This window comes from Niastella sp. sgz303648 (assembly GCF_059587045.1).
On the sequence record NZ_JCAPSW010000012.1, the window covers coordinates 173,014 to 230,684 of the forward strand.

A 57,671-nucleotide genomic window follows, 5' to 3' on the forward strand; every position below is an offset into this window, starting at 1 on the left:
CAATATGCTGAATGCACCGGCCGAAGCCAGCTTTACCAGTTTTCAGATATCTACCCTGGCGGCCTTTGTAACGTCTGACTCACTGGCGGTTGATGGAACGCTCGATGGAGAAATACTGTTACATAATCTTACTACGAATCCGTTGTTTTCGGGCGACCTCCTGGTTCGCAACCTGAATTTCAAACGCGATACTGTTGGTAATATAGCAGTAAAAGCAAAGAACACTACACCCGATATCATCAATGCCGATATTGTATTAACCGGCAGGGGCAATCATGCCACTTTGAACGGCGACTTCTATTTAAAACCCGTTAATGGTAACGACTTCAAATTTAAATTGTTGCTCGACACTTTAAATATGGCTTCAATCGAAGGCGCCACCATGGGTGCTATTTCACATGCATCGGGTAATGTTACGGGTAAGTTCGATGTATCGGGTTCGGCCAATAAACTGAATGTTAATGGCGGACTGAATTTTAAACAAACGAGCTTTAACCTGAGTATGCTCAACAGCTACTTCCATATCGAAGACGAAACCATTGCCGTAAACAACCAGGGTATTCGCTTCGATAGTTTTACCATTGAAGATTCGGCCAAAAATAAAGCCGTTATCGACGGCATGGTGTACACCACCGATTTTGCAAATTACCGTTTTGACCTTGCTGTAAATGCCAACGACTTCAAGGCCATGAACAGCACCAAACAACAAAACAGGTTGTATTATGGCCAGCTTATTTTCAGCAGCAGAATGAAAATAAAAGGAACTGCCGAAAAACCTGTTGTAGACGGTAACCTGACCATTGCCGATAAAACAAATATAACCGTAGTACTACCCCAGCAGGAACCTGAAGTTGTAAAACGCGAAGGCATTGTGCAGTTTGTAGATATGGATGCGCCCGAAAACGACACGCTGTTTATGAAAGGCATGGCGGGCTTTGATTCGCTTAATCATTCGGGCATAACCGGTTTGGATATTTCGGCCAATGTTGAAATTAAAAAAGAAGCGATATTCAGTTTAATAGTCGACGAAGGCAATGGCGACTTTATACGCATGCAGGGCGAAGGGTTGCTCACCGGCGGCATTGACCCCAGCGGTAAAACCACCCTATCGGGCTCGTATGAAATTAAGAGTGGTTCCTATGAACTGAGCTATAATTTATTAAAACGAAAATTCGATATTCAGGAGGGCAGTAAAATAGTTTGGAACGGTGAACCCACCAAAGCCGATCTTGATGTTACTGCCATATATACCGTTAAAGCGGCACCGATGGACCTGGTAAAAAATCAGGTAGAAGATGAAGCAAGCACCACCCGCAATGCCTATTTACAACGCCTGCCATTTAATGTGCTGCTGATTTTAAAAGGCGAATTATTACAGCCGCAGGTAACTTTTGATATTCAGTTGCCCGAAGAAAGCAATGAAATTTCGAAAGGAACCTCTACCACCATCAATTACCGGTTGACCCAGTTGCGGCAGGAACCTTCAGAGTTGAACAAACAGGTATTCGCATTATTGTTACTGAACCGGTTTGTTGGAGAAAATCCATTCGAAAGCAGCGCCGGCGGATTAACACCCGAATATTTCGCCCGGCAAAGCGCCAGTAAATTACTCACCGAGCAATTGAACAAACTGGCCAGCGACCTGGTGCAGGGTGTTGATATTAATTTTGATGTAGCCTCTTTTGAAGATTACTCAACCGGCAATGCACAAACACGAACCGATTTAAACGTAGCGCTTTCGAAACGGTTGATGAACGACCGGTTAACCGTAACCATAGGCAGCAATTTTGAACTGGAAGGATCGCAAAACACCAATCGCAACCCCAGTAATATAGCAGGTAATGTGGCAGTGGACTATAGTTTGAGTCAGGACCGCCGGTATTTATTAAGGGCCTATCGCAAAAACGAATACGAAGGTGCTATTGAAGGATATGTTATTGAAACCGGGGTAGGGTTTATTATCACCCTTGACTATAATAAATTCAAAAATCTTTTCCTGAGTAAAAAAGCAAAGGAAGAAAGAAGGCAACAACGCCAAAAGGCGCGTGAGGCAGAGCAGCAACAAAATAAACCGCAACCACCACAAACTTCTTTCAAATCAACCGAAAACCAGGAATTGGAAAAAAGTGAAGACAGTTAGAACTACATACTATTTTTTGCTGGCAGCATGTATACTAATAATTTCTTCCTGTTCCAGCACCAAAAATTTGCCTGCCGGAGATGCTTTGTATACCGGAGCGAAAATTACTATTAAAGACAGCAAACTATCTAACAAAAAGCAAAAAGCGTTGCGCGACGAGCTGGAAGAGCTTACACGGCCAAAACCCAATTCGAAATTTCTGGGAATACCATTTAAATTAAATATTTACAACGCCTTTGCCCATTCGAAAAGATTTCCCGGGAAATGGTTTAAAGAAAAATTCGGTCAGCCGCCGGTTTTGCTCAGCGACCTCAACCTCGATCATAATGTACAGGTATTACAAAGTTATCTCGCAAACAAAGGTTTTTTTAATGCACGCGTTCGGGGCGATACAACGGTAAAAGGCAAAAAGGCCAGTGCCACCTATACAACCCGCACATTCGATCAGTACATCGTACAGAAGGTTGAATTTATGGGCGACAGCACGGTGTTGCCGCAAGCCATTCGCGAAACCATGCCTAAATCGCTTTTAAAACCTAAGCAGCCATTTGACCTTGATGTGATATCGGCCGAACGGCAGCGGATTGACAATCATCTGAAAGAAAATGGTTTTTATTTCTTCAGACCGGAAGACCTGTTGATAAAAGCCGATACTACTATTGGCAATAATAAGGTTAATCTGTTTGTAACCGTTAAACCAACCACTCCCGAAGACGCACGGAAAGTATTCCGCATCAACGATGTATTTATTTATACCGGATTTAATCTGGAACCCGGCCAGATGGATACCAGCAAAGCGGGTGCAACGTACTTTAAAGGCTACTATGTGGTAGACAGAAGGAAGTTGTATAAGCCCAAACTTTTTCAGCAGTCAATGACCTTTAATCCCGGTGATGTGTACAATCGCACCGATCATAATGCCAGCATCAGCCGGTTGATAAACATGAACATATTTAAATTTGTAAAGAACCGGTTCGAAGTTGTGCCCCGTGACGATTCGTCGTTACTGAATGCGTATTACTACCTAACACCGCTACCTAAAAAATCATTGCGCATTGAGGTGAATGGCGATACCAAATCAAATAACCTCACCGGCTCCAATATTTCGATAAGCTGGCGCAACCGAAATACTTTACGAGGCGGCGAACTGTTTTCAGTTAAAGCATCAGCAGGTTTTGAAGTGCAGTACAGCGGGCAGTTCCAGGGATATAATACTTTCCGGTTTGGGTTAGAACCTTCACTGTCGTTCCCCCGGTTCCTGATACCCTTCTTTAATTTTAATACAAAAGGAGGATTTCTTCCGCGTACTACGATAAAATTAGGGTACGACATCCTTGAACGGCAAAAGTTGTATACCATGAACTCGTTCAGGACCAGTTATGGTTTTACCTGGAAAGAAAATATTCAAAAAGAACACGAGCTGAACCCGATCAGCATTAATTATATTCAGCCCATTAATGTTACACCTGCCTATACCGACAGTGCCAAATACAACGAAACATTACAAAAAGCCATAGACAAACAGTTTATACTCGGTTCAGATTATACATTCACCTATACCAATGTTTTGAACAACCGGCCGGTAAACGGCTTTTACTTCAGTGGCGGCATCGACCTGTCGGGTAATATTGCAGGTTTGATAACCGGCGCTAACATCAGCAAGGAGGACACGGCGAAAATTTTCGGGGCGCAGTTCTCGCAATACACCAAACTACAGGCCGACTTCAGGTTCTATCGTAAAGTGGGCCAAAAAAGCGTTTGGGCAAACCGTATTATGGCCGGGGTGGGTATTCCGTATGGTAATTCACGCGAGCTGCCTTATATAAAACAATTTTTCTCGGGCGGTAATAACAGCATCCGCGCTTTCAGAAGCCGCAGTGTAGGGCCGGGCACTTATGAAGCGCCTCAGAAGTTTGGTTTCCCAACAGAACAGCCCGGTGATATAAAGCTTGAAATGAATACCGAGCTTCGGTTCCCTATAGCCGGTATTATAAACGGTGCCGTTTTTGTAGATGCAGGTAACGTTTGGTTATTCAACGACAACCCCGATAAACCCGGAGCCCTTTTCACCAGCAAGTTCATGAACGAGCTGGCGGCGGGTACCGGTGTGGGTTTGCGCTTTGATATTACGTTCCTTGTACTGCGGCTCGACATGGCATTCCCTATTCGCAAACCCTGGTTGCCTTCGGCCGAACGCTGGGTATTAAATAAGGTTGATTTTGGCAGTAGTCAGTGGAGGAAGGAGAACCTGGTGTTTAACTTAGCGATTGGGTATCCGTTCTGATGCGGGGTCACGGAAGCAGGAAATAAGAGGTAGGAAGTAAGAAGAACCTCTGCGTTCAATCTTTACGAAATAGATTAAACAGGAAAAGCAATGACCTTTACATATTTGCTTTTCGTGGTTGTTAATACAAAAATGGCTGCATCCTGCTTCACGATACCCGTTAACAACACAACCAGGTCAGTAGCATTAACTACAAGCGCCCTTACCAGTTTACTTATAGCTATTCATAATTTTGTAATAGCCAAAACAACTCAATATATGCCCTGCTCCATTTTTACCACGCACACAGTATAATTGGTAACACCTGCAACAAAACCGGTAATGCTTAAAACATAATTTGTGGTGGCCGTAACAATTCCAGTGATAGCCACTTCATGTTTGCTTTTCGAAATTTTAAATTGAAATTTGAAATTTCAATTTAAAAAATGACCGTTTCATGTTTGAAATGGTCATCCAAAATTCCGGCCGTTCCTGTGGCAATAAATGAAATGGCTACCTTGTGCTCATTTCTTTGAATTTTCAGGCATAAAACAGCCATTTTGTTATTTTTAATAGCCATAGTCAATCTAAATGCCCCCAAAATAATATTGTTGCAGACCATCGCTTAAGTTGCGATGGCCATCATGTAAAATGTTATGGCCATCACATTTTTGTTTTTTGAAATTTCAAACATGAAATGGACCATAAATAATTTAAAATTTGGAATTTCAATGCTGAAATACGACTAACTCCCCGGCAGCTTGCCTTCGAGCCCCACCGTTTTTTGCACGCCTTCAAAAATCGACTTCCATATCAGATTGAACATTGAGGCGTAAATATTCCTTTGGTGTGAAACAGTAACCACCCGAACGGGTTTGTTTTTAGTAGGGTTGGCATCGAGTATACTGAAATTGGCCAAAAAAGAAGCCACCTTTTTTGTTTCGTATGTATTTTTGAGATCACCCATTTTAAGCAGTTTCACTTTCAGATCATCATACAACAATTTGATAGTACCACTGGCATTGAGATCGTTACCGGCTAAATTAAAATCCAACCGGTTTATAATTCCTTCATTGATCAGTACCAGCGCCATGGGCCTGCTTAACGGGTTAAAAATGGTGGCATCGGTTTCACCCATATTGCCGGTTGCGGTAAACTTACCGTTATTGTTCAACAAATAAAACTGCAGCGTAGCCGATAGCGGAATTTTTTGCAGCAACCTACTATTGAACTGTACAGTGCAAACCTGATTATTACGCAAATGAGCAGCACTGTTGGTAACATTATGCAGGGTTGCCGACACATCGCTGAAAACCACTACACCGCTGCTGGCCGTTTGCGGGTTCTTTTCTTTATATTCTATATACCCCTGATGAAACACTGCTCTTTTGATAGCCACTTCAACCGGTATTTTTAAAAACTCCTGTTGAGGGTAATGGCCAACCTTACTTAGCTTTTTTACCGGATACGATTTATCTCTGAACACCTTAAACGAAGCGCGGCCAACAGATAGTTCCCCGGCAATGAGATTTCCATTCAATAACTCCTGCACATTTACCTGCCTGAATTGTACGTCGTAAAAATCAAAGTCGAGCCGGTCGGTTTGCCATTTCACGGCCCGCATATAAGCAGCTTCGTTCATCAGGGGTATAATAGACATGTTGTTTACTGTAAACAGCTTTTCATTTGATTGCAGGTTGATCTTATTAAACCGGTAATGATATAGTTGATTTCTGCCACGAATGAGTATGTTGTTAACCGTTAATGCTGCATTTTGGGCAAACAACACGCGCGATGTATCGGTGCTGGTGCTGTCGCTTATGGTAAGATGGTACAGGTGGGCGTTAATTTTGCGGCCGCTGAATAAAGTATCGCCTTTTGGCCATAAACAAATATGATAATCGGCATCGGTAATGAGAATGGTATCGACGTTTATTTTTTCGAGACCGCGCAGTAGCACCCTATATATTTTCTCTTTGGTAGACGTTGCATCTTTTTTGGGCGCTTTGTTACGGTTACTGAACATGGTAACTACCGGATTAGTAAGCTTAATTTTTGCCGCAATTATTTCTTTATCTATTACAGCGCTATTGGTTTGTACGCCGGTGATATGAATTTCGGGCACCGTTACTTTCAGCAAATCGCGGGGCAGGGTATTATCGCCTGACTTTTTATACGTAGTATCGGGGGTAAGCTGCAGGTTTTTAATAACTATTTCGCCCTCTACTTCATCAATATCAACGGTGTCGTAGGTGATCCTGTATAAACTATCTGATTTAAGAAAAACAAGTTGAGGAACTTTTTTGCGCAGGAAATCGCTACGCCAGTTTTTGTAATAAACAATACCGGCCGCCACAGTAAGCACCAGGAACAATAAGAATATTAATTTTTTCATCTGTGCGGGGTGTTTTAAGGAGCAACTTTCCGGGGTTTAATTGTTCCTGTATTGAATGGCTATATTGAATATGTAAAATAATTTTATTCAGTTTGTTATTTTTTCAGGATCGTTTAACCCGAGCAGGTATATTTTTCACAACTGTTTTTAAGGCACCCCTTTATATCTTGTGACTTGCCCCTCGGGTGCGCGGGGCTGCTTTCTTAAAGAAATATTTCATCCAGTCAAGTACATGCCCTGCGCCGCACAACAAACATATATTTATCATGGCCACAAAAACTGCACCTATCCATTTAAATATTTTACTCATGTTGATGGTAAATTAGGTTTCGGGATATATAAAAAATTATTGTGCCCACTATGTTGCAACGAATACCTCGTATACATTTTGTGGTTGTTTATGAGGATTAATTTCCCCGGAAGAAACGATGAAACGCAATACAGTAAACTATTTCAGGCGGGGGCACAGGAATTTTAACAAATACATTGAGGGATTTTCATATTTGCTTAAACCTTAATGGATTAAAAAACCCTCAGGCTTTTGTTAATTAGAAAAATTAAAAATCTTTTCAGATGAAAAAAGTAATTGTATGTTTTTCCTTATTCTGTGCTGTATTAATCGCAACTGCTACACGTGTGCTTGCACAGGAACAACAAACATCTTCAGAAAATTCATTATCACCCAAATTCGGTATTAAGGGAGGGGTCAATCTCACCAACATGTACGTAAAGGATGTATCAGACGAAAACATGAAAGTTGGTTTCAATGCAGGATTTTTTGCCAAGTTGCCTGTTGCCAAAGGATTTTCTATTCAACCTGAATTATTGTATACGAGCAAAGGAGCTAAAGAAACGTATAACAATTTTCTTGAAGGCAAAGGCGAATACCGGTTTAATTTAAACTACATCGAATTACCGGTACTGGCGGTTATTAATGTAGCCAAAAATTTCAATCTGCACGTTGGTCCGTATGTGTCTTATCTCGCCGCTGTTAACATTAAAGATCTAAAGGACAATGGCACGATCAATGAAATAAAAGAACTCAACGCTGAGAACTTCAACCGCATTGATTATGGTGTAGCCGGTGGGTTGGGAATAGATATTTCAAACTTTACGCTCGGAGCACGGTACAGCTATGGATTCCATGAAATAGGGAAGTCCGGTAGCCTGTCTGGCGAATTGACAAAAGATTCGAAGAACAGCGCTATCTCATTATACATCGGATTAGGATTTTAGGCGATACGGGTTTGAGGATTCCAGGGGCTGCCTCCAACGGGGGCAGCCATTTTTTTTGCTAAGAGCTACAAGAGAAGAAGGAGAAAAAAGCGAAAACCCGTTGTTGTAATTGCAGCGTGTATGCAGGCAACCAGAGGTTTTATCCTTTGTTTGAATTGCAACGAGTATACAAACAATTGGCAATTTGAAAGAACTAAAATCTCTTTTTTCTCCTGAGCGAAGCCGAAGGGTTACTCGTTTAACCTCTTAGCTTTCTTAATTCTTCTCTGGCCTGCGCAATCCACTGCGCGTTGAACCTGCGCTCGCGCGAACTGAGCTGGGTAGCTTCGGCCACCATACTATCCAATAGCTGCACGGCTTCCTCCTTTCTGCCATTCCTTGATAAAAATAGCGCGTACTGATAGCGGGCTTCAAAATAAGCAAACCGGCTATTCATTAATTTAAACTCTTTTTCGGCCAGTTCTTTATTGCCAGTATGTTCAAGCGCAAGGGCATACACTACATGTACTTTTGATTTTGCAAACTGAGGCGAATTATAAATTCTTTTGGCAAGCGGTAAAATATCGGCAAAGCGGTTCACATTGGCATAGGCAATGATCAGCTGCTTAATAACATGTTCGTTTTCGGTAAAAACGCCGGTTAAACTTTGTTCATACAATGCAATGGCATCATTGGTATATCCCTTGGCCAGATAGGCATCGGCCAATGCAATGCTGTTATGAAAAGTATCTGAAAAACGCAATTGCTGCTCGAGCTTTTTGATGCTTCCACCGGGATTAAGCACCTGTCCCATGCCCGACGAAACCTGGTCAATTTCATGACCGGTAATAACTTCAGAAAAGAGGTAAATCAGGCTACCTATAACAGGCAGAAACACAATGATCCAGATCCATTTGTTCTGGTTTCCTTTTCGAATACAATGAAGAACACAAATTGCCTGTAAAGCGATTGGAATGTAGTACAGATAACTGTTGGCGAAAAACATATTTGATAAAGGGGTTCGGTTTGATCCTGCTGCAAAATTATAATTCTTTCCCTGATGGAAGATAGTTTTTTGGTCATTAGTATCCGCCCACGGGAAAGCGACAAGTTAATAAATTATTTTATCTGTTAACATCGTTTTTGCGTCTTTTTGCCACCGCCCCCTCATTTTACACTCCATTTGTTTTTGAAGATTTCACATACACTTAATATGCGGGAATTTGCGTGTAAAGAAATCATTAATGTGGAAAAAACGTACCTGCATATCCGGTAGTTTGTTTGCGGTTGCTGAAAATTTTGCCTACCTATGAATCATGAAAAGTTAATCACAGATAATTAAACCAATTAAATTAACCTAAAAACAATCCTATGAGTTTACGAATGTATTGTATTACCGCTGTTGCGGCGGTAACACTAAACGCCTGCGTGAAACAATCCCAACCTGTCGCCGAAGAAAGACCACCCATCACCGGCAATACCTCCTCCAATGCAGTAGCCGCCAATGTAACGGTGACCTATACTGACGAAAGCAGTTTTGTAAGCAGTCTTTCTTCCTATGGTTATAAAACACCCGACCAGCTGAACCTGAACCGCATAGGCACTGCAAGTGGATACACATCTGTGTACGGATTTAATATTCCTTCCGACCGGCAGGTAAAGGGTTTTACATGGAATAGCGGAGATGAACAAACCATTGAATGGCGCCCGCAGGGCATCACCGGTTTTCAGTGGAGCGGCAGAAACTTTTTGCTGGTTACCTGGTATGCCATCGGGCCTTCTGACATAGATGGCGTTTATAACCAGCACAAAGGTGTACGCGTTTCGCTGGTAGATATTACCAGCATGAGCAACATTACCTATCGCCATATTATACTGGTACAAAACAAGGCCAATATGTCGAATGCTGATCTGTACAAATCGAGCAATTCATATACACAGTTGAATTCATTTGCACCGGTAACTATTCACGCCGGTGGCGTGGCCTGCTATGCCGGGAAAATTTATGTGGCAGATACAAAACTGGGCATACGCGTATTCGATCTTACCAAATTCATATCGGTATCCGGTGATGATACGGGAAATACCATAGGCCAGGATACCGACGGAACACTCAAGGCATTTAACTATGCCTATGTATTACCACAAACAGGATATTACAAGATCACCAATGCATCACCGTTCTCCTGCATTGAACTGGGCGAAGGCGCTACATCATCCGACAAAATGTTGTGGACCGGTCAGTATATTGAATCATCAAGTACCACAGTGCCCAAAGTATACGGCTTTCACCTGAATGCTACAGGAGAAATTGTAACCAGTCCGCAACCCGAAGTAATTACGCCTATCGACACCGACAATACCAATGTAAATGGCGTGCAGGGTGTGTTCCGTGCGGGTTCAAAAACATTTATGACCACAACAGGCAATAGCAGTTATGAAGGTTCTACGGCAAGACTGGTTCGTTATAATGATGGCGCCACCGCCGGCGTTCGCTACCGCTGGCCGCATGGAGCAGAGGATCTTTATCTTGAAACAGCTACCGGCTATTTATGGAACCTGACAGAATTTGAAACGTCGCTATATGGCGCAGATAATCGTTGTGTGTTTGCGGTGCGGTTGTCGGATTATGATTAGGCGAATGGTCAATGGTGAATAGTCAATAATGCTTAGATTAAAGCCCTGCTGATTGAATCGGCAGGGCTTTTTGTTTATGGAAAAGGCCATCCGGCGCATCTAAAAATAAATGAAACGAAAAAAACTGTATTATTTGCCCGGTATAATAAGCCTGTTGGGATTACCGGTGCTGTTACTGCTTTTTTTACCCGAAGAGAAGGCCCCGCCCGTTGCCATCAAAATGTTTTTGCCTAATGACAATACTGACAAAAAAAATTACTATAGCTTCTCAAAGTATGCTTTTTATGAAGCCATCAAAAACAAAAAAGTAACTACTATATACCTGTGGCATCCTGACTGGCCTTTTGAGGATTATATTTTGAACGCCAAAATGGATTTTATAAACCGCGAAATTGAAAGAATGCAATTCACCAACGATACTAATAGTGTTTTAAAAATTGAATTTGGCGAAGAAAATACCTATGGCGATTTTGTATGGGTACTTAACCAGGCCCAGATATACAGGTTAAAAAGATATGCCTATACAGATAATTCATTTTATTTATTTGCCAATGAGCCTCCGGTAGAATCTCATATAGAATTACCGGACCTTTCAGGCGACTGTTTACCGGTAGCGAGAGCCGAAAAATCGTTTATTTTACAAGAGCAGCTAAAGCGTAAATTAGTCGAAGCGCGTTATATTCTAAAACAAAATTACCTGATAATAACCGCGTTCCTCGCACTGATTTTGTTACCCGGTATTCTACAAATCGTTCGGTTTGCGAAGCGTTCGGGCCGCACCCAAAATACAAAACCCGTTTAATGCGGTAGTGACCGCACCAAACGGGTGGTTTCTTTTGCTATAAAATCAATTACCGCAGATGCGATCTCAGCATCCAGGCCATTTTTTCGTGTGTTTCCATCAGGCCGGTAATAAAATCGCTGGTGCCCAAATCGCCGTGCTCATTGGCAAAACGATTGATGTTCTCACGCATGGTGATGATAAGCGTTTCGTGATCGGCCAGCAACTCGCGAATAAAACCATGACTATCGTTTTTTTCGCGCGACTGTTCGGTAAGGTGCGTGAGTTTTAAAAAATCACTGAGCGTGGCAGGTGCATAATGTCCCAACATACGAATACGCTCTGCTACTTCATCCATGATCTCATCGAGCTGCTCGTACTGGCTTTCAAAGAATTTATGTTTATCGTGAAAATCGGGCCCTTCAACATTCCAGTGGGCATTACGGGTTTTGGTATACAGTAAAAATTCGTCTGCCAAAATTCCGTTCAAAATATGACACACTGCTGTGAGATTATCAGGTTTAATGCCAATGTTCGGTTGCATGATATTATTGTTTTTTAAAATGAAATCAGTAACTCAGGCTGCCAAATAACCCGTTCTTATAATCACTCATTGCCTGTTCAATTTCCTCGGGTGTATTCATTACAAAATTGTCTTTGGCAGCCACCGGTTCGTCGATCGGTTCGGCGCACAAAAACAACAACTGTGCATCTTCAACAGCCGTTATAACTATGTCTTCGTCTTCTTTACTAAATACAATCAGGTTATGCATGGCCACTGTTTCATCATTCGCTACAATAGTTCCTTTTGCTACGTATAATAATGCCCAGTAACCGGGTATTGCATTTAGTGTTACGTTCTTTCCTGCATTTACTTCACCGATCATTGAAATAACGGGCGTGAAATTCTGAACAGGACCTGTTTGACCGTTATAATTGCCGCTTGCCAGCCGAAACTGCACGCCCTCTTCATTGATCACAACAGGCAATTGTTCTTTAGGGGCCGACTGATAAAACGGCTTATCCCATTTATTGGCACGAGGTGCATTGATCCATAGTTGTATCAATTCCTGTATACCGCCCTGCTTCAGTAATGCTGAGGTTGGCCCTTCGCTATGCAAAATGCCACTGCCGGCAAACATCCATTGTACGCCACCGGCTTTGACCACCTCATCATTACCTGCATTATCGCGGTGAAACCCTTCGCCCTGCAACATGAATGTATACGGACTAAACCCGCGATGCGGGTGAGGATTTATTCGTGCATGCTGCCCGGCATGATATTGTACCGGCCCGATATGATGCAAAACAATAAACGGATTGGCAAAACGGAAATCCTTATGTGGTAACGACTGTCTTACGGTTTCTTCTTCTGTGATCTTTTTTTCACGGCCATAAAGAATATGCTCAATCCTCTTTTTCATACATTCAAGTTAGGAATAAAAACATCCGTTCATGCACAAAGCAATAAAATCATCCATATAAAAGATGATTTATACCAAAAATTAATGGTTATTTCTTTTTGAGAAATACAAGCTGTCCCAGATGGTAACTGTGATGACTGGTTCTGCTGAGCAGTACATTTAGTTTATTGCGGTGCGGTTCTTTGGCAAAATCTTCTTCCGAAACGGCGGTATGTTTCATAAACCATTCATCGGTAGAGGTGCCTGCTATACGATTTGAGAATTTAGCATTTACTTCTTTCCAGTACTTTCTTAACTCCGATACCGGCGGTTTTTCATAGTCCGCTTTATCGGCACTGGTTAAAAATGGCTCTGTGAGTTCAGGATATAATTTTTCGCCAAATGCCAACAGTGGAAACATGGCATCGGTGGCAGCTATCAAATGGCCAAAGAGGTAAATACCGGTATTACGGCCCGGCGCCACTTCTGCCATCAGTTCATCGTCGGTTAGTTCGTCGACCAGTTTGCTTACCCTTGCACATTGTGCATCCCAGGCAGCAACAGCCATTTTGATAAACAGTTCTTTAACGGGTTGTGTGGTAGTTACAGCAACATCACTCATGGTTAATTTTTTTTGGTTTGAATAAAGAATAACCAATTGAAGTGATGATTTGTTTAAAACAGATGCCACGGATTACTGCGTTGCTGGCGCAACGCAGGAGGATTTTGCCACGGATTGCACGGATTAACACGGATAAGATACAGATTAAGTATAATTGATTATGTTCTAGTGTTGAACCTAAACATATCTGTGTTCATCTGTGCCATCTGTGGCAAATAAGTCCACCGAAGGTGGACCCGAAATTCGTGGCGCTCAGTTTATCCCTCTACCTGCTTTTTTATCAGTTCAAGGATCGATTGCCAGCCCCCGGCGGCAACGGCCTCATTGTATCTTTTTTCACCTTCGGCTACTTTTGAGTAATCACCCTGAGTTACCTTTAAAATGGTATCGTGGCCTTCGGTTGTTAAATCATAGGTTACCGTAAGATAATTTTCAGGAATGTCCTCAATAGTCGAATTGGGATCAATGGTTGTATAGGCAAGATGACTGCCGGGTTGTATAGCCACAATTTTTCCCTTTACCGCCACCATTTCCATACCATTAAAAACACCCTTCCATAACAGCTCACTGCCGGGTTGCCAGTCAGACACCGTTTCACAGCCAAACATGTATTTTTTTGTTTGTTCAGGATTTACCAATGCATCCCACACTTTCGAAGCCGGCGCATGAATGGTGATGGTGTTTTTAACAATTAATGAGTTCATGTATTTGAGTTTTTAGCAAAATAAATAACCGTACGGCAGGGCTAATTGCATTTTACGGATTATTTCTAACGGAAAAAGGAGTGATGCCAAACTTTCTTTTAAAGGCATTATTAAAGTGCTGAGGGGTGCAGTAACCCAGCTCCACCGCTATTTCTGCTGCGGTTTTTTCGGTATCCCGCAAATACTGATGGGCCAACTGCAGCCGCTGGTCGGCCAGGTAACCAAAAATTGTGCTATTGAAGGTTTCTTTAAAACCACGCTTCAGTTTATATTCATTCAATCCAACCATTTTTGCTATTTGCGACAGGTTGGGCGGATCTGTAAGCCGTTCATTGATAATATCGCGTACGGCTATTATCTTTTCTTTATCGATTTTATTCTTTATGAAAAGATCTTTTTTTGTTTCAGCCACCTGGTAGGCATCTGCACACAGCACCAGCAACTCTATGCTTTTTGAAAGCAGGAATAATTTTTTCAAATCGCCCGCATAGTTGCAATGGATCACCTGTTGTATCACCTGCTGAATTGTTGAATCAATAGCACCCCAGTATTCAGACATCAGGCTGTTTTTGCCATCCATTATAGCCTGGGCAAACCGTTTCAAAGGCTCATTGCCATGCTGGGTAAACTGAATAAACAATTGTTTGGGAAACTGAATACCAAAAGTTTCCAATTCAAGCGTTCTGTTCTGTACCACCATATCAAATCCCTGTGAATACATGATATTATGATGGCCGCCAATTAAATCGAAGGTGCGGTTTAGTTGTTTATATGTAAAGCTGTAGTTTCCTTTTAATCCAAAATGAAAACGCACCACATCATTTTCATTGCCCGCCGAATAACTGGTAAGTTCTTTAAAAGTTGAAACGGCATGCCCGATTCGAATGTCGTCGCATTGCCAGATCGTAGAAGCAGTGATCCCTTTCTCCCAAACCCGTTCCTGTTTTTCCTGCATAGAACAACATCTTTATAATATAAATGTAACGGTATGCGGGGAATTATTAACGGTTACTCTCTGATTTAATCGAGGCCCAGGTCATCTGTTATTTTTTTATCCGGTGTAATATCATGCAGATCGATACAACGGTAAAGGCTTTTGCGCAGGAGGTTTTGTCGGAATTACCTAAAAAACAGCAATACTTCAAGTGCCGGATAAAAATATTTTATTAAATTAGGGTACAAACGGCGCTTAAAACCCACTTTTTATTAAACAGGAAGCACATTTTCATTTCCCCCGTATTCCTGTGTTGCACATAAAACCTTCTGTAATGGTACTTTCAGACGAGTTCATTGTCTGACCAATCGCTGTACTTATTTATTTATTAAAATACAAATCATGCCCGGGTTTTGCCTGCATCGTCGTTATTCTATCAGTTTTTTTATTTGTACATTTTTTTCAGCGCCCCTGTTCTTCATTTGTTTTACTGCATGCAAGCAACCTGCGGCAAAACCCTTGCCGCCGGGCGATGCTGATAACGGAGGTCTTTTTTTACCCGGTAATTTTGAAGCAGTAGTAGTAGCCGACAGCCTTGGCAGAGCCCGGCATCTTACCGTAAATACCAACGGCGACATATATGTTAAATTAACCTACAACGACATCATGCACGGCGGAGGCGGCACCGTTGGTCTTCGCGATGCCGATAACGACGGCAAGGCCGATGTGATCAGTTATTTTGGCGATTATAAAGATGAAGGCGGTTTGCCCGCGGGTATTGAAGTTCATAATGGCTACCTGTATACTTCTACCGTAAAAACTATTTTCCGAAATAAATTAAAAGACGGTGAACTGATACCCGAAAGCAAAACTGAGGTCATTCTTACCGATGATGATGAAAATCTCAGAAAGCACTGGCATACGGCCAAACCTTTTACATTCGATAACCACGGCAACATGTATGTTCCGTTTGGCGCACCTACCGATGCTGCGCAGGACATCAACCAGGCAGGGCCTGCCGGCATACCAGGCGGCAAAGGACTTGACCCTGCTCCCGACCTGGAAACACATGCCGGCATCTGGCGGTTCGATGAATCGAGAACAGGCCAAACACAAAAAAGCGGTTACAAATACGCCACCGGCATACGAAGCGTGTTGGGCATTAGCTGGAACCCGATGGATAATACCCTGTATTGCGTAATGAACGGCATGGATAATTTTCATACCCGTTATCCTAAAATATATTCCGCCTGGCAGGCGGCCGTGCTTCCATCGGAACCATTGCTGAAGGTTACCGAACATTCAAATTTCGGATGGCCATATGCGTATTATGATCAAATGCAGGGCAAAAATGTTTTGCAGCCCGGTTATGGCGGTGATGGCAAAACGATCGGCCGCGCAGCGCAGTTCGATGTACCGGTATTTGGCTTCCCCGGTCACTGGGCGCCGATGGACTTGTTATTTTATACCGGCAACCAATTTCCTGCTCGCTATAAAAATGGCGCTTTTGTGGCTTTTCATGGTTCTACCGACCGCTCACCATATCCGCAGGCGGGTTATATTGTTTGTTTTGTACCTTTTCAAAACGGCAAACCTACCGGCGAATGGGAAGTTTTTGCCGATGGATTTACCGGAGTAGATACCGTATTTAATACAAGCGATGCGTTGTACCGGCCCATGGGGCTGGCTATGGGACCCGATGGTTCGTTATATATTTCCGAATCGAATAAAGGAAAGATCTGGCGGGTGATGTACAAGGGCGATAAAAATAAATTCGGTGCAGCCCAGCTGGCAAACATGGAAAAACGAAAATCGCGCACCTACATAAAAACACCCGACGAAATAAAAGACAATCTGGGTATGGGCGGCGAAATGAACGGACTGATATTATACAACTCCTACTGCGCAGGCTGCCACCAGCGCGATGGCAAAGGTGATAACAACCGCTATCCGCCACTGGCAGGCTCCGACATGATCGCTGGCAATAAAGACCAGCTGATAAAAGTTATATTGAACGGATTGCAGGGAGAAATTAAAGTAAACGGAAAAACCTTTAATGGGGTAATGCCGGCACATGGCGGATTTTTGGATGATCATGCCATTGCTTCCATTGCCACCTATATCAAAAAAAGATTTAATAAAGAAGATAGTCTCGTTGCTTCGGCAGATGTTACCAGGTTACGAAACGCAGCAACCACCAACCGGCCGGCAATGGAACGAACAAAGGTGAACAATTGACCGCCTCCTATAAAATGTAGCCATGAGAATTTCATTTATATATGCCCTGTTCGCGTGGTTAATGATAAACAACATTTCACTGCAGGCGCAAACCTATGTGGTAAAAAAAATACCGGCTGGTAAAATGCAGGTAACAGGTAATGGAACAAATGCAGCCTGGAGCATTGCGAATGTACTTACCAACTTTAGCTATCCGTGGGAAACCGAATCCGCGCCGCCTACTTCGTTTGCTGCATTATGGGATGGCAACTGGTTGTATTGTTTGTATAAGGTAAAAGACGATTCGGTTAACACCCTCGTCATCAAAAACGATAAGCAGGAAGTTGGCGCATCAGACAGAGTTGAAATTTTTCTTACTCCCGACAGCACTATGACGCCTTATTATTGTCTTGAAATGGATTCGCGGGGCAGGGTGCTCGATTACACAGCATGGTACTACCGAAAAATGGGTTATAGCTGGCAATGGCCAACTGATCAGCTCATCATTAAAACTTCGTTGCAAAAAGATGGTTATATCGTTGAAGCTGCCATTGGCATACCATCGTTAAAAAAACTGGCATTGCTGCAAAACAACCGTTTACATGCGGGCCTGTTCAGGGCTGAATGCAAAAGCATTGTAAATGGAAAAGCTGACCTGAGATGGATTAGCTGGATCAATCCCCGGTCGGCAAAACCCGATTTTCATATCCCCGCGGCGTTTGGGACGCTGGTGCTCGAATAGCCTGCGGGTTATATTATTTTGTGAAGCAATTCTTTGGAGCTGCTCACATGGTTTGCGTAGATAATTTTATCAGCGTATCCTATCCATACCTGTGAACCATCCGACAAATTGTACACATAAATATGAATGCCGCTCCCAATATCTCCATCCGGCTCACCAAACACATTTACAATTTGTGAATAATTCATATCGGCTTTAAGGTTGGTTATAAAATATCCGACAGAATCCTTATCGGTATCATTGCTGCTTTTCTTTAAACAACCTGTTGTGCAAAGAGCTGCAATCATTAGGAAAAGTAACCATTTTCTCATATGGTGTTGCTTTAAAAAGGGTTTAATAGTTCGAATTGCTGAACTAAATTTAGCACAAAAAAGGTTGTCTTAAAAAAAGACAACCCTTTGTGCAGTTTCATTATCGCTATATTACAACTAACCCATATTTGTTTCTTGTGCCTTGTACCTTGTTCCTTGTGCCTTGAGTCTTGCGCCTTGAACCTTCATCCTGCTACCATCCCGGCGTTTGCTTAAACGAAGTATTCCCATAAGTTTTTGCCACATCTATTTCTGATTGAGGTACAGGCCATAACGTATCGCGTAACGGGAATGTTCTTGATGAAGTGTTACCGGGATCTTTAATCGTAGAGATAATCACCCGGTCGAGCTTCCAGCGTTTCAGGTCGAAGTATCGTTGCCCCTCAAGCGCCAGTTCAATTCTTCTTTCATGCCGGATGCGGGTGCGCATTTCATCCTGCGACAAACCCGTTGGTAAAGGCGGCATATTAACACTGGGGCGTGTACGAATAGCATTAACAGCATTATATACTGTAATATCGGGACCTATCATTTCATTTTGTGCTTCGGCATACATCAGCAATACATCGGCATAGCGCAAATACACCCAATCGGCGTCGCTTTGAGTGCCTATTACCGTTGCCCGTGTTGAGTCGACTCCCTTTTTATTCAAAAAGCCCGATGAAGCGCCGATATCAGAAGGCTTAAATACAATACCGCCTTTATATAATACACCCGGCGTAAGTATGGTTGCCAGCAACCGGGGATCACGATTTAGATATGGTTTTGTACTGTCGTACAGGGGTGAGGTAGCGGTAGGTAATCCATCGGTACATTCATAATCTTTTACCAGGTAACCTAACGGTTGAAAGCTGGCGCTATAGGTGTACAAATAATCAGCCGGACTAAACGCATTGGGAACCTGGTAACGGCCCGAAAATATAATTTCCGGGTTGTTGTTCTGCAATGGTTTTAAAAACAAACCACGATAACCACCGGTATACAAACTGAACTTGTTAGAAGCAATAATAGCTGAACTTGTTTCAACAGCCTTTTGCCAGTTGTTCTGTGTTAAATAAACTTTTGTAAGATATCCCAAAGCAGTTCCTTTTACCACATGGCCTGTATAAGCCGTATCGGGCAAATTATCCTTTGCAAAATTAAGATCACTCAATACCGAATCGATCACCTGCGCTTTGGGCGTTCTTCCCAACTGATATGCTCCTGGATCATCATTTGCATTGCCCATAGGCCTTGTGTAATACACCACATCGCCGTATAACTGAGCAAGCAGAAAATAATAATAGCCACGCATAAACCGAACTTCGGCAATATACCGGGTCATAGCAGCCTGCTGTATAGGCACATTGCCAATATTGGCCAAAAACACATTACAAGCCTGAATGGCTTTGTACGATGTATTGTACGCATCCGACTGAATAGTACCGGTTGTTGGTTCAATAGCGCCCGAAGCCACGTTGCCAAAAGCGCCGCTGTATGCATTATCGGTGAGTGTTTCCCAATAAGGCGTACCGGCTCCCCAGCCCTGTCCGGTATTGGTGGAGCTGCTGTAATTATATCCCTGAATAAGGTAGCTGTAAATAGCGGTCAATGCTATATCGGCATCGGCAGGTGTTTTCCAGAAATTTTCTACAGGCAGCTGGTCAGTAGGATTTTTGGTTAAAAAATCTTTACTGCAGCCAACCGATACCGTAACCAATACAAAAAACAGTATAATATATTGAATGAATACTTTCATGTTGTGCAAATTGTAAGAGATTTAAAAAACTGCTTTTAGTCCGAATGAGAACACCTGGTTTTGCGGATGCACTACATACCTGTTATTGCCGCTGCTTGGCACGCGTTCAGGATCGAGCCCCTTAAATTTAGTAAAGGTTGCCAGGTTATCGCCGGCAACGTATACACGCAGACTGCTCATGGCCAGCCGCTTTGTAATCAACGCAGGCATATTGTAACCTATCTGCATATTTTTTATCCGTAAAAACGATCCGTCTTGTAAATAGTAGGTCGATGCAGTACCAATGTTATTGCTCGCAGGCCCCTGTCCGGTTATATAAATCAACGGCATGGTGGTGCTGTGGTTCTGCGGTGTCCACGCATTTAACCAGTCTGATGTAGGGGGCGAACCCTGGTTGAATGGTTGTACGCCCCAACCGTTGGCAAATATTTTTTGTCCGTATGAACCATACAGGAAAATAGAAATATCAAAATTTCGCCAGGAAGCGCTGGCATTGAACGAATATTCGAATTTTGGATTAACACCCGCTACAATTACCCGGTCATTGGCGTCAATTACATTATTGGTTGTATCGGTATTCTCAAATTTCAGATAGCCTGGTTTGGGATTATAAGGTTGTTTGGGCGATTTGGCAATTTCATCATCACTTTGAAAAATGCCCGCATATTTATACATGTAAAAACTTCCGTACGGCTGCCCTTCGATATTGATGGTATTGTTACCGGTGTTTATTTGCGGAGCGCCGAATTTTACCAGCGTGTTTTTATTTGCCTGGAAAGTACCGCCTACCGAATACGACACATCGGCTACCTTGCTCGTATACTGGGCAGATGCTTCAATACCGGTGTTGCGCATTTTTCCATTATTTACAAACGGACCCGTAAGCCCGATATAAGCGGGTATCGCCTGTTGGTAAAGAATATCATAGGTTAATTTGTTATACCAGTCAACCGTTACGTTTAAATTCCGGAACAAGGTTACATCTACACCCGCATCAACTACCCGCGTATTTTCCCAATGAATACGCTTATCTGTTAACCCATTTATTGCAGCGCCGGAGTTCAATGAACTTCCCGAGAAAGAATACGCATACTGAATATTGTTGTTGTATGAATTGAGATTTGAATATACCATCTGGTAAGGATAGTTGGCAATGTTCTGATTACCCAACCGGCCCCACGAACCACGCACCTTCAGATTATTTAGCCACGAAATGCCGGCCATAAATTTTTCACGCGATACTACCCAGCCCGCCGAAAAGGATGGGAACAAAGCCCATTTGTTATCGGGCGGAAAGCGTGAAGAGGCATCGTACCGGGCATTTGCTTCGAACAAATATTTACCATCGTAATCATAGTTCAACCGGCCATAGTACGAACGCAACGACCATTCGGCCGAATTGCCCGAAGCCAGCTGCGATGCTGTAGGGCCCCAGTTCAGCTCATTGAGTAAATTGCTCGAAAAGGGTGTGGTACGGCTACCCGACAACACCTGTGCCTTATTGTATTCGGCCTGTGTACCCGCCAGTGCTTTAAAACTATGATCGCCGATTTCTTTACTGTACGTTAACTGCGTATATCCCACGGGGTAGATGTAATTATTATCGGTTACTACCATACCCTGACCGTTCACGTCGAGTGTGCGTTCGGGCGCATCGAAAGGCCCGGCAAACCAGTTATACTGATAGATCACCGGTTTAAAATCAGACGTTTTCTGAAAATCATAATTTAAGCCGCCACTGGTTCTCCATTCGAGCCCTTTCAGCAATTTGATATTTATATAAAGATTGGTTTGTAAATAATAATCGATGGCATTAGCAAGGGCATTTTCGGCAATTGCCACCGGATTTTTGTTTGGCGTTTGTACGCTGGGATAAACCGAATTTACATAGCGTCCGCTGCCATCGGGCAATTTAGGTCCGTACATAGGTGATTGTGACATGGCCGACAGGAACTGGTCCTGGCTACCCCGGGAAGCATATACTCTTTTTCCGTAGTTAAATGTCATGCTGCCGCCCACCGTAGCCCAGTCGTTGATCTTTGAATTGAGATTAAGCTGCAGGTTATATTTTTTGTACGAAAAACCGATCATGATATCCGGCTGATCATTATAACCCAACCCAATATTAAAGGTGGTACCATTACGGCCACCGGTCATGCCCACATGATGCGTTTGCGTGGTAACGGTGCGCATTACGAGGTCGAGCCAGTTCACATTGGGATACAAATCGGGGTTCGAAGGATTTTTATAGGCATCTATCTGCGCCTGTGAAAACCGGTTGGCATATCCTGAATTAATGGCTCCCTGATTCCACAACTCCATATAGGTAGCAGAATTATAAATAAGATTTTTGGGCAGCGATGTTGGTTTGGCAATCCCTACATTCACATCATAGCTTAACTGAAATTTGCCATTGGTGCCTTGTTTGGTGGTAACCAATATAACGCCATTGGCAGCCCGGGTTCCATAAATGGCTGCCGAAGCGGCATCTTTCAACAGTGTAATAGATTCAATGTTCTGCGGATCAAGGTTAGTAAGACTACCGGGCAAACCATCTACAATCACCAGTGGACTACTTCCTGCCGAACTGTAAGTGCCCAACCCTCTTACGCGAAGTACAAAGCTTTCATTACCGGCTTCGCCCGAGGCCTGTGTTAACGAAAGCCCCGGCAATTTGCCCTGTAACAACTGAGTTGGATCGGTGGCTACCCGTTTATTCAGTTCGGTACTTCCTACAGTTGCAACAGCGCCGGTTAAATCTCTTTTTTTCTGCGTACCGTAACCAACCACCACCACATCATCGAGCCTTCCGCCGGTAGATGTCATGGTAACATCGATCTGTGTACGCCGGCCAACTGTTTCCTGCACGCCTTCGTATCCTACAAATGAAAAAATCAAAACCGTTTCGGGCCCCGGCACCGAAATACTGTATTTGCCATCACCATCGGATACAACTGATTTATTGGCGCCTTTGATTTTAACCACTGCACCCGCCAATGCATTACCCTTATCGTCTTTGATAATTCCGTTTACTGTAATGGTTTGCGCCAGTACAGAAACCGAAAATGCAAGATGAAAAACCGAAAAAAATAAAAAGAGGGGGAGTACAAAACGACCAGTGGTTCTCATACCGCAATTGAGTTTTCTTTTCATAAAGCAAATAGTTTGCTACAGCTCCTTTACTGTATAAAGAAGCCGCCGCAATTAATAAAAAGAATGATTAAAATAGTGTAAGTATCAGCGGTATAAAAGTAGGTACGTTTTGAGCCGGCGTTATTTAGGCAATTATCAATTTAGTAACCTATATTGTCATACTAAAATATTATAAGCAGTTATTCGTTGAGCAGCAAAAGTATGTGCGTGAACGGCACAAGAAAGCTTTAAACCTCGTTCTCCCCAATCGACTTACTCACGTTCATCAACCCCTGTTCAAACGCTTCTTTCCCGGGCCAGCCAAAGCCAATGCGCATATAATGGCCGGGCATGGCAAACCAATGGCCGGCGCCCGTCATGGTTTTATACTTCTGAATTAATGTTTTATAAAAACCGGGAATGTTGATCGATGCGGGATCTTTAAAACGGGGAAAGCAAACCACACCACCCTGAGGCAATACATATTCAAGACGGGTTTCCTGTTTCAGCCAGGCGCTCAGCAACTGAAAGTTTTCCATGGCTTTTTTATTGATGATGGCACTAAATATTTCTTTTTGCCGGTAAAACTGAAGCGCCACTTCTTCATCAAGAGCCGCATTGCTGATGTAAATCATTTCTTTGGCCGCCAAAAACTGTTCCATCAAAATTTCATCCTGCGTAATGATCCATCCCATTCGCAAGCCCGGCAAACCATATGCTTTCGACAGTGACGACACGCTGATAACTTTGTTGCTCAACGATGCCATTATGGGATACGGTGTTTTAAAACAGGCATCACGATAGGTTTCATCTACCAGCAGGCATATATTTCTTTTTTCGGCAATCGCAATCAATGCATGTAATTCTTCTATCGTCATTACCATTCCGGTAGGATTGTGCGGCGTGGTAATGCTGATGAGCTTAGTAGCGGGAGTTATCGCTGCCTCAATAGCGCTGATATTTACCCGCCAGTTTTGTTCAAACTGCAAATCAATAAAGCTGATAGAACAGCCAATGGTTTCGGGCACAACAATATTGGTAGCGTAATTGGGGCGAACAACAATTAAATGATCCTGCCGGCCCAACAGGGCAGTATTAATAATGAACAAAGCGCCGGCGGCGCCGTTGGTGAGTAACACATTGCCGGCCTGCAAACCACCGGCTTCGGCAGCCAGTAATTCTCTTAAAGCCTGGTTGCCCCGGTGAGGAATATACTCCAGTTTCAGATCATCCAGGCGAACATTCAGGTCACTGAATTTTAAATCAGCAACAGAACTCTCGGCCAGGTTGCACAAAATGGTATCGTATCCGGTTTCTTCGGGCGATTCCTGTTCGATAGGCATTCGTTTGTACTGCATATGCATGAGGTTAATTCACCTATGCTAATATAGTACAACTAAAAAACTGTACAACAGGTTGCGGAGTGGTTTATTCAGGCATGGATCAACTTTTCGAATATATGTTGCACCTGGTTGGTATGCCGCCGGGTATGAAAAACAACAAATGAAATCAGCTCCAGTCTTGTAGGCTCGCCAAACACAGGCATTGAACAGGTAACCGTTAAATCAAGGGTTTTGATGGCTTTTGCAATCAGGTCCCTTACACCTTTGAAAGCAGTTATCAACTGTTCTTTATCGTGCTTTACATCGGTAGGAATAATAAACTCAGGCGATTTCAGCTTTGTGCTAAAATCCAGAAAAATTGATCTCAGGTTTTCCACACCTTCATCGGCCGGTCTGCCCGTTGTTTGCACAGGACCGTACAAAGCCTTTAACACGGCATTATCCGATTTAAATATGTGTTCTGTTATCTGGGCAACCGTCCAGCTGCCTTCATACGGAACCGTATTTAATTCTTCCTGGCTTAGCGAAGAAATTATTCTTACGTACGCATTGGTTGCGTTTTCAAATTCCTGTAGCAATTGGTTCGAAGTAATCATACTGGTTGTTTCACTTTCTGTTTTTCAATTTTTATCATGCAAAGCATTTCGTTCATATTCTTATACCATTCCACACAGATATATGGTTTTGTTTTATCGATCCGCCCGTCTTTCATCATTTCGGCAAAAACATCTTTTATGCACTGGATCTTTTGCTGCCAGTTGTCAACGGCTTCGGTGATATACTCCCCTTTTTCTATTGTAAAAGTTTCATAGCTATACTTTTCCCCTTCACCGGCAAAGGTTTCTTCGGCAGATGCGATATAAACAACTTCATTGCCATCACAATTACTGATGCCATAATACGAACGTTTATCACCGGGTGGCAACTTTTTCATTAATGTTTCAAACGCTTCTCCAATTCCCATGGGGAATGTTTTTACCTGAAAGCCAAACACCTTCAGATCGTTCGATATATTATACGTTTCCATGATAACATTTTTGATTTCACAATGAACGAAATGCTTTGCCTGTTCACTTCAGTTGGATGCTACGGCGCCTCTTTTAGCTGAGCGCTCATATTATCTGCGCGTTTCATCGTAGCTCACCATCCAGTCAATACCGTATTTATCGGTAAACATGCCAAATAAGCTGCCCCAGAAAGCCTTCGATAAAGGCATAAGCACCTTACCACCTGCTGATAACCCGTTGAATAATTGCTCGGCTTCTTCCTTGCTTATGGCGCTAATGGAAATGTGAAAGTTGGTACCAGGGGTTACTTTTCCCATTGCTTCAGGTACATCGCTGCCCATTAACATATCGCCGCCGGCTATGGGCAATGCAATATGCATGATCTTATTATCTTCATGTGCAGGACTTTTATATTCCGGAGGCACATCTTTAAACCGCATTATAGTTGCGAATTCGCCGCCAAATACCGATTTGTAAAAATTAAAAACCTCTTCGGCATTACCATTAAAGTTTAAATAAGGATTCAGTGCTGGCATTTTCTTACGTTTTAATGTTTATAAAATGAATTGTATTAATCAAGTATGGCACAAACAAAGCCTTTCTGTTTTACGAGGGTCATTACTTTTTCGATCTTCAGATTTTGTCCTTCTACCCGCAAAACCTTGTCGCAGTCGTCGAGGTCGAAATTTATTTTGCTGTCCGGAAAATGCCTGCGCAATAAGGCAACCAGTTTTTGCGCCTCGGTAAATTCATGCACATTTGTTTTGAAAACCTCAACCATTGTGTTTGCATTTAAACTGTTTGTACTTTAAAAAGGCTCACATCAAAGATCAAACGATCGATCGAAAACTGCGGGGTCATTAATTGCATATCAAAAATACATTCGTCATATTTATTGTCCGGGGTGCAAATGCGACCAATTAAGGGGCTAATTGCGACATGGTGTATTCTATTGTACGTTTTGCAAATTCAACACCATGCCGGCACAGGATTACAAGGGGCGGTAATTACACAATGTACAAAGTGGTGATTGCGACAATAGTTGTTTATCTTTAGTACACTTTTCAGACCCGCCTGTCATAGTGAAAAAAGTACGATTTGAACAGAATTTCGGGTCGAAATAAACTAAAAAAGTACAGATGAAACACGTTTCGATTCTTATTCCGCAGGGGCATACCAGCCTGGTGAATATCGAAGGAACGCACCAGATTCTTTCTGAGGTTAATGTTTTGCGAACAGCCATGGGAAAAGCGCCTTTGTTTATGATTCAACTGGTTGGGCTTGCGAAGGAAACAAGTCAGCGCGACGGGCTGTTTACTGTAAAACCCGATTGTTTGGTTGGGGATGTTAAAAAAACCGATCTTATCATCATTCCGGCTATTTATGACCTGAATAATGCACCAACACTGAATAAGGAATTTATTCCGTGGATCGTACAGCAATATAATGGCGGTGCCGAAGTAGCCAGTCTTTGTATCGGCTCCTTTTTTCTGGCAGCTACCGGTTTGTTAAAAGGAAAACAATGCGCTACCCACTGGCGAATGGCCAATCAGTTCAGAGCCATGTATCCCGATGTACAACTGGTAGATGATAAGATCATTACCGACGACGATGGCATTTACACAAGCGGCGGGGCCTATTCATACGTAAACCTGCTGGTGTACATGATCGAAAAATTCGCCGGCCGCGATATTGCCATTCTTATTTCCAAGGCATTTATGATCGATATCGATCGCACGCTGCAATCGCCGTTTATCATTTTCCAGGGACAAAAATCGCATGAAGATGAAACCGTAAAAAAAGCCCAGGAGTATATTGAAAAGAATTTCGAAGACAAAATAACCGTTGATCACCTGGCCGATGTGTTTGCCGTTGGCCGCCGAAGCCTTGAACGCCGTTTTAAAAAGGCCACCTGTAATACGGTAACCGAATACATTCAACGGGTTAAGATAGAAGCCGCCAAGAAAGATCTTGAAACCGGTCGCAAAAACGTTAATGAAGTAATGTATGATGTAGGCTATTGCGATGTAAAGGCCTTCAGGACCATCTTTAAGAAAATCACCGGACTTTCTCCTGTAGAATACCGCAACAAGTACAATAAAGAATTGCTTGAAATAGATTAAGATCTAAATTTCCCGCAAGGCGCCAGGGCGCTAAGAAGGTCGGTTGAAATCATTATTATTCCGGTAAAAATCAGGAAGGTTCCGCCTTGCGGAACAAAGCCACAAAACTTTTCCCCACGAGTCGGGAGCTTTTAATTTGTGTCTTTATATAGATCGCGAAGCGATCAACTTTGCGCCTCCGCGCCTTTGCGCGATATTCTTACCTTATATCTTCCCCTTAAAGAGGGCCCGCTTTTAGCGTAGCACTAACACATACACCCATAATTTATCGCCCTTTTCCCTGCTATTTTCTTCTGTTCTTCTTCTTTTTTGTTTCCAGTTCGTTAAAGTAATTTTCAAGGCTGTCGAGCCTTTCGGTCCATATCTTCCTGTATTGTTCTACCCAATCCGATACTTCGCCGAGCTTTTCGAGGCGGGCTTCGCAGTAGCGCTCACGGCCGAACTGGGTAATTACCACCAGTCCGCATTCGGTCAGTATCTTAATGTGTTTGTAAATGGCTGTGCGGCTTACCTCAAAGTTCTCGGCCACCGCATTCACATTGAGCGGGTGTACCGATATCATGTTAATGATCTCCCTTCGGGTGGGGTCGGCAATTGCCTGAAATACGTCTCTTCGCATATTAAAAATGAAACCTTTTGGTTTCAAAAGTAATGAAACCTTTTGGTTGCCTAACTATTTTTGTTGAAAATACAGGGAAAAATATAGTGTTTATCATAAAAAAGGTATCTATGTTTGCAGTGCGTTAGTTAATTTCACTTAGGAAACGGCCGTGTACAGGCGATAAATTTTGGCTTTTAACACTTGAATATTCCTGAGAATTCATAATTGGTATCTATAAATTTAATATATTCACAAATAGGTTTTGGTGCGTAAGCATATTACAGCACCTTACAATTACAAAAACAAAGTCTCATTTTTCACTTTTAAATTTTAAAACACTATGGCAAAAACAGCTAAGAAAGCTGCAAAAAAAGCAGTTAAAAAAGCAGCCAAGAAAGCACCTGCTAAGGCAGTAAAAAAAGCCGCTAAAAAAGCAGCTCCGAAAAAGAAATCAGCCAGAAAACCTAACGCAGCATTCATGGCTCCTCTTACAGCAAGCCCTGCTTTAGCTGAAGTTATAGGAAGCAAACCATTACCAAGAACTGAGATCGTGAAAAAGATCTGGGATTATATCAGAAAGAACAACCTGCAGGATAAAAAGAACAAAAGAAATATCAATGCCGATAGCAAGCTGAAACCGCTGTTCGGAAAAGATCAGATCTCTATGTTCGATCTGGCTAAGATCATCAGCAAACACGTGAAGTAGTTCGTATATACCGTGTTGAAAGTTCAGGCGTCATAAACGGGAAAATAAGTAATGCCGCACCGGCATACGCACTTCAGGAATAGCAACCTGAAAAGCTTTACAGGGAAAACGGGATATCCCGTTCCCATCAAAAAATTCCGGTTCAACAACCTGCCGCTTTCACCAGGGTATAAATATGATTTGAAGGAATCAAAAACTTTTACAGGCGTTCACTGGGTTAAAACCTGTAAAAGCAGGGTTAGTAAGTACCTTTCTTTATTAAGCTCCTTCATCTCCTGGATATTACACGGTTCCCATTAATTTTTCAACGGGGCCGCCTGACACCATATACTTCTTAGTGATTTGCTTTCTATTTATTCAGTTGATTAACTCTTGTACAGGCAGCGGAACGAAACCCGCAGGCCTTATCAAGCATTACAAGGCCATTGCAAGTATGAGAACCACCCCTGCAGGCAGCTAATGTGATGTGATTTGATTTCAATTGTACAGCCAGCGGAAAAAAAGCATTATAACGGGGTTTACGGGTATTACAGGATGCAACAATCAGGTAATATTCATGAACCCCTTTATTTTTTAACAAAATTGATTGATAACATTAAACCCTTGACACAATAAACTATCCTGTTACCTTTACAGGCAGCAACAACTGTTTATGAAAAAGATCTTTGCCCTTATTCTCCTTATTAGTTTCTGGGGATGCAACGAATCGAACAACAAGCTCGGCTCGAACCGTAAAAAAGACAGCATAAGTAAACTGGTACAGCAAACAGCCCGCGACATTGCCGGAAATTTCAGCGAACAAAACACCCTTCGCTTTACCCCATCATACCTCGATTCATTTTTTGTTAAATACGATTCACTGCGGGTATTTCGGTCCGACATGAGTACTTTTTACACCACGCGTAATTATTCATTTGCCTGGTACACCGAAAAAGATCTTACCGAACAGGCCAGCCATTTGTACATGCGGCTCGAAAATTTGCCCGAAGAAGGTCTTAACCTTAGCTTACCTTATAAACGCAACCTCGATAGCCTTATTAACCCTACCAACGGTCAAACCCTGCAACAGAAAAGCGAAACGGAACTGCTGTTAACGGCCCTGTACTTTTTCTTTGCTCAAAAAGTTTGGGGCGGACTCGAAGAAAGCGCTTCGCAAAAAATAAACTGGCTGATGCCCCGCAAAAAACTATCGTATAGCGCTTTGCTCGATTCAATGGTTTTGCATGGCGGCACCGCCGCATCTGTTAAAGAGCCGGTTTACCGGCAATACAGTTTGCTGAAAGATTACCTGAAAAAATACAAAACCCTGCCGGCCGGTAAAAAAGTCATTCCCTCAACAAGTAAAGCTTTCAGGCCCGGCGATGTATCGCCCGCAATAGGCCTTATAAAGCACCAGTTGCTTGTTTTAGGCGATTTAAAGGACGCAGTTGATACTTCTTCGAACCAATACGATAGCAGCCTAATACCGGCTGTTAAGAACTTTCAGAGAAGGCATGGCCTGACAAACGACGGCGTTATCGGCAATTCGATGATCAGGGAATTAAATGTGCCGGTGCAGAAAAGAATTGAACAAATAATGGTGAATATGGAACGTACCCGCTGGCTGCCGATCGATGTTCGGGGCAGATACCTCGCCGTAAATATTCCAGAATTTGTATTGCACGCCTATTACGACGATTCGCTGCTGTGGAATATGAACGTGGTAGTTGGCAAGGATGTAAACAAAACGGTGATCTTTGCCGGTAAAATCAGCGAGATTGTTTTTAGTCCGTACTGGAATGTTCCCGCCGGTATTTTGAAAAAAGAAATTTTACCCGGAATACAAAAAGATAAAGACTACCTCGAAAAACACCATATGGAATGGTTTGGCACTACCGTGCGCCAAAAACCAGGTCCCTGGAACTCACTCGGTGCTGTGAAATTCCTGTTCCCCAACAGCCATAGTATTTATTTACACGATACGCCCTCGAAAAATCTTTTTCAGGAAAACAAACGGGCATTCAGCCATGGCTGTATCCGGGTAGCTGAACCGCAACGACTGGCAATGTATTTATTGAACGATAACAGCAACTGGCCCGAAGACAAAATAGCACAGGCTATGAACAGCCGAAAAGAACAGTTTGCGGCGGTTAAAGACCCGATGCCGGTATACATAACCTATTTTACCGCCTGGGTCGACAGGCAGGGGCAATTAAATTTCAGGGAAGATATTTACAACAGAGACCCCGAACTGGTTAACCTGTTGATGAAATGATATAAAGCAAGGGTAGGTCATCTGCTTTAGAATGGCCCACCCTTTTTCCTTTCCTATTCTAAAGAGGCGCCGGCGAACTGAACCCAGTAGCTCTAAGAGCGTAAAAGAGAAAAAAGAGTTGTTGACTTAAAAGCGTCCCGCTTTGCGGGACTAAAAAGAGTAAAAAAGAGAAATTCAGATATTTCTTAGTAATCATTCACCCCCTTTGTAAAAATCCTTTCGAGGGCAGCTTTGCGGTAAATAAACAGGTCCATAATTTTCTTTCGCACAAGTAATGCATGAACCGTAGTGCCCAGTAAACCAAAGGGCAACTCATATTTCACTTCATCTTTCATCAGCACACCATTTTCCGCTTCGATAAAAGTATGCGTATGCTCCCAGCAGCGATACGGACCTTTTAATTGTATATCGGTAAACGAAAAATTCTTTTGCACCCTGCTTATTTTGGTTTGCCAGTGCACCGGAATACCAAACAACGGCTTTACCCTGTAATCAATGATCATGCCCTCATAAATATCGCGGCCATCTAATTGTGTAAGTGTTTTAAAATCCATTTCGGGTGGCGTAATTAAACGCAGGTTGCCGGCCGATGAAAAAAAATCCCAGGCAACAGGTAACGTAGCCGGCAGTAATTGTTCGGTTGTAAAATAAAATGTTCGCATGCAGGTATTATACTACTATCTTAAAATGTTCATACAATTTTTTCTGCCCTTTTCCTGTGATCACCAACGCTCTTGAATTTTTAGTGGTCCTTAACCAGTCGGCGGATATCATATTATCGAGCAGTGCAGCAGCCAGTGAACCTGCTATATGATAGCGCCGTTCGCTCCAGTCGAGGCAAGGGCGTAAAAAAGAACGCCGTTGTTGCTGCAATGCATCTATGTCAATATCAAACGAAGCAAACCATTTTTCACCCTTTCGGCTCAGGTCAAAAACGTTGTTCGTATCGACCAGTATTTTTTGCTGCAACAGGCTATCGGTTAATGCCACGCCTACTTTCCCGGCCAGATGATCGTAGCAGGTTCTGCAGTTTTTGATGGCAATGTTGCCTTCATTAGCCGGCAATTTTGTAGTTGATGCTGGCAATAAACTGGTCATGGCTTCAATGGCATAGGCCACTTCTTTTCGCGCATACTTATAATAGCGATGCCGGCCCTGACTTTCTACACGCAATAATTCGGCCTGAACCAGTTTGGCCAGATGCATGCTTATGTTTTGAGGCGTTGTGGCGGCAGCAATGGCCAGTTCTGTTGCAGTAAAGGCTTTGCCGTCCAATAAAGTCCACATAATTGTAGCTCTTACAGGATCGCCAATAAGACCGGCGATATGTTTAAACGCGTATTCCATTTACATCCACATTTCAGTGTACAATGAAGTGTTACTGTATAAAGCTACTTTATTTTGTTATTCAATTTTACATATGGCACCTGTTTTGTTTTTACAATCCGAAACAACCGATCCATACCGGTTGTACCAGACCATGCTTGCCGAATACCCGGTTTATTGGGATGAAACAAATAAGCTTTGGGCCGTTTATTCGTATAATGCATGCAAAACAATTCTTGAATATCCGGCAGCACACATTCCGGTTATCAATGCAGGTAACAAAGATGGCCTGAACGAATATGCGCTGATGATCAGCAGTCACCTGGCACGGTTAAGCAATAGTTCTGCGCATACAGAAACCCGGCAAATTGCCATGCGTTTGTATCAGCATATGAAAACCATTGGTATAACCGGCATGGTTAACGAATTATTGGCAACAGGCGTTACCGGTAATGAAACAGATTGGGTAAATACCATTTGCAAAAAATTACCGGTATTGACCGTTTTAAAAAGTCTTGATTTTACCGAACAGGATTCGCAGATAATAATTGCCAATATCGATGTACTGGTAAAAATAATGCTGCCGCACAAAAGCCCCGATCAGGTAAAAAACATTAATGCCATTTCAAAAGAAGTATACCAGCTTGTTGAAACTCATTTGCTGAAAAGCGGTTTATACCAGGCGGTGGCGCAAGAGGCCGGAGATACATTTAAAACAAAAGCGGTTGAATTACTTTCGGCGCTGGTAAGCAATTGCCTCGGATTGTTTATACAAAGCTATGATGCAGGCAGGGGATTGCTCAGCAATTGCCTGTTGCAACTATTAAAAAAAGACAATGCTTACACAGGTAATAAAGAGAACCTCGGCAAATTAGTAACCGAAACGCTCCGGTTCGATCCGCCTGTTCACAACACCCGGCGCGTTGCAGCCAGGGATATACAACTGAATGATGTAACTATTAAACAGGGCCACAATCTGTTCATTGTACTGGCAGCAGCCAATCGCGACCCCTTTCGTTTTAACCAGCCGAACAGGTTTGATATTGATCGGGCCAACAACCACGAGCACCTGACCTTTGGTACGGGCGGTCATCAATGCATAGCCAAACACTTTGCCGCAGCACTGGCCATTGAATGTTTTGCTTATGTTTTTGAACGTTATGCCAACATTGAACTGATTGATCCCTGCATACAATACGAGCCGCTGGTAAACGTTCGGCTGCCCGAATCAATTTTCATTTCTATTAAATAAAAAATTTATCACACATGATCGCTGTTATTTTCGAAGTGATTCCGAATGAAACTCAAAAAGACAAGTATTTCACCATGGCAGCTGCGCTGGTGCCTGAGCTGGAGAAAACACCCGGCTTTATTTCTGTTGAGCGGTTTCAAAGTTTAACCAATCCCGAAAAACTGTTATCGTTGTCGTTCTGGGAAAATGAAGAAAGTATGCAACAATGGCGTAATATCGAAATGCACCGGCAGGCACAGGACGCCGGTCGCAACAGCATATTCAAGGATTATCATTTACGAATTGCTCATGTAATACGCGATTACGGTATGCTTAACAGGGCTGAGGCGCCTGTCGACAGCCGGGCGTTTCATGAAAAAATAAACGAACTGCTTAGCCATTTGCCTGTGAAATAAAATATATGTTGGCTAAAATATATGCGCCTAATAAAATTTGCGCCATTCTCATATCGAACTTGTTAGCCCTTTCCAACTGGTTATTTTTTACCAGTTTCAGCGACCAGGCGGTAGAAGAAATCACACAAAAAATCGAAAACAAAGTAAGACCATGAAGCGTATCTACCAGCGTAAAAGTAGTTGATTCGGGCAGTGAGCTATCTATGATGTATTTATTACCGATCACGGCAAACAGCGAGCCCACGCTTAACCCAAAACGCGAATCCATGCCATCGGAGTGAATGTAAAAGCATACATACGCAATTAAAAAAGCGATGTACATGCCCAGGAACACCTTCCAGAAAAGCCCCATGGCATCACGGGTTATGGCCAGGCGCACCTTGAAAGAACTGTATTCGGTATGCGGTTTTTTTAATCTGTCGTCGCCAAAAGCGGTTTCATAGGCTTTTATGCCTGTGTTTATAATACAGCTGTCGATCGTCCATCCACTGAGGGTAAAACGTTTATCGAAATGCTGGCCAACGGTATCTGCCACAAATACGAGGTAGCGCGAATCGAACTGGGAATTTTCAATCGAAATGCGCAGCTTCTGCATATCGAAAGGGAAGTTGTTTATGCGCCACGAATCCTTCATCACGCATTGCAGTTTCATTTGCATATATACCTTTTCGCCCGAACTATCGACCGAAACAAATGATTTGGTAACGCTTTTGGCCGAAGGCACCTCGAGGTTATCGAAAAAATTAAAGTCCCTGTTTTTATATTTTAACCATAGCCAGAAATTAACGGTAAATTCCTTATCCTTAAAATTGATATCGTGAATACTGGTTATATATATACCTGCAGAAACGGTATCGGGTTTTGCAACGAGTGTTGAAGGTGTTCCGGGATCGGCAAATCCATTCAGGGCAATAAAGAAAACACTTATACAAAAAAGGTATGATAACAAACGGTTTTTCATTTGAGCTGGTTTCTGGTGCGCAAGGTAAACAACGAACGAGGAAATTGCAAAAGGAGGTTATTCATTATTTTTCTCTGCCTGTTCCAACAGCGCCAACAGCTTCTTATTAAATTCCTTTGTTTTTGAACCCAATACCGAAAAAAATGCAGTATCGAAAGCTTCCACTGTTTTTACGGCCTGCTTTGCCATGTGAACGCCACTGGCTGTAAGGGCAACAATTTTTGCCCGGGTGTCGGTGCTGTGCTCATGCCGCTGTACCAATCCCTTTTTTTGAAGCGTTCGCAGTACCGTGGAGGTGGTCATGGGATCTATTTTGGTATGTGCCGATAATACGATCTGCGTTACTTCTTTTTTATGCAATGTGAGCCAGTGAATACTTGCCATTAACACAAACTGCGAATGGGTAAGATCGTATTTCTCCAATGCTTTTTTTATTTCGCGCTGCCACAAATTGGTTACCTGCCACAATAAAAAGCCGGAACTATCTTCTGCTTTTTCAACACTAAAAGTATTATTGGTTGATTTCATTGATCGGCATTTTTGAATGCTATGCAATTAAATCATTTTTTACTATTTTATAGCCCCTGCGCTGCTTTTATCTGTTGCTGAACATCATTTGGCAGGTTATCGACTATTTTTTGAGCAACCAGTTTTACCCATAAAAAACCCAGTACGCCTTTCACCCAAATGGTATTTGAAATTCTGAGACCTTCGGGTGTTTCTTCAAACACATGCTCATCGTACATTTTTGCCAGCGGAAACCTGGTAACATCGGTAAACTTTTTATTGGGCACTGTTTCCAGCAACTCTACCTTAACCGTAGGACCGCCTTTGGGACGAAGCAAAAAGTGATTTCCCTGCACAAATTGACCTTCCATTTTGGCAAATTCAATTCCGGGGTCCCAGGCATGCCAGTTGTTTACATTTGAAAACAGCTTCCACATTTGTTCACGGGTAACTTCTTTACTTACAACAGAATGAGATTTCTTCCACATAAATAGTGTATTTTATACGTGCAAATATAATATGTGCACTTATTATATAGAAATTTATTTTCAGAAAAATAACCCTGGCCACCTTTTGGTTTCTATAATCATTTCGCGGTCCCGTCAGGGACCTAATATTGGTAGTAGGAGGATTATAAATCAGGAAGACCGTCCCTACGGGACGGAACCTGTTGAAGAAGAAAGAAAAGTTATTTTTCTTTCAGATAATTGATAACCGTTTCAATATCGTGCTGAGCGTATTGTGTTGTATACTTTTCGAGGTTGTATCCGTAAAAACCAAGCGCAACGGGTATGGTAGCTGATACAACAGCACCCTTATTTTTAAAATTGCCTGCAACTGATATCTGCACATTCAACACCCACATAAAAGCACTGTACTGTATCCATTTTGATTCATAACAGGTGCCGCAATGAGGGCATCTGAATTGCTCATTCCCCAAATCAGTTAGTTTTTTGCTGAATACCGAGTAAAGTATTTCCTGGTCAACGAATCCTACCGGATGGCTCCATTGTATAAAATACCTGAAGCGTTCGTATTCACAGGGACAGCCGTCGGCATACATTGTTGAAATCAGTTTTTCACAGGCCCCTGAAAATTCTTTTTTCCTTTTGTTGAATTCGTTGATATGATCAAGGTTGTTATTCCATTCAATACCGCCGCCAATGGTGAGCAGGCCTTCTTTATACTCATCGCCTTCCAGTACCTGAACGGTCACCTTATTCATTGCCACAGCTCCAATGGAAATATATTCCTGCGGAACTACAATGTTTCCGGCCTTGTCGATGAGGCCCCATGTTTTCAGATCGCCGAATTTTGCGTAGCCTTTTTCAAAATTCGTGAGGTTCGAAAAACGGTAACCGATCACCAGATTTCCGTACCTATCAATGGCGCCATGTTGGTCGTATTCATTTCGTACGATAGCCAGTCCGTCGGAAAACTCATCTACATAATGAAATTGCGGAGCAATCACCTCTTTGCCTTCTTTATTGATAAATCCCCATTTTTTATTGATACGCACTCTGGCCAGTCCTTCGGTAAAGTTACCGTACTCGTTGTACTTATTACTGAAAGGCAGCACTTCGTTCCCTTCGGTATCAAAGTAAGCGGTATAATTACCTTCACGCACATTAAACAATCCATCCGACAGAGGCACCACAAAATCATACACGGCCGGGATGATGATACGCCCGTCGATGGCCTCAATGCCCATTTTATTGCCTTCGTGAAATTGAAAATATTCTTCTGTCATGCAGGTTTAGTAATATGTTCTTTTTGTCTGGTATCCTGAATATACGTAAAACATTCATTTTCCACATTAATTACAATGCAAACGCTACCACACGCCCTCCAACCCCTCCTTTAACGCTTTACGATATTTTTTCAAATCAAAACTATACAGGTACGGCGCTTTATGAGCCACACCCTGCCGCTTTTCTTTCAGCTGGCGCAAAATTCCATACGATAATATCTTACGCTGAAAATTTCGCCTGTCTAACGGATGGTTCAAAATCGTTTCATACAGCTTTTGCAATTCGGGCATGGTAAATTTTTCGGGCAGCAAATTGTACCCGATGGGCTGATAATTCAACTGTAACCGCAATACCTCAAGCGCTTTATTGAGTATTAGATTGTGATCGAATATCAGGGTCTTTACCTCATTTATATCGCTCCACACACATGCCTCAGACAAATCATCCGAAGTTGGATTTACGGTTGAAAAATCGACCAGGGCATAAAAGCCTACCGACAAAAAGCGTTGCAAAAACCAGTCGTCTTTTGAAAATGGCTTGTTTGCCTTTTTTAAAAAATCAGTTTTCGTTTTTGTATCCGAACGATCGGGATCACTAAACACATGAAATTGCTGCAGAAAGATATTATCCAGGCCGGTACGTTCCTTCAACACCCGTGCAGCAGCCGTTTCAAGCGATTCCGCAGGTTTTACAAAACCGCCGGCCAAAGCCCATTTGTCGGCATATTTCATTTTCAACAACAATACCTTCAACATGTTTTCATGAAAACCAAATACCACGCAATCCACCGAAAGATGCGGCAAATATTCATTATTCCTGTTTTTTATAAAATGGCCCAGATCCTGGTACTTCATATTTGCAATGTAATAAAGGAGCGTCAAAACATACAAAAAACAAATATTTCACAATTTACGGTGTATTAATTACATTGTGTCACACTAACACAATGACGATATGCTTATGCCCTCAAAGCTACTTGTAGCCGCTGCCGGCCTTTTGCTGCTGGCTACAACCGGAATACTATCATGGAAAAAATTATCGCCCAACAATCATTTTACGTACCGCGACCTGAATAAAAACGGCAGGCTGGATGTTTATGAAGACAGCCACCAGCCGGTAGAAGCAAGGGTAAATGATTTGCTGAAGCAAATGACGCTTCCCGAAAAAGCGGGTCTTATGTTCATTAACGGAGCGAGAGTAAACGAAGACGGAAGTATTGAAGACAAGCCCGCCACAGGCATGTTTGCATTTGCACCCAATGGCCTGAAGCTGATGAAGGAAAACAATATGAACCACTTTAATTTGTGGGCCATTCCTTCGGCTACTTCTCTGGCAAAATGGTATAACACCATGCAACACTTTGCCGAAGATTCAACCCGCCTTGGTATTCCTATCACCATCGCTTCGGACCCGCGCAACCATTTCAGCAATAATATTTTTGCCATGGCAGCCAATTCGTTTTCACAATGGTGCGAGCCATTAGGACTGGCGGCCATCGGTGATGAAAAACTAACGAGGCAGTTTGCCGATATTTCGCGACAGGAATACCTGGCTACCGGTATTCGCGAATCGCTTCATCCGCAAATTGATCTGGCCACAGAGCCCCGCTGGCCCCGTATAAGTGGCACGTTTGGCGAAGATGCCCAATTATCGGCCCGCATGGCAAAAGCCTACATATTGGGCTATCAGGGCGAAAAGCTGGGCCCCAACAGCGTGGCTACGATGACCAAACATTTTCCGGGTGGCGGCCCGCAAAAAGAAGGGCTCGACCCGCATTTCCCATTTCAAAAAGGACAGGTATATCCCGGCAATAATTTCAATTATCACTTAATTCCTTTCGAAGCTGCCTTTGCTGTGCACACCGCCGCTATTATGCCTTACTATGGTGTGCCAATGGGTCAAACCAGTGAGGATGTTGGCTTTTCGTATAACAAAGACATCATTACAGGTCTTTTGCGAAATAAATATCACTACGATGGCGTGGTATGTACCGACTGGGGACTGGTTACGGATGCCCATCTCGGTGATGTGGTTTGGCCGGCGCGCGCCTGGGGCGTTGAAAAGTTATCAGCAAAAGAAAGAGTTAAAAAGATCATCGATGCAGGTGTTGATCAGTTTGGAGGCGAAAACTGTCCTGAACTGATTGTTGCCCTTGTTAAAGAAGGTAGTTTAAAAGAAAGTCGCATCGATGAAAGTGTAAAAAGATTGTTGCGGCAGAAATTCGAGCTCGGGCTGTTCGATAATCCGTTCATCGATGAATCGAAAGTAACACAGGTATTGGGCAAACCCGAATTTGTAAAAGCTGCCGAAGCATCGCAACGCAGGTCGATGACCCTGCTGAAAAACGACAATAAAACCTTACCGTTAAAGCAAGGTGGCTTAAAAATATATGTCAGGAATATTGATGCAAAAGTAGCCGCCCAATATGCAACCGTAGTGAATGACCCGAAGGATGCAGACATTGCCATACTGCGGTTGAGCACGCCTAATTACCCGGTTGAAACGCCCATCTTCATTGCCAAATTATTCCATCACGGCGATCTTGATTTTAAAGGAACGCAAAAAGACAGTATTCTTCAACTGATGAATACAGTGCCTACCATCGTTGATATTTATCTCGACCGGCCGGCAGTTATACCCGAAATCAATGCAAAGGCCAAAGCCTTGCTGGCCGATTTCGGCGCCAGCGATGCCGCCGTGCTGGATATAATTTTCGGGAAATACAAACCAGGCGGGCATCTTCCCATTGAATTGCCTTCGTCGATGGAAGCCGTAAGGGCCCAAAAAGAAGATGTGCCGTACGATTCAAAAGATCCGTTATACAAATTCGGGTATGGACTAAGCTATTAAACTTTGTTACCGGTTTATCAGAATGTTTAACTATTTTACTTACGCCGGAAAAATGTAGAATTATACATTTGTAAGTAAAATAGTTATTCCCGTTTAACAAAAGCTATGATAGCAGGTTGCTTTGCCCGGATATTTAATTCAACCAAATGCCGGTTGCTGTTCTTCTGTTGGCTGTTTACTGCAAACGGCTTTGCTCAGTCTACAGCCAGCATCACTCATATAACCGATACTTCGTATACTACCTGGAGCGCCTATATCAGCACCCATAAAACTCACCCCAACATTAAAATAGTACCCGAATTCCGGCTTAAATCAGTAGCCGAAAAAAGAAATATACCCTATTGTACTATTGCCGAACGGAAATTGTTGACAGACGCTTTTTATCCTGTTCAGCCCAGATCAAAAAAACGTACAGCCATCATATTTATCCATGGCGGCGGATGGCGTTCGGGCAATCGCACGCAACATTACCCGCTGGCGCAACGGCTCGCAGGTATGGGCTATGTTTGTTTTACCCCCGAATACCGGTTGTCGACCGAAGCTTTGTATCCTGCCGCTGTGCATGATCTTAAAGGGATGTTGAAATGGGTATACAACCATGCAAAGTCATTTAATATCGATACATCAAAAATTGTGGTGGCAGGCTTTTCGGCCGGCGGTGAACTGGCTGCTTTTTTGGGAACTACCGTTGGAAATGCAGCATTTGAAGACAGCCTGTGTAACGCGATACAACCGGTACCCATTCGCGCTGTAGTGGATATCGACGGAACGCTTTCTTTTGTTCATGCTGAATCGGGAGAGGGCGACGACAGCAAAAGAACCTCTGCCGCTACTTATTGGTTTGGTTATCCTAAAAAAGATAATATGGCTTTATGGGAACAGGCTTCACCCCTTACTCATGCAGGTAACCAAACGCCTGCTACTTTATTTATCAATAGCAGTGTAAACCGGATGCATGCAGGCCGCGAAGATTATATCGCTATCCTGAACAAATATCACATTTATACCGAAGTAAAAACTTTTTCAGAAGCGCCTCATTCTTTTTGTTTGTTCGATCCCTGGTTTGAACCGACGTTGCAATACATCGATGATTTTTTAAAAAGAGTAGTTAAATAAACGTATGAAATATTTGTTGTTGTTTTTAAGTGTACCCATTACCGGCATAACCACGTTGCAGGCGCAAACTGCCAATCCGCAACAATATAAATATATTTTTACGGTAGCCAAAGATGGCACCGGCGATTACCAGTATATACAGGATGCCATCGATGCCATGCGCGTTTTTCCGCTGGCGCCTATCACACTGTATATAAAGAATGGAGTGTATAACGAAAAAATTGAATTGCCTGCCACAAAAACCGATGTGACTTTTATTGGTGAAAGTGTTGATAAAACCATCATTGTATTCAACGATTATTCGGGCAGGGGCAAACTGAATACTTTCAATTCGTACACAGCAAAAATTGCCGGTAACCGGTTCAGGGCCGAAAATATTACGTTCGCCAATTCGGCCGGTGCGGTAGGACAGGCGGTAGCGCTTCATGTTGAATCGGACCAGGCGACATTTGTTAACTGTAAGTTTTTAGGCAACCAGGATACAATTTATGCCGGCGGCGAAACATCGCGCCAGCTATTTGTAAACTGCTATATCGAAGGAACAACCGATTTTATTTTTGGACCAGCCACCGCTGTTTTTCAGAACTGTGAAATACGCAGCAAAATCAATTCATTTATAACAGCAGCCAGCACTACCCAGGGCAAGAAATTCGGTTTTGTTTTTATCGATTGCAAACTCACCGCCGATACAGGTGCAACCAAAGTATATCTTGGCCGTCCGTGGCGAAGCTGGTCGAAAGTTGTATTTATTCGTTGCAACATGGGGAAACATATTAGCCCTGAAGGCTGGGATAACTGGAATAATGCCGCGAATGAGCAAACAGCCTATTATGCCGAATATAAAAATACAGGCGAAGGCGCCGCTATTGCCAACCGTGTAAAATGGAGCCACCAACTTACTGATAAAGAAACAGCTTCTTACACTTTATCAACCATCTTTTCGAACGAAGGCGCCGCATTACCCGTGAATGCAAAATGGTATCAGGAGTTGGGGACGCGTACTTTTGAATGGCCGGCGAAGAAATAACTGGCATCGTTTACATTACAATACGAAATGCATCCTTCAGCAAGTTATAATACATTACGACATTGTAATGGCTACCATTTCCTGAATAGATAACACATTTTTTATATTGTTCAATCCCCAGTCTTGCAAATGCTCTAATAGCGGCAGTAAAGAAGCGCCTTTTTCCGATAAACTATATTCTACCCGTTGCATTTTTTTGTCGCACTGGCAGCGAACAATTAAGGCATCGTTTTCCAATTCTTTTAAATGTTCTGAAAGCATTTTCCTGCTTATGTTTGGAATGATCCTGTACAGTTCATTGTAACGCATTGATTTTTTGGCCAGGTAACAGAGTATACAGGGCTTCCATTTGGTAGCAAACAATTTTAAGGTGGCAATTACCGAGCATTGGTGCAGCGGTATTTCGCTTGTTGATTTTTTAGCCGGTAACCTTTTCGTTACTTGTTGTTTCATGTTTTTGCATCAGTTATTTTCGTACCGTTAAATTTAAACAGTAAAATGGAATTACAATTAGCTCAGGTAAACATAGCCAAAATGCTGGCGCCCATCGACAGCCCGGTAATGGCCGAATTTGTTGCCAACTTAGACCGTATCAATACATTGGCCGAAAGCAGTGATGGATTTGTATGGCGGCTTAAGGATGATACCAACAATGCCACGTCGATAAAAGTGTACGACGATGATTTTATTATTGTGAATATGTCGGTATGGCAACATGCCGAAGCCCTGTTTCAATATGTTTATCAATCAGCACATGTTGAAATTTTTAAAAGGCGCAAAGAATGGTTCGAAAAAATGACCGACATGCATATGGTATTATGGTATGTTCCTGCAGGCCATCAGCCTACAGTGCATGAAGCTGTTGAAAAATTGAATTACCTGCGAAAAAACGGCGAAACACCCCAGGCATTTACTTTCAAAAAAAGATTTACCGCCGAAGAGGCCGCTTCTTACCAGGTGAAATAAACTGAAAATTATTACGCATCCTGCGAAGCAGGCAGCACCGGTTTTATATCCACTACCGGCGTTCCGTTTATCGCCTCAATGGGACCAACTTTTAATTTGTTACCATTTATCTGCAACACTTTTACGCGGTGCAGGCCAAGCGGATTGGGTCTGTCGGGCGACCGGGTAGCAAATACACCGGTTAACGGGTTGTTCAAATTACCCCGCGGATGCACTTTTAACACATCGCGTTTTGATTGATGAAACCAGGTGATAATTATAATATCATCACCTTCGGCCAATCCCTCTGTTGCATCCATTGCAGCACTGTCAATTTCAACCCATGCATCAGGCGCGCCTTCATATCCCTGCCTGGGTGCCTGTTCACGACTGGTAATGGTTGATTGAATAAATCCAACCGGCTTCAGGTAATAATTATTTGTATCAGACATATTTTTTACCTCCTTAACAAAAATACAGCGTGAACCCTGATTTAATCATTTTCAATAAACCAGCTTTCACAACTAATTGAACTGGTTTATTAAGATTTCTGCACAACACAAATTGTCGCAAACAGCCCTTTTTCTGTCATTTCCTCCCCCCTTCGGTTTTATGTAAGCCCGGTACTTTTGTTATGTCGGTTGAATCATTCAAATCACTCAAAAATCAACACATATGCAAAAGATCACGCCTTTCTTATGGTTTAATAATAATGCCGAGGAAGCAGTAAACTTTTATACTTCTGTTTTCAAAAACTCCCGCATTCTTAATATTGCCCGTTACGGCGATGCCGGGCCCGGGCCAAAAGGTTCAGTTATGACCGTAAGCTTTGAGTTGAACGGACAGCAGTTCGTTGCATTGAACGGAGGTCCGCACTTTACTTTTAACGAAGCCATTTCGTTTGTGGTAAATTGTGATACCCAGCAGGAGATAGATGAGTACTGGAACATACTTTCTGAAGGAGGTCAAACAAGTGTGTGTGGCTGGCTGAAAGATAAATTTGGTTTATCGTGGCAAATCTATCCCCCCATTTTAGGCGAATTGCTAAGCAGGGACCCCAAAAAATCGGGCAAGGTAATGGAGGCCATGATGATGATGACGAAGATAGAAATCGCCCTCTTACAAAAAGCGTATGACGAAGCCTGATGCGTATTTTTACGAACACCAATAGGTGCTGCGTTTATTGTTAAATGTAGAAGTGATTCCACATTTTAAAAAAGTCTCTTCTACACTTTAAAAAATGCAGAGGGAGCGCCTTAACAAAGCACATCAGGGTAAACTATTAGTAGGGATAAATATTATTACAATCGTAGCAAACTGGTTTGTTATTTGCGCCCCTTTCGCATATTATTTATGCGTTACCAGCAGCTTGAACTGCAATCATTAATTGAATTGCTGGCAGAGGAAACCCAGCTTTACACAAGGGCTTTTATCGGTGGCCGAACCACAGAAGCAGCCTGGCATAAGGCAACGATAGATGCCCTTGTTGAAGAGATCAAACGCCGTAAAAACGAGTCGCATACAGGCTTACAGGTCTCTTCGGATGATGCTACAGAGACATCACGATAAGCATGTTTCCCTGCACATTAAGATAGTAAGCATTACAGTAAGCGCCTGCAGAAATGGATTTTATAAATTCTCTTTTGCAGGCCTTTTCTTTTTTTAACGTGGCTGTTACACCCCGTTATTTGTGGTGGTATATAAATTGTACTGATTTTTAAAATATTATGTACTGTGTGAATTGATTATGTATGAATAAGCGTACAACCGAATATTTTAAAATACTGCACCGGCAGTATATGATCGAGGTGAAAAAATTCCTGAAAGCTTTAAAGGAAAATGCTCCGCGGAATGAGCTTCTGGCTATAAGAACAAATGTCAAAAAACTCCTTACAGAGATCCGCCAACATCCCATATCGAACAATGCAAACAAGTAGTAATCAATTGATCAGCATCAAACGCAGTTGCCTCCCTCATCGCCATCAGATATACGATTAGCTGTAAGTAATATTATGTACCCCAAAAATGGTATTTTACTAATTTTGTTATTGAATGCTAATGCTTTATAGTATAAAAAACCCAAAAAAGTGTTTTTATTGTATATGAAATGAATCTCATCCTCGCTTCAACCTTTCCTTTCTTCAACCTTTCCTCACATCAACCTACCTTTCCTTAACCTATCCGTTCTTCAACCTTTCCTCGCTTCAACCTTTCCTTTCATAAACCAGAAAAACAGGTGGCCCAAAATTTTCATTATACAGCTGGTTTATTCCTGATCATGTTCATGGGGCCGTTGGGTTAGAAATACCGGTAAGTGGATATCCCGGAATGAATCGAAATTTTACTCAGCCGGCGTGCTGAGGAAAATACATTATTAATACCCAAATCATTAGTTCTGAATCTATGGAACAACAAACTTCTTTTACTATTGCATTGGTAGACGATCATGCCTTACTGCGTAAGGCAGTAAATTTCAGATTAACCAGAATGGGCTATAAAGTAATTTTGGAAGCCGAAAACGGAAAAGACTTTCTTGACAAATTAGAAGCCTCTCCCTCGCCCGATTTATGTTTGCTCGACATAAACATGCCCGTTATGAACGGCTTTGAAACCGCGGAGCGGTTAAAACAAAAATGGCCATCAATAAAGATCCTTTTCTTTTCTATGCAAAACGGTAGTGTATACGTTAACAAAGCGAGGGAAATCGGCGCTGACGGCTATATTTGTAAAGACGCTTCTTCAGAAGAATTTAACAAAGCCCTCTACGACGTACTACAACATCAACAGGTTGCGTAACCATCAAAGTTTGTTATACATCATCTAACGGTTTTGCCCCTTAGGCATTATCAGCCATTCAAAATAAACATGCGGAACTGTTTTATAAATGATGCGCCCCTTTTCGGCAAATCCGCATTTATGATAAAATTCACAGGCACCGGCTGCGCCTTCATAGGCATCGAGTCGAATGGAATCGCCACCCCAGGCTGCCGCCATTGATTTGGCCCTTTCAATAAGCAGGCGTCCTATTCCTATACGCTGATGACCGGGATGCACCGCCATATCAACCAAATAAACCGGGTGCTTCACAGGGGTAAAATAATCAGGATCTATAACCCAGGGCCTTGAAGTGGTAAGCCTGAGCGTTCCCACTACTTCAGTGCCTCGCTTTGCGATCAATATTTTCGCCCGTCCCATTCCATTCAATACCCCTTTTTCGGTGGCAACAGAACTCCAGTGACCTTGCCCATGTTTGGCTGTAAGGTCGCGGGCGGCCTGGCTGATCACTTCTGCAATAGCGGCGGCATTTTCTGTTGTTGCGATTGTTATTGATACAATATCCACCTGATAAAAATACGCAATCGGGTTGAAATCAGATACCTTTTACAACATATGAAAACACAGGGTATCATTTCACATGAACCCTGTGTTTTGTGTGCGTTAGCTTACTTTACAGTACGATCACAATACCTGCATTAAGGCCAATGGGGTTACCGGTGCTTTTAGCGGTATACGTACCAGATCCGGTGGTAATCAAACCGCCATCATATTTATATGTGTAATCCGATTTGCTTTCATAGGTGCTGTACTGGTGTGTAAACGAAACGCTGAGATCGAGCCCTACATGGGGATTGAACATTTTGGTGATGCCCACATTTACACCCGCACTCCAATTAAAAGAACCAGGCGCCGAACTTTCACTAATATAGTTATACGAAGTGGCCGGCGTGCTGCCATTATACCTGAACTTATTGGTGGTTTTTGTAATGCCCGAACCAACTGCGCCCGACACCTGTACATAAGGCCATACCGCCGATTTTGCATCGCCAAAATAAAACCGCGCCCAGGGCCCGATGCCATAATCGATATAATTGCTTTTATAGTTGCTGGCATTACCTGAATTAGATTCGGAACTACTGGTAGAATACCCTACATCGATCGAAGCACCTATTACTATATTTTCATTTACAAACCATCCGGCATTGGGATATATGGCAATATTAAAACCCTTTGAATCAGACGAGCTGTTTGAAGATGGTGTTGTATATTCATAATTGCTGGTACCGGTGCGGTAAGTAGCAGAACCAATATTAGCCCCTATCATTTTACTGCCGGCTTTGCGTTGCGCCATAGTTGTACTGCCGGTTACTAATAGTAATGCTGTAATAAGAAACGTACCCTTTTTCATAATTGAAAGTTTTAAATGAATGTTTCCACTACATCAACTGTAATAAATTGTTGTTACCCCCATTTGAGTAAAGGAGATAATGCTTTAAGATTTTTTTAAGATTTGAAGCGAAGGAATGAGAGCCGGATAAAATGACAGGCAATTTTACAATCAGCGCCTATGCCTGACACTTCGGGTTAATGCGCTGGTTTTGACGGTTGATGTAAAGAAAAAAGGTTTGGTATCCAAACTAAAAAATACGTGTTTACGGCAACGATCATCTAAGTAAAAAATTATGTAAACATAAATATCGTAGGGAACGCACAATAAATAGCATATATAATGCATATGTTAAGATTGTAATCCGTATCACATGCTAAAAAGACCCTTTTACTTATTAACCGTATTAACTTGTTTTGCTGCCCAACTCTCTTTTGCGCAACCCATCTGTGGTTTCGATGCGTCGCATGAAAAACAAATGAACACCGACCCGGAATACCGGAAACGTGTTATTGAAAATGAAGCGCGCATTCAGACCATTATCAAAGAACAGGAAAGTCGTAAAGCAGGGGCCCGTGTATCGGGAACACTGGCAACTTTGTATACAATACCTGTTGTAGTACATGTTATGCATACCGGTGGCGCTATCGGCACCACTTATAACCCCACCGATGCACAGATCACCGGAGCCATCGATTACCTGAACAATGTATATAATGGAACCTACACGGGGACCTCAGGGGTAGGCGATCTTCAGATACAATTTGCCCTGGCTACCCGCGACACCCTTTGTAATGCCACTACCGGTATCGAAAGAATTAGCATGAGCGGCAATGCAGCTTATGTTAGCAATGGCGTTAACGTTAACGGAAGCAGCGGCGTTAGCGAAACAGTGGTGAAAAATACCAGCCGGTGGAACCCTTCAAGCTATTACAACATTTGGGTGGTAAATAAAATCGATGGCGCCGATGGCACCAGCGGACAGTTTATTGCCGGCTTTGCTTACCTCGCAGGAGCTTCACCAACCCTCGACGGTACTATTATGCTTGCCACTCAATTTATAAGCGGACAAAAAACGCTGCCCCATGAAATAGGCCATGCACTTTCGTTATACCACCCTTTTCAGGGATCATCAGATGTAACTGTTTGCCCAGCAAACAGTGTTTGTTCTACTGACGGGGATAAAGTTTGCGATACCGATCCCATATCCTACAATCAAACAGGAGGTGTAGTAAATTTCACCCCAAGGTCAGGCACCAATACCTGTACAGGTACTGCCTATACGGCCAGTACTGAAAATAATTACATGAACTATACCAGCGTTTATAACCAGTTTACATCAGGACAAAAAACAAGAATGCTGGCCGCCATGACCATTCCTTCACGGGCAAGTTTATCCACTTCCTGGGCGAATTCATCATCCTACCCATCAGTTACGTTTACCTCACCTGCAAGTGCCTGCAACGTTTCAAGTACAAATGCGAATGGTGCTTTAGGATTGTTGGGTATTTCGATTGGCTCAAGAAGTCTTTCATCAGGGACTTCATCGCAGGACGGAGGATATGTTGATAAAACAGGAGATTGCGCCTCGTTAATTTATCTGAATGCAGGCGGCACCTATACATTTTCGGCAAGCGTGCTGGGAGCGAACAATGAGCAGGTGGGCGCCTGGTTAGATTATAACAACGACGGTTCCTTTAGTGCTTCGGAACAAATTCTTACCACCGTGAATAATATTGCAAGCGCAGGAGGTACCTATCCTTACCCAAGCGTATCCCAATCTTTTACCATTCCTGTCGGCGCCCAAACAGGGACTATATTACGGTTGCGGGTAATTGAAGAAGCAAGCACTATATATGCAAATGCGGTTTCCATTAGCTCAGGCTGTGTACATCCTTATTATGGCCAGGCCGAAGATTACCCGGTTTACATAGCTGCTGCCACACTGCCGGTTGTGCTGAATTATTTTAAAGGCGATATGTTCGGCAATGTTATACGGCTTTCATGGAAAACTTCAACCGAAAACAATACCGAAATTTTTGATCTTGAAAGATCGTATAACGGAACCGATTACACCTCTATCAGTAAAACAACGGCATCAGGTAATTCGCCAGGTTCTACTTATACCTACGACGACAATACCTATACCGGTTCTGTAATGTATTACCGGCTGAAACAGGTTGACAAAAACGGTCAATTTAAATACAGTGATATTGTAACCATTAAAAAAGAAACGTCATCAGACCGGATGGTGATTATAAACAACAATCCGTTCAGGGAAAAACTCAGCATCAGTATCGCTACAACCGATCCATCGAAAGTGCAGATAAATATAACTGATGTTACCGGCAAACTGATGTACACAAAATCAATAAACAAATTGCCCGGTTCAGTAATTGTTGTACCGGAAACCCGCAACATGAGTGCCGGCGTTTATATGATTCAGGTAAATATTAATGGTAAGATCGTTACCAAAAAAGTGATTAAACAGTAAGAGGATTTTTTAATAAATAACAAGGCAGTAGATTTTTGTTTGCTCATTCAAAAATCTACTGCCTTTTTTGTTTTTGTAACCACATTTTATTCAATTCCCACCGTTTCAGGTTTTACTGTTCTAATTATTTAAATTACAGGAAATTCTGTCAATGCCAGCTAATGACAAAACCTGTAAAGTAGTCGCAAACGGGTTCGAATTCTTTTTTACCGAAACCGATCTGCAGGCGGCAGACCTCATTAAAATTTCCCCGAACGAATTCAATTGTATAAAAGATAACCGCAGTGTAAATGTAAAACTGATTGCTACCGATACTACAGGCAAGAATCTGCAGATCGAAGTAGACGGTGAAGTGTTCAACATTGCCATTAAAGATGAACTCGATCAGTTGCTCGATCAGATGGGGCTTAGTTCCGCTACCGGCAAACAGGTAAAAGAAATAAAAGCGCCCATGCCCGGCCTGGTGCTGGAGATTTCAGTAACCGACGGACAGGAACTAAAAGAAGGCGACAGGATCTTAATTCTCGAAGCCATGAAAATGGAAAACAGCATTATTATTCATGCCGACGCAAAAATTAAAAAAGTAGCAGTAAAGGCCGGTCAGGCAGTGGAGAAAGGACAGGTGCTGGTTGAGCTGGAATAAAAAAATAAAAGGTTGTAACAATATAGCAGCAGAGATGCAGAGGACTTATTAATTATCTGTTGCCGGATGCCGGGAACCGGAAACAGGTAACAGGTAACTGGTAACCGGTAACTGATCACGTTTCTGCAGGTAAAATTAAAAGAGCAATATGCAAAAAATTGTTGTTGCCAATCGCGGTGAAATAGCTTTGCGGATCATGCGCACATTAAACAGAATGGGTATACGAACAGTAGCCGTATATTCTGAAGCCGACCGTCATGCGCCGCATGTATTGTATGCCGACGAAGCTGTTTGCATTGGCCCGCCACCTTCGAATCAGAGTTATCTGAATGCCGATAAAATCATCGAGGTAGCCAAAAAATTACAGGCAGATGCCATACACCCCGGCTATGGTTTTTTAAGCGAGAACGCCACCTTTGCCCAAAAAGCCGAAGCAGCAGGTATTACTTTTATTGGTCCCGATGCCAATGCCATCAGCATCATGGGTTCAAAGCTGGCAGCCAAAGCATGCGCCAAAAAATATAATATTCCCATGGTGCCCGGTATTGATACGGCTATCACCGATATCAAAACCGCCAAAGAAGTTGCCGCTAAAATAGGATACCCCGTACTCATCAAAGCATCGGCAGGCGGTGGCGGCAAAGGCATGCGCATTGCCGAAAAAGAAACCGACCTCAACGAACAAATGCAACGCGCCACCAGCGAGGCCTTGTCGGCCTTTGGCGACGGATCGGTTTTTCTGGAGAAATATGTTACCTCACCGCGTCACATCGAAATACAGGTACTGGCCGATAATTATGGCAACACGGTTCATTTGTTCGAACGCGAATGCAGTATTCAGCGGCGGCATCAGAAGGTGGTGGAAGAATCGCCTTCTTCTATATTAACACCCGAGCTGCGAAAAAAAATGGGTGAAGCGGCTGTGATGGTAGCCAAATCGTGCAATTACCGAAGCGCCGGCACAGTAGAATTTCTGGTAGATGACAAGCTTAATTTTTATTTTCTCGAAATGAACACCAGGTTGCAGGTTGAACATCCTGTAACCGAAATGATCACAGGCATCGACCTGGTAGAAGAGCAAATTCGAATAGCGAGGGGTGAAAAGCTTCGGTTCACGCAAAATGATTTGCATATCAATGGCCACGCCATTGAATTAAGGGTGTATGCCGAAGATCCGCTGAATGATTTTTTACCATCTACAGGTACACTTACCAGATATGAAAAGCCACAGGGCGAAGGCATACGGGTTGATGATGGATATGCACAGGGGCTTGATATTCCGGTTTACTACGACCCTATGATTGCCAAACTGATTGTCCACGGCAACAACAGAACAGAAGCCATTCAGAAACTGAAAACAGCGATCAAAGAATATTCAATCGAAGGCGTTTCCACTACCTTACCCTTCGGCACCTTTGTATTGGATCACGAAGCTTTTGTATCAGGCAACTTTGATACACAGTTTGTACAAAAATATTATACACCCGAAAAGTTGCTGACGCAGGAAAAAAGCAGGGCCGAAATAGCAGCGATAGTGGCGTTGAAATACTGGATCGAAAAACAAAAAGGAATAAAACCGGTTGAAAGCGTCCCAACTAATTGGATAAAACGAAAATGAATAATGTTCGCGAAGGTGTTAAGCAGTTTATAGTTTGAGGTTTATAGTTTGTGGTTCTTTCGGTGAATCATACTGTGCGATTTTGATCCTGTTTCAGTAACCACAAACTACAAACATCAAACCCCGCCCGACCCGGGTCATCCGGGCGGGCACAAACAAATTTGAGCCTTTGCGCGATACCTAAACAAATGAACCATGAAAAAATCGAAAGCAGACATATTAAACGAAAAGATCGAAGAAGGAAAGCTCGGTGGCGGACCAGACAGGAATGCGGCACAACATAAAAAAGGAAAACTTACTGCCCGCGAGCGCGTTGCACTGCTCATGGACCCCGGATCGTTTGAAGAGATTGGCGCACTGGTACTGCATCGTACTATCGATTTCGGCATGGAAGACCAGCAATTTTATGGCGATGGCGTTATTACCGGTTATGGCACCATCAACGGACGATTGGTATATGTATTTGCGCAGGACTTTACCGTATTCGGCGGCGCTTTGTCTGAAACACATGCCGAAAAAATTTGCAAGGTAATGGACCTAGCCATGAAAACCGGTGCGCCCATGATCGGACTAAACGATTCGGGTGGTGCACGAATACAGGAAGGCGTTAGGTCGTTAGGCGGTTATGCCGATATATTTTACAGAAATGTATTATCATCGGGCGTGATACCTCAGATATCTGCCATTATGGGTCCCTGCGCAGGCGGGGCTGTTTACTCGCCCGCCATGACCGATTTTACCATTATGGTCGAGAACACCAGCTACATGTTCGTTACCGGACCTAATGTAGTAAAAACAGTTACCAAAGAAGAAGTGAGCCCTGAAGAACTGGGTGGCGCCTCGGCGCATTCTACCAAATCGGGTGTAACACATCTTACCGCCGCCAATGATATGGAATGCATTGCGCAGGTAAAAAAACTGTTGAGCTACCTTCCGCAGAATTGTGAAGACATCACGCCTGCCATTCCCTATACACTGGCCGACGAAACAAGGACTGTATTGGAAACGATAGTGCCCGAAAGTCCGAACCAGCCGTATGATATGCGTGCTGTGATAGATGGTATTTGCGATGCCGATACCTTTTTTGAAGTTCACAGCAATTACGCCACGAATATTGTCATTGGTTTTGCACGGCTGGCCGGCCGCAGCATTGGCATTGTGGCCAATCAGCCGATGAGCTTAGCCGGTGTGCTGGATATCGACAGTTCTAAAAAAGCCGCCCGCTTTACCCGCTTTTGCGATTGCTTTAATATTCCTTTACTGGTGCTGGTTGATGTGCCCGGCTTTTTACCCGGCACCGATCAGGAATGGCATGGCATTATAACCAATGGCGCCAAGTTGTTGTATGCATTCAGCGAAGCAACGGTGCCGCGTGTTACGGTAATCACCCGCAAAGCATACGGCGGCGCTTATGACGTAATGAATTCAAAACACATTGGCGCCGATATGAATTTTGCCTGGCCCTCTGCTGAAATTGCGGTGATGGGCGCCAAAGGCGCGAGCGAGATCATTTTCAAAAAAGAAATTGCCGAAGCGCCGGATCCCGCGAAGAAGCTGGCCGAAAAAGAAGCAGAGTACGCCGAAAAATTCGCCACCCCTTATCTCGCCGCCGAAAGAGGATTCGTTGATGAAGTGATTGAACCCAAACACACCCGCACCAAACTGATCAAAGCATTTGCCATGCTGCAGAATAAAGTAGCCACCCTGCCGAAGAAGAAGCATGGCAATATTCCGTTGTAGGTAAGCTAACACCAAACCGCCTGTTGCCTTCTGATATTATAGTTTATTTTCGTACTCTTTTATTGTAATAAAGGTTGTATTACCGCCAAAATTGATTTCTTTGAGTTTTTTTCTCAGGTTATCTATCCCCTTGATGCTGGTGCTTGTTCCTTTTGCAAATGAGAAGATAAAATATTCATCAACGATTTTAATTGTGTCATTGTCAAAAGGACCTTTACACCTACTTGCCACAAAATATGATTTGTCAAAGGTAAACTTGTTGAAGTAGTGAGTTAAGGGCTGAATCGATCCTCCTTCATCATAATCTGTTTTGTCCTCGTCGCTATAAATATTACCGTATTCTGTCACATCTATACAACCAATTGAATACGGGTAAACTAATGGAAATCTCCAAAAATCAAAAGCCCCTCTGTTGTCATAAAATTGATTTGGAACCTTTCCTTTATATATTTTGGGTTCATACGATTTTATAAGATTAATGAGATGTGTTGTATCGCTACCTCCTGCCGGACTCTCATCTACGCTTTTTTTATTTGTATGCCAATTACATGATATTAGCATAATTCCAATAAGCAATAAAGAAGGATATTTTATTAACATAAATAGCTATAATTTTAGTTAGTTGTATTTACCTCAAAAGTTTTCCTTACTTTAATTCATACCCCTGCATCGCCTTCCCCAACCGTTGCCTGATCTTCGAGGCCAGGATGCGGGGAGATAATACTTTTACAAATTCGCCGAAACCGAGTATTTCCCTTTCCAGCTCAAAATTCAGCACCACATCAATACGAATGATGATCCCCTGCTCATCTTCTTTGATCAGCTTTTGCGACTGATGTATGGGTTTAGTAAGCACATACGGGGCGTGGTATTTATCTACAAAAAGAACTACTTTATACGGACGGTCTCTTTCATTTTTGGTAACGCCGATCAGGTCGTCGAAATACCGCTCGAAATCTACGCCGTCATGTTCCAGGAATTTTTCTTTCGTCAATTCCTGAAACTCGATGATCCTGTCTAAGGCCATGGTTAACAGCTGACCGGTTTTTTTGGGTTTAACGATCAGGAACCAGCGGTTGCGGTATTCTTTCAATAAATAAGGAAAACAAATATGTTGCTGCGACTGCACCGCTTTGAACGATTTATACTCAATCAGCAACGGCCGTTTATGCAAAATAGCCTGATATAAAGGATTGATATGTTCAAGACCTTTCAGCAACGAATTATTTTCAAACTGAATGCAATTGCGTCCCTGGTGGGTTGATTTATACAGGTTGTTTTCGAGCTTCGCGATCATATCGCTCATTTCATCAAAATAGGTAAAGCCGTTAAACTGCTTTAGCAGGCCAACAACCTCTCTCATCTTATCTACATCGGCCTTGTTAATGGGCGCATTGGTAATGCTGTAATCGGCTTCACTGTACGAGTAAAATTTTCTGTCGGTAACAATAATAGGTGCATTGTATCCCAGTTTATCGCTGCGCATGATCTGAATATCGGCCTGAATGGTGCGTTTACTTACGCCTGTGGTAATTCCTTCCAGTTCATACAATACATTGGCAACTTTTTCTATCAGGTCATCCAAAGTCCATTTGCGGTACCGGTTCCTCAAACATTCATCAATGGTTTTGTAACGAATAAGGGCTAATTTATTAATTGACATGGGATCGTTTCTGCCTGTAAAAGTAATACGCCGTTTTTAACTACGCAACCAAACTGCGCAGCAAACAAAAACATTTTGTTGTTAAAAGGCATTTCTACACTTAATCATCTGAAAAACAGGCCTAAAGAAATAAACCGCAAAAATAATTTCAACTACGCAATTATGCTGCGCATATGCATAAGCATATTTGCTATATCAAAAACAGGTCAAGGTAAAAGTTACTTCAAAACCTAAAATTACTTTTCCAATTACCGTTTTTGTTTTGAAGCAGTAGCTCAGCTGGTAGAGCAACGTATAGATTTAAAATTATCAGCGGCCAATTCAAACATACTTCAATGGTAATGCCGCTTCGGCGGCAGACCGGTTCAAATCCGGCGTTTGAAAATTATCGCGGTCAACTAAACCTTACGTCAATGACTTCCACTCCGTGGGTCGTTGGTTCGAATCCAACCTGCTTCACGAAAAAAATTAAGGTCAAATGTTGCTTACTTCTTTTTGGATCAGCAGCATCATTACCTGATTTAAAATGTACCAATTATGAACCAGTTATTAACTGTAGCTATTCGTCAGAAAGCCATTCTTATTCCCGATGAAGCCGTCACAGGCAGCAACAAAACCCTTACCGAAACTACAGGTGTACTGGTAGCTAACCTGAGCAAATTGGGCTATGGCGTTTCGGAACAATTGCTGTATGCGCTGAACAATACCAGCCCGAAATTTCAGGCAGGCGTATTGGAAAAATTCCGCGGGGTAACAGGAGTTGAGAAAAACTGGACACCGCTGGTAAAAGGCTGGAATGTACCTACCGGCGAAACGGTGGTAGACCATATCATGACCTTCTTTGCAAATATTTTCAAAGCCAAAGGGACCACCTTACCGTGCGGACATATCATTCCCGGTAATACGTTTCCACTGGAACGTTATAATGGTTGTCCGTTTTGCGGAACACCGTTTGAGTTTGGCGCCATTGAAACGTATAAACAAGGCAGCGAACAAAAGGTATTAAACCTATGGACTGTTGCAGATGCAAAAGCATTTTTAAACGATCTGCTCACCTCCAAAACAGCGCTTGATGCCACGCAGGTTGATAGTCTGAAAATATTGCTGGCCGAATTTCCTTTGCCAAACGTATCGATCGGTATAAAGGAAACGCTGATGGTGGTGGTTGATATTTTTATAGCAGCAAACCAGTCGCAAAAAGCACAGTCTTTATTTACATCGCCTGTTGACATTTTGCGCTATCTGTGGTACAAGCATACCGGGTTTTTACAGATCGTTGAACCACTCACTATTATGCAGCGCCGTGGTAAGAATAATAAACATATCTGGTCGCCGCTCGATAAAAGTGCGGGCGCTCAACTCGATGCCAAAGCTGCCTTAAAGCTGAAATACAATCGCGCAACCTGTTTGATGGTGGCAACCTGGTTAAGCAACCTGCCGATTGATACCGCGAAAATGTGCGAAATGATGCACCCGAAACGCGGCATGTGGGTGCGTTTCATCCGGGCATTGCGTTTGGCAGAATACAGTCAGCGTAAAGGATTTGAAAAGCTGAAAGAGCTGCTGAACAGGTTTTACAATGAAGAATACGAAGTATGGCAGGGACATGTAAACCAGTATCGCCTACGTTATGATGCCAAACAAACTTTTGCCTTGTTACAACAACGACCCGGCTTATTTGCACGCTCGCTGTTCGCCAACATGTTGTGGTTTGGCGCCGATGCAACCATAGCTGCCTTTGCTGAGATCATCGACAAAGTGCCTGCCCGTTTGGTATTCACGCTAAGCATGTATGCCGAAAATTATTTCGACCAAAAGAAAAATCGCGTGGTAAAACCATTGGGCGGTACCAATAAAACCATACCGGCAAACGCACTGTTGAAGCTGTATACCGACGAACAGCTTGAGGCTATGCGAAATGCTGTTGGCGACCTGTGTTTACTGGCAGTA

The 57,671-nt window shown here is 42.8% G+C and carries 53 protein-coding genes (2 of these 53 only partly in view); 24 read left to right on the forward strand and 29 right to left on the reverse strand.

Annotated features, from left to right (window positions below; translation table 11 throughout):
* Both AC59IL_RS28735 and tamL read left to right on the forward strand, forming a co-directional pair.
* A protein-coding gene (locus AC59IL_RS28735; RefSeq protein WP_496555678.1) for a translocation/assembly module TamB domain-containing protein crosses the window boundary here: on the forward strand, positions 1-2,140 show its end. It extends 2,969 nt beyond the left edge of the window; 2,140 of the gene's 5,109 nt are visible here — the last part of the coding sequence; its start codon lies beyond the left edge, outside the window; it ends in the stop codon at positions 2,138-2,140.
* Positions 2,127-4,424 (forward strand): translocation and assembly module lipoprotein TamL, encoded by a 2,298-nt coding sequence (gene tamL / locus AC59IL_RS28740; protein ID WP_496555679.1) that lies wholly within the window; start codon positions 2,127-2,129, stop codon positions 4,422-4,424. Before AC59IL_RS28735 ends, tamL begins: the two co-directional genes overlap by 14 nt.
* Positions 4,425-5,148: 724 nt before the next feature.
* Here the strand turns inward: tamL and AC59IL_RS28745 are convergent.
* On the reverse strand, positions 5,149-6,798 hold the full coding sequence (locus AC59IL_RS28745; RefSeq protein ID WP_496555680.1) for a hypothetical protein: 1,650 nt from the start codon (positions 6,796-6,798) through the stop codon (positions 5,149-5,151).
* Between the two features lie 573 nt (positions 6,799-7,371).
* On the opposite strand from AC59IL_RS28745, the gene AC59IL_RS28750 reads away from it, so the two are divergent.
* Entirely contained in the window at positions 7,372-8,034 is a 663-nt protein-coding gene (locus tag AC59IL_RS28750) for a porin family protein (protein ID WP_496555681.1), read from the forward strand.
* Between the two features lie 238 nt (positions 8,035-8,272).
* Here the strand turns inward: AC59IL_RS28750 and AC59IL_RS28755 are convergent, their stop codons facing one another.
* Entirely contained in the window at positions 8,273-9,019 is a 747-nt protein-coding gene (locus AC59IL_RS28755; protein WP_496555682.1) for a PLDc N-terminal domain-containing protein, read from the reverse strand.
* Between the two features lie 365 nt (positions 9,020-9,384).
* On the opposite strand from AC59IL_RS28755, the gene AC59IL_RS28760 reads away from it, so the two are divergent.
* Positions 9,385-10,650, forward strand: coding sequence for a hypothetical protein (locus AC59IL_RS28760; RefSeq protein ID WP_496555683.1), 1,266 nt, complete (start codon positions 9,385-9,387; stop codon positions 10,648-10,650).
* A 109-nt stretch (positions 10,651-10,759) separates the two neighbouring features.
* Positions 10,760-11,452, forward strand: coding sequence for a hypothetical protein (locus AC59IL_RS28765; protein ID WP_496555684.1), 693 nt, complete (start codon positions 10,760-10,762; stop codon positions 11,450-11,452).
* Between the two features lie 49 nt (positions 11,453-11,501).
* Here the strand turns inward: AC59IL_RS28765 and AC59IL_RS28770 are convergent, their stop codons facing one another.
* From AC59IL_RS28770 to AC59IL_RS28790, 5 genes are all read right to left on the reverse strand, one after another.
* Positions 11,502-11,975 carry a Dps family protein gene (locus AC59IL_RS28770; RefSeq protein WP_496555685.1) on the reverse strand — a complete coding sequence of 158 codons (474 nt, stop codon included), beginning with the start codon at positions 11,973-11,975 and terminating at the stop codon, positions 11,502-11,504.
* Positions 11,976-12,000: 25 nt separating this feature from the next.
* On the reverse strand, positions 12,001-12,855 hold the full coding sequence (locus AC59IL_RS28775; RefSeq protein ID WP_496555686.1) for a pirin family protein: 855 nt from the start codon (positions 12,853-12,855) through the stop codon (positions 12,001-12,003).
* An 88-nt stretch (positions 12,856-12,943) separates the two neighbouring features.
* The gene (locus AC59IL_RS28780; RefSeq protein WP_496555687.1) at positions 12,944-13,456 is read right to left on the reverse strand and encodes a DinB family protein; all 513 of its coding nucleotides are present in this window, start codon (positions 13,454-13,456) and stop codon (positions 12,944-12,946) included.
* Positions 13,457-13,713: 257 nt separating this feature from the next.
* The gene (locus AC59IL_RS28785) at positions 13,714-14,160 is read right to left on the reverse strand and encodes an SRPBCC domain-containing protein (protein ID WP_496555688.1); all 447 of its coding nucleotides are present in this window, start codon (positions 14,158-14,160) and stop codon (positions 13,714-13,716) included.
* Positions 14,161-14,212: 52 nt separating this feature from the next.
* Positions 14,213-15,115 (reverse strand): helix-turn-helix domain-containing protein, encoded by a 903-nt coding sequence (locus AC59IL_RS28790; RefSeq protein WP_496555689.1) that lies wholly within the window; start codon positions 15,113-15,115, stop codon positions 14,213-14,215.
* A gap of 381 nt (positions 15,116-15,496) precedes the next feature.
* On the opposite strand from AC59IL_RS28790, the gene AC59IL_RS28795 reads away from it, so the two are divergent.
* Both AC59IL_RS28795 and AC59IL_RS28800 read left to right on the forward strand, forming a co-directional pair.
* Positions 15,497-17,332 carry a PQQ-dependent sugar dehydrogenase gene (locus tag AC59IL_RS28795; protein ID WP_496555690.1) on the forward strand — a complete coding sequence of 612 codons (1,836 nt, stop codon included), beginning with the start codon at positions 15,497-15,499 and terminating at the stop codon, positions 17,330-17,332.
* A gap of 22 nt (positions 17,333-17,354) precedes the next feature.
* A complete protein-coding gene (locus tag AC59IL_RS28800; RefSeq protein WP_496555691.1) occupies positions 17,355-18,053 on the forward strand; it encodes a carbohydrate-binding family 9-like protein in 699 nt (232 codons plus the stop codon).
* Positions 18,054-18,061: 8 nt separating this feature from the next.
* Here the strand turns inward: AC59IL_RS28800 and AC59IL_RS28805 are convergent, their stop codons facing one another.
* The 8 genes from AC59IL_RS28805 to AC59IL_RS28840 form a co-directional block, all read right to left on the reverse strand.
* Positions 18,062-18,364 carry a hypothetical protein gene (locus AC59IL_RS28805; RefSeq protein WP_496555692.1) on the reverse strand — a complete coding sequence of 101 codons (303 nt, stop codon included), beginning with the start codon at positions 18,362-18,364 and terminating at the stop codon, positions 18,062-18,064.
* 193 nt (positions 18,365-18,557) lie between these two features.
* Positions 18,558-20,102: a RagB/SusD family nutrient uptake outer membrane protein gene (locus AC59IL_RS28810; protein ID WP_496555693.1), complete on the reverse strand. Its 1,545-nt coding sequence runs from the start codon at positions 20,100-20,102 to the stop codon at positions 18,558-18,560.
* A gap of 21 nt (positions 20,103-20,123) precedes the next feature.
* A complete protein-coding gene (locus AC59IL_RS28815; protein WP_496555694.1) occupies positions 20,124-23,255 on the reverse strand; it encodes a SusC/RagA family TonB-linked outer membrane protein in 3,132 nt (1,043 codons plus the stop codon).
* Between the two features lie 227 nt (positions 23,256-23,482).
* Positions 23,483-24,592 (reverse strand): pyridoxal phosphate-dependent aminotransferase, encoded by a 1,110-nt coding sequence (locus AC59IL_RS28820; RefSeq protein WP_496555695.1) that lies wholly within the window; start codon positions 24,590-24,592, stop codon positions 23,483-23,485.
* A 74-nt stretch (positions 24,593-24,666) separates the two neighbouring features.
* Positions 24,667-25,173, reverse strand: a complete 507-nt coding sequence (locus tag AC59IL_RS28825; protein WP_496555696.1) for a DinB family protein — start codon at positions 25,171-25,173, stop codon at positions 24,667-24,669.
* Positions 25,170-25,604: a hypothetical protein gene (locus AC59IL_RS28830; RefSeq protein ID WP_496555697.1), complete on the reverse strand. Its 435-nt coding sequence runs from the start codon at positions 25,602-25,604 to the stop codon at positions 25,170-25,172. The genes AC59IL_RS28825 and AC59IL_RS28830 overlap by 4 nt, the downstream gene beginning before the upstream one ends.
* A 90-nt stretch (positions 25,605-25,694) precedes the next feature.
* Positions 25,695-26,120 (reverse strand): VOC family protein, encoded by a 426-nt coding sequence (locus AC59IL_RS28835; RefSeq protein WP_496555698.1) that lies wholly within the window; start codon positions 26,118-26,120, stop codon positions 25,695-25,697.
* Between the two features lie 35 nt (positions 26,121-26,155).
* Positions 26,156-26,365, reverse strand: a complete 210-nt coding sequence (locus AC59IL_RS28840; protein ID WP_496555699.1) for a hypothetical protein — start codon at positions 26,363-26,365, stop codon at positions 26,156-26,158.
* A 358-nt stretch (positions 26,366-26,723) separates the two neighbouring features.
* Here AC59IL_RS28840 and AC59IL_RS28845 point away from each other — a divergent pair, with 358 nt between their 5' ends.
* Positions 26,724-27,707 (forward strand): GlxA family transcriptional regulator, encoded by a 984-nt coding sequence (locus AC59IL_RS28845; protein ID WP_496555700.1) that lies wholly within the window; start codon positions 26,724-26,726, stop codon positions 27,705-27,707.
* 283 nt (positions 27,708-27,990) lie between these two features.
* Here the strand turns inward: AC59IL_RS28845 and AC59IL_RS28850 are convergent, their stop codons facing one another.
* Positions 27,991-28,326 (reverse strand): ArsR/SmtB family transcription factor, encoded by a 336-nt coding sequence (locus tag AC59IL_RS28850; protein WP_496555701.1) that lies wholly within the window; start codon positions 28,324-28,326, stop codon positions 27,991-27,993.
* 322 nt (positions 28,327-28,648) lie between these two features.
* Here AC59IL_RS28850 and AC59IL_RS28855 point away from each other — a divergent pair, with 322 nt between their 5' ends.
* Positions 28,649-29,014 (forward strand): SWIB/MDM2 domain-containing protein, encoded by a 366-nt coding sequence (locus tag AC59IL_RS28855; RefSeq protein WP_496555702.1) that lies wholly within the window; start codon positions 28,649-28,651, stop codon positions 29,012-29,014.
* A gap of 652 nt (positions 29,015-29,666) precedes the next feature.
* Positions 29,667-31,268, forward strand: a complete 1,602-nt coding sequence (locus AC59IL_RS28860) for a L,D-transpeptidase family protein (RefSeq protein WP_496555703.1) — start codon at positions 29,667-29,669, stop codon at positions 31,266-31,268.
* 185 nt (positions 31,269-31,453) lie between these two features.
* Here the strand turns inward: AC59IL_RS28860 and AC59IL_RS28865 are convergent, their stop codons facing one another.
* Positions 31,454-31,930, reverse strand: a complete 477-nt coding sequence (locus tag AC59IL_RS28865; RefSeq protein WP_496555704.1) for an SRPBCC family protein — start codon at positions 31,928-31,930, stop codon at positions 31,454-31,456.
* A 7-nt stretch (positions 31,931-31,937) separates the two neighbouring features.
* Entirely contained in the window at positions 31,938-32,615 is a 678-nt protein-coding gene (locus AC59IL_RS28870) for an ArsR/SmtB family transcription factor (RefSeq protein WP_496555705.1), read from the reverse strand.
* A gap of 73 nt (positions 32,616-32,688) precedes the next feature.
* On the opposite strand from AC59IL_RS28870, the gene AC59IL_RS28875 reads away from it, so the two are divergent.
* Both AC59IL_RS28875 and AC59IL_RS28880 read left to right on the forward strand, forming a co-directional pair.
* A complete protein-coding gene (locus tag AC59IL_RS28875; RefSeq protein WP_496555706.1) occupies positions 32,689-33,846 on the forward strand; it encodes a cytochrome P450 in 1,158 nt (385 codons plus the stop codon).
* Between the two features lie 14 nt (positions 33,847-33,860).
* Entirely contained in the window at positions 33,861-34,241 is a 381-nt protein-coding gene (locus AC59IL_RS28880) for an antibiotic biosynthesis monooxygenase family protein (protein WP_496555707.1), read from the forward strand.
* On the opposite strand, the gene AC59IL_RS28885 is transcribed toward AC59IL_RS28880, so the two are convergent.
* The 5 genes from AC59IL_RS28885 to AC59IL_RS28905 all read right to left on the reverse strand — a co-directional run bounded on the left by AC59IL_RS28885 (position 34,219) and on the right by AC59IL_RS28905 (position 38,314).
* Positions 34,219-35,202 carry a ligand-gated ion channel gene (locus AC59IL_RS28885; RefSeq protein ID WP_496555708.1) on the reverse strand — a complete coding sequence of 328 codons (984 nt, stop codon included), beginning with the start codon at positions 35,200-35,202 and terminating at the stop codon, positions 34,219-34,221. The two genes, AC59IL_RS28880 and AC59IL_RS28885, sit on opposite strands and share 23 nt — an antisense overlap.
* A 57-nt stretch (positions 35,203-35,259) precedes the next feature.
* The gene (locus AC59IL_RS28890) at positions 35,260-35,730 is read right to left on the reverse strand and encodes a MarR family winged helix-turn-helix transcriptional regulator (protein WP_496555709.1); all 471 of its coding nucleotides are present in this window, start codon (positions 35,728-35,730) and stop codon (positions 35,260-35,262) included.
* A gap of 47 nt (positions 35,731-35,777) precedes the next feature.
* The gene (locus AC59IL_RS28895; protein ID WP_496555710.1) at positions 35,778-36,197 is read right to left on the reverse strand and encodes an SRPBCC family protein; all 420 of its coding nucleotides are present in this window, start codon (positions 36,195-36,197) and stop codon (positions 35,778-35,780) included.
* A gap of 200 nt (positions 36,198-36,397) precedes the next feature.
* On the reverse strand, positions 36,398-37,459 hold the full coding sequence (locus AC59IL_RS28900) for a WG repeat-containing protein (RefSeq protein WP_496555711.1): 1,062 nt from the start codon (positions 37,457-37,459) through the stop codon (positions 36,398-36,400).
* A gap of 84 nt (positions 37,460-37,543) precedes the next feature.
* Positions 37,544-38,314: an NUDIX hydrolase gene (locus tag AC59IL_RS28905; protein WP_496555712.1), complete on the reverse strand. Its 771-nt coding sequence runs from the start codon at positions 38,312-38,314 to the stop codon at positions 37,544-37,546.
* 106 nt (positions 38,315-38,420) lie between these two features.
* On the opposite strand from AC59IL_RS28905, the gene AC59IL_RS28910 reads away from it, so the two are divergent.
* The 3 genes from AC59IL_RS28910 to AC59IL_RS28920 all read left to right on the forward strand — a co-directional run bounded on the left by AC59IL_RS28910 (position 38,421) and on the right by AC59IL_RS28920 (position 42,453).
* Entirely contained in the window at positions 38,421-40,310 is a 1,890-nt protein-coding gene (locus tag AC59IL_RS28910) for a glycoside hydrolase family 3 protein (protein ID WP_496555713.1), read from the forward strand.
* Positions 40,311-40,415: 105 nt separating this feature from the next.
* On the forward strand, positions 40,416-41,426 hold the full coding sequence (locus AC59IL_RS28915; RefSeq protein WP_496555714.1) for an alpha/beta hydrolase: 1,011 nt from the start codon (positions 40,416-40,418) through the stop codon (positions 41,424-41,426).
* Positions 41,427-41,430: 4 nt separating this feature from the next.
* Complete coding sequence (locus tag AC59IL_RS28920; RefSeq protein ID WP_496555715.1) at positions 41,431-42,453, forward strand: pectinesterase family protein; 1,023 nt, start codon at positions 41,431-41,433, stop codon at positions 42,451-42,453.
* A gap of 54 nt (positions 42,454-42,507) precedes the next feature.
* Here AC59IL_RS28920 and AC59IL_RS28925 read toward each other — a convergent pair whose 3' ends face one another.
* Positions 42,508-42,906 (reverse strand): winged helix-turn-helix transcriptional regulator, encoded by a 399-nt coding sequence (locus tag AC59IL_RS28925; RefSeq protein WP_496555716.1) that lies wholly within the window; start codon positions 42,904-42,906, stop codon positions 42,508-42,510.
* 45 nt (positions 42,907-42,951) lie between these two features.
* On the opposite strand from AC59IL_RS28925, the gene AC59IL_RS28930 reads away from it, so the two are divergent.
* Positions 42,952-43,419, forward strand: coding sequence for a DUF3291 domain-containing protein (locus tag AC59IL_RS28930; RefSeq protein ID WP_496555717.1), 468 nt, complete (start codon positions 42,952-42,954; stop codon positions 43,417-43,419).
* 11 nt (positions 43,420-43,430) lie between these two features.
* On the opposite strand, the gene tsaA is transcribed toward AC59IL_RS28930, so the two are convergent.
* Positions 43,431-43,850, reverse strand: a complete 420-nt coding sequence (gene tsaA / locus AC59IL_RS28935; RefSeq protein WP_496555718.1) for a tRNA (N6-threonylcarbamoyladenosine(37)-N6)-methyltransferase TrmO — start codon at positions 43,848-43,850, stop codon at positions 43,431-43,433.
* Positions 43,851-44,073: 223 nt separating this feature from the next.
* Between tsaA and AC59IL_RS28940 the strand changes: the two genes are divergently transcribed.
* The 3 genes from AC59IL_RS28940 (at position 44,074) to AC59IL_RS28950 (ending at position 46,194) form a co-directional block, all read left to right on the forward strand.
* On the forward strand, positions 44,074-44,544 hold the full coding sequence (locus tag AC59IL_RS28940; RefSeq protein ID WP_496555719.1) for a VOC family protein: 471 nt from the start codon (positions 44,074-44,076) through the stop codon (positions 44,542-44,544).
* Between the two features lie 183 nt (positions 44,545-44,727).
* Positions 44,728-44,967 carry a hypothetical protein gene (locus tag AC59IL_RS28945; protein ID WP_496555720.1) on the forward strand — a complete coding sequence of 80 codons (240 nt, stop codon included), beginning with the start codon at positions 44,728-44,730 and terminating at the stop codon, positions 44,965-44,967.
* Between the two features lie 834 nt (positions 44,968-45,801).
* The gene (locus AC59IL_RS28950; RefSeq protein WP_496555721.1) at positions 45,802-46,194 is read left to right on the forward strand and encodes a response regulator; all 393 of its coding nucleotides are present in this window, start codon (positions 45,802-45,804) and stop codon (positions 46,192-46,194) included.
* 24 nt (positions 46,195-46,218) lie between these two features.
* Here AC59IL_RS28950 and AC59IL_RS28955 read toward each other — a convergent pair whose 3' ends face one another.
* Both AC59IL_RS28955 and AC59IL_RS28960 read right to left on the reverse strand, forming a co-directional pair.
* Entirely contained in the window at positions 46,219-46,740 is a 522-nt protein-coding gene (locus AC59IL_RS28955) for a GNAT family N-acetyltransferase (protein WP_496555722.1), read from the reverse strand.
* A gap of 106 nt (positions 46,741-46,846) precedes the next feature.
* Positions 46,847-47,584: a hypothetical protein gene (locus AC59IL_RS28960; RefSeq protein WP_496555723.1), complete on the reverse strand. Its 738-nt coding sequence runs from the start codon at positions 47,582-47,584 to the stop codon at positions 46,847-46,849.
* Positions 47,585-47,936: 352 nt separating this feature from the next.
* On the opposite strand from AC59IL_RS28960, the gene AC59IL_RS28965 reads away from it, so the two are divergent.
* The 4 genes from AC59IL_RS28965 to AC59IL_RS28980 all read left to right on the forward strand — a co-directional run bounded on the left by AC59IL_RS28965 (position 47,937) and on the right by AC59IL_RS28980 (position 54,058).
* On the forward strand, positions 47,937-50,057 hold the full coding sequence (locus AC59IL_RS28965) for a zinc-dependent metalloprotease (protein WP_496555724.1): 2,121 nt from the start codon (positions 47,937-47,939) through the stop codon (positions 50,055-50,057).
* A 151-nt stretch (positions 50,058-50,208) separates the two neighbouring features.
* Positions 50,209-50,700 (forward strand): acyl-CoA carboxylase biotin carboxyl carrier protein subunit, encoded by a 492-nt coding sequence (locus AC59IL_RS28970; RefSeq protein WP_496555725.1) that lies wholly within the window; start codon positions 50,209-50,211, stop codon positions 50,698-50,700.
* A 148-nt stretch (positions 50,701-50,848) separates the two neighbouring features.
* Positions 50,849-52,318 carry an acetyl-CoA carboxylase biotin carboxylase subunit gene (accC, locus tag AC59IL_RS28975; RefSeq protein WP_496555726.1) on the forward strand — a complete coding sequence of 490 codons (1,470 nt, stop codon included), beginning with the start codon at positions 50,849-50,851 and terminating at the stop codon, positions 52,316-52,318.
* Positions 52,319-52,513: 195 nt separating this feature from the next.
* Complete coding sequence (locus tag AC59IL_RS28980) at positions 52,514-54,058, forward strand: acyl-CoA carboxylase subunit beta (RefSeq protein ID WP_496555727.1); 1,545 nt, start codon at positions 52,514-52,516, stop codon at positions 54,056-54,058.
* A 36-nt stretch (positions 54,059-54,094) separates the two neighbouring features.
* On the opposite strand, the gene AC59IL_RS28985 is transcribed toward AC59IL_RS28980, so the two are convergent.
* On the reverse strand, positions 54,095-54,658 hold the full coding sequence (locus AC59IL_RS28985) for a hypothetical protein (protein ID WP_496555728.1): 564 nt from the start codon (positions 54,656-54,658) through the stop codon (positions 54,095-54,097).
* A gap of 46 nt (positions 54,659-54,704) precedes the next feature.
* Entirely contained in the window at positions 54,705-55,721 is a 1,017-nt protein-coding gene (locus AC59IL_RS28990; protein ID WP_496555729.1) for a helix-turn-helix transcriptional regulator, read from the reverse strand.
* Between the two features lie 537 nt (positions 55,722-56,258).
* Between AC59IL_RS28990 and AC59IL_RS28995 the strand changes: the two genes are divergently transcribed.
* Positions 56,259-57,671, forward strand: the 5' portion of a protein-coding gene (locus tag AC59IL_RS28995; protein ID WP_496555730.1) for a hypothetical protein. 819 nt of this gene lie beyond the right edge of the window; only the first 1,413 of its 2,232 coding nucleotides appear in the window; the start codon lies at positions 56,259-56,261; the stop codon falls past the right edge of the window.

Coding starts and splice junctions, on each gene's coding strand:
- AC59IL_RS28745 (WP_496555680.1), bottom strand. CDS start 6,798: ATGAAAAAATTAATATTCTTATTGTTCCTGGTGCTTACTGTGGCGGCC.
- AC59IL_RS28750 (WP_496555681.1), top strand. CDS start 7,372: ATGAAAAAAGTAATTGTATGTTTTTCCTTATTCTGTGCTGTATTAATC.
- AC59IL_RS28755 (WP_496555682.1), bottom strand. CDS start 9,019: ATGTTTTTCGCCAACAGTTATCTGTACTACATTCCAATCGCTTTACAG.
- AC59IL_RS28760 (WP_496555683.1), top strand. CDS start 9,385: ATGAGTTTACGAATGTATTGTATTACCGCTGTTGCGGCGGTAACACTA.
- AC59IL_RS28765 (WP_496555684.1), top strand. CDS start 10,760: ATGAAACGAAAAAAACTGTATTATTTGCCCGGTATAATAAGCCTGTTG.
- AC59IL_RS28770 (WP_496555685.1), bottom strand. CDS start 11,975: ATGCAACCGAACATTGGCATTAAACCTGATAATCTCACAGCAGTGTGT.
- AC59IL_RS28775 (WP_496555686.1), bottom strand. CDS start 12,855: ATGAAAAAGAGGATTGAGCATATTCTTTATGGCCGTGAAAAAAAGATC.
- AC59IL_RS28780 (WP_496555687.1), bottom strand. CDS start 13,456: ATGAGTGATGTTGCTGTAACTACCACACAACCCGTTAAAGAACTGTTT.
- AC59IL_RS28785 (WP_496555688.1), bottom strand. CDS start 14,160: ATGAACTCATTAATTGTTAAAAACACCATCACCATTCATGCGCCGGCT.
- AC59IL_RS28790 (WP_496555689.1), bottom strand. CDS start 15,115: ATGCAGGAAAAACAGGAACGGGTTTGGGAGAAAGGGATCACTGCTTCT.
- AC59IL_RS28795 (WP_496555690.1), top strand. CDS start 15,497: ATGCCCGGGTTTTGCCTGCATCGTCGTTATTCTATCAGTTTTTTTATT.
- AC59IL_RS28800 (WP_496555691.1), top strand. CDS start 17,355: ATGAGAATTTCATTTATATATGCCCTGTTCGCGTGGTTAATGATAAAC.
- AC59IL_RS28805 (WP_496555692.1), bottom strand. CDS start 18,364: ATGAGAAAATGGTTACTTTTCCTAATGATTGCAGCTCTTTGCACAACA.
- AC59IL_RS28810 (WP_496555693.1), bottom strand. CDS start 20,102: ATGAAAGTATTCATTCAATATATTATACTGTTTTTTGTATTGGTTACG.
- AC59IL_RS28815 (WP_496555694.1), bottom strand. CDS start 23,255: ATGAAAAGAAAACTCAATTGCGGTATGAGAACCACTGGTCGTTTTGTA.
- AC59IL_RS28820 (WP_496555695.1), bottom strand. CDS start 24,592: ATGCAGTACAAACGAATGCCTATCGAACAGGAATCGCCCGAAGAAACC.
- AC59IL_RS28825 (WP_496555696.1), bottom strand. CDS start 25,173: ATGATTACTTCGAACCAATTGCTACAGGAATTTGAAAACGCAACCAAT.
- AC59IL_RS28830 (WP_496555697.1), bottom strand. CDS start 25,604: ATGGAAACGTATAATATATCGAACGATCTGAAGGTGTTTGGCTTTCAG.
- AC59IL_RS28835 (WP_496555698.1), bottom strand. CDS start 26,120: ATGCCAGCACTGAATCCTTATTTAAACTTTAATGGTAATGCCGAAGAG.
- AC59IL_RS28840 (WP_496555699.1), bottom strand. CDS start 26,365: ATGGTTGAGGTTTTCAAAACAAATGTGCATGAATTTACCGAGGCGCAA.
- AC59IL_RS28845 (WP_496555700.1), top strand. CDS start 26,724: ATGAAACACGTTTCGATTCTTATTCCGCAGGGGCATACCAGCCTGGTG.
- AC59IL_RS28850 (WP_496555701.1), bottom strand. CDS start 28,326: ATGCGAAGAGACGTATTTCAGGCAATTGCCGACCCCACCCGAAGGGAG.
- AC59IL_RS28855 (WP_496555702.1), top strand. CDS start 28,649: ATGGCAAAAACAGCTAAGAAAGCTGCAAAAAAAGCAGTTAAAAAAGCA.
- AC59IL_RS28860 (WP_496555703.1), top strand. CDS start 29,667: ATGAAAAAGATCTTTGCCCTTATTCTCCTTATTAGTTTCTGGGGATGC.
- AC59IL_RS28865 (WP_496555704.1), bottom strand. CDS start 31,930: ATGCGAACATTTTATTTTACAACCGAACAATTACTGCCGGCTACGTTA.
- AC59IL_RS28870 (WP_496555705.1), bottom strand. CDS start 32,615: ATGGAATACGCGTTTAAACATATCGCCGGTCTTATTGGCGATCCTGTA.
- AC59IL_RS28875 (WP_496555706.1), top strand. CDS start 32,689: ATGGCACCTGTTTTGTTTTTACAATCCGAAACAACCGATCCATACCGG.
- AC59IL_RS28880 (WP_496555707.1), top strand. CDS start 33,861: ATGATCGCTGTTATTTTCGAAGTGATTCCGAATGAAACTCAAAAAGAC.
- AC59IL_RS28885 (WP_496555708.1), bottom strand. CDS start 35,202: ATGAAAAACCGTTTGTTATCATACCTTTTTTGTATAAGTGTTTTCTTT.
- AC59IL_RS28890 (WP_496555709.1), bottom strand. CDS start 35,730: ATGAAATCAACCAATAATACTTTTAGTGTTGAAAAAGCAGAAGATAGT.
- AC59IL_RS28895 (WP_496555710.1), bottom strand. CDS start 36,197: ATGTGGAAGAAATCTCATTCTGTTGTAAGTAAAGAAGTTACCCGTGAA.
- AC59IL_RS28900 (WP_496555711.1), bottom strand. CDS start 37,459: ATGACAGAAGAATATTTTCAATTTCACGAAGGCAATAAAATGGGCATT.
- AC59IL_RS28905 (WP_496555712.1), bottom strand. CDS start 38,314: ATGAAGTACCAGGATCTGGGCCATTTTATAAAAAACAGGAATAATGAA.
- AC59IL_RS28910 (WP_496555713.1), top strand. CDS start 38,421: ATGCCCTCAAAGCTACTTGTAGCCGCTGCCGGCCTTTTGCTGCTGGCT.
- AC59IL_RS28915 (WP_496555714.1), top strand. CDS start 40,416: ATGATAGCAGGTTGCTTTGCCCGGATATTTAATTCAACCAAATGCCGG.
- AC59IL_RS28920 (WP_496555715.1), top strand. CDS start 41,431: ATGAAATATTTGTTGTTGTTTTTAAGTGTACCCATTACCGGCATAACC.
- AC59IL_RS28925 (WP_496555716.1), bottom strand. CDS start 42,906: ATGAAACAACAAGTAACGAAAAGGTTACCGGCTAAAAAATCAACAAGC.
- AC59IL_RS28930 (WP_496555717.1), top strand. CDS start 42,952: ATGGAATTACAATTAGCTCAGGTAAACATAGCCAAAATGCTGGCGCCC.
- tsaA (WP_496555718.1), bottom strand. CDS start 43,850: ATGTCTGATACAAATAATTATTACCTGAAGCCGGTTGGATTTATTCAA.
- AC59IL_RS28940 (WP_496555719.1), top strand. CDS start 44,074: ATGCAAAAGATCACGCCTTTCTTATGGTTTAATAATAATGCCGAGGAA.
- AC59IL_RS28950 (WP_496555721.1), top strand. CDS start 45,802: ATGGAACAACAAACTTCTTTTACTATTGCATTGGTAGACGATCATGCC.
- AC59IL_RS28960 (WP_496555723.1), bottom strand. CDS start 47,584: ATGAAAAAGGGTACGTTTCTTATTACAGCATTACTATTAGTAACCGGC.
- AC59IL_RS28965 (WP_496555724.1), top strand. CDS start 47,937: ATGCTAAAAAGACCCTTTTACTTATTAACCGTATTAACTTGTTTTGCT.
- AC59IL_RS28970 (WP_496555725.1), top strand. CDS start 50,209: ATGCCAGCTAATGACAAAACCTGTAAAGTAGTCGCAAACGGGTTCGAA.
- accC (WP_496555726.1), top strand. CDS start 50,849: ATGCAAAAAATTGTTGTTGCCAATCGCGGTGAAATAGCTTTGCGGATC.
- AC59IL_RS28980 (WP_496555727.1), top strand. CDS start 52,514: ATGAAAAAATCGAAAGCAGACATATTAAACGAAAAGATCGAAGAAGGA.
- AC59IL_RS28985 (WP_496555728.1), bottom strand. CDS start 54,658: ATGTTAATAAAATATCCTTCTTTATTGCTTATTGGAATTATGCTAATA.
- AC59IL_RS28990 (WP_496555729.1), bottom strand. CDS start 55,721: ATGTCAATTAATAAATTAGCCCTTATTCGTTACAAAACCATTGATGAA.